Origin of the sequence: Burkholderia cepacia (genome assembly GCF_029962485.1) — a bacterium.
Classification (GTDB): Bacteria; Pseudomonadota; Gammaproteobacteria; order Burkholderiales; family Burkholderiaceae; genus Burkholderia.
Map to the genome: position 1 here is coordinate 2909600 of NZ_CP073638.1, position 57671 is coordinate 2967270.

The window sequence follows — 57671 nt, forward strand, 5'->3', positions numbered from 1 at the left end:
GAAGCGCACCGAGGAGACGCGCATCGCGTTCAACGCGACGGCCGATGCGAGCGCGCATGCGCTGTACTGGTTCGTCAACGATGCGTACGTCGGCCGCAGTACGCCGGGCGATGTGCTGTTCTGGCAGCCGAGGACGGCCGGCAACTATACGGTGCGGGTGGTCGACGATCACGGGCGCAGCGATCAGCGGCCGTTGGGGGTGGGACTGGAGCAGTAGCGGGGGCGGGCTGTCGGTTGCTGGCGGGGCCGTGGCGTTGCCGTTTGCGGACGATGCGCTCGGGCCGTCCGCTCCGTCAGCCCAACTCGAACGACGTTACCCCGAACACGCGATCGATCGCAATCGCTGGTGCGTCTTGCGTGTACATCCGTGCGGTTTCGAACACGCGCGTCATGCCGTGTGCTTCGGCCAGCGCGACGGCAGCGGGGTTCGTCTCCGGTACGTCGAGCACGATGACCTCGCCGGGCATGCGCGCAGCCAGCGCACGAAACAGCCCGGTGGCGACATCCGCGTCGTCGGCGAACAGCGGGCCGATCTTGCAGCCGGCCTTGCAGCGGCGTATGACCCCGTATCCGGCGACACGCCCGGCATCGACTGTTGCGAGCGCAACGGCATCCGGCTGCGCGATCCATGCGGAGACGAAGCGTTCGCGCGCGGCGGGGAAACACTGGCGATCGTACGCAAGCAACTGGTCGAACGGTACATCGGCAGCCGCGGTCGCCAGCGCGCATCCGATGCCGCTCACGTGCCCCTGATAGCGGATGTTGCGGTACGCGAGCCGGAAGCCGGATTTCCGGTAGTTTGCCTGCTGCGCAACGACGCCGTCGAGCCCGATGTTGCGATCGCCGAGGTAGCGCATGCCGTGCTGCCAGATCCGCATGCCGAAGCCTTTGCCGCGAAACCCGGGTTTGACGATGTAGAGGCCGATGAAGCCGAAACGTTCGTCGTAGGCGACCGCGGCGAGGCATGCGACTGGCTCGTTGCGCCAGAAGCCGATGAAGAAACCGGCCGGGTCCGCTTCCCTGAAACAGTGCGGGTCGTGCAGGCCGGGGTTCCAGCCTTCCGCGGCAGCCCATTCGACGGACATGGCGACTTCGTCGGCCGACATGGTGCGCACGACGAAGTCTTCGTCCCGATTCATGGTTCGCTCCGATGCGGCTGATTGAACCATCATAGTGCCGGCGACGGATATCGGCACGGTCATTTCGTGCCGTCACGGGGCTCGAACAGTAGAAGGCGACGGCCTGCCGATGCAGGCCCCGACTCAGACGCTGTAGCCGATCCGCAGCACCCCCCATTGCCGTCCGCCGACGACGATGGGTGCGGAAACGTCCTTCATCAGCGCGAAGTTGCCGTTGCCCATGTCGCGCCGATAGGTCTGCAGCAGGAACGGCTTGGTATGCGACACGGAAGTGCGCGCCGTGCGGTCCGTGTAGATCCGGCGATTCCGGCAGTTCGCGGCGTTCCACGCGGCGTCCGCGCGCTGGGGCAGTGAGAATTTCCGGTTGTGGGTCGGCAGGTAGCACTGCCGGTCGAAGCTCGCGCAATAGACGATGCGTGCGTCGATCCCGAGTACCGGCTCCTGGATGGCCGGCAGCATGCGGTCGGTGAAGTCGGTGAAGCGCGTCATGAACTGCTGCGGGTCGGTGCCGGGGATCGGCACGTAGTTCGCGTCGAAGAGCGCGTCGAGTGCGATATCGCCGCGCCCGACCGCTTCCTCGAAGCGCTTGCCGATCGCGGCGGCCGTATTCCGCGCCGTGTCGATCAGGCGCGTGTCGGGCGATTCGATGCCGGTCGCGGCCGTGAGTTCGATGAGCGTCTCGGAGACGGAGAGCAGGTTGCCGAGCCGGTCCTTGGCCTGCGAGAAGTTGTCGCTCGAATCCTCGACGCCGGATGCCATCTCGCCGACCTGTTCGTCGAGGCGGTGGCATTGCGTCTCGATTTCGTCGGTCAGCGACGCGATCTGTTCGGCCTCGCCGGCGAGCTCGGTGATCGCATGCCCGGTCGCGTGCACGACCTCGCCGATCGTACGCGTGCCCTCGCGCACGCGATGCGCGCGCGCGGCGTTGTCGGTTCCTTCCGCGATCAGGTGTTCGGTCTGCTCGGCAAGGCGCGCGAGGGTCGTCTCGATCTGGGCCGTCGCCTGTCCGGTCTTGGCGGACAGGTTCTTGACCTCGGCTGCGACGACGGCGAAGCTGCGGCCCGAATCGCCGGCGCGGGCGGCCTCGATCGCGGCGTTCAGCGCGAGCAGGTGGGTCTGTCGCGCGATCACGGAGATCTCTTCGGACACGGCCCGTACGTGATCGAGCGCATCGCGCAGCGCGCCCATCTGGTTGCCGATCGACGTGACGCCCTCGACGAGTCCGTGGATGTCGGCGAGCGACGCCTCGATCGTCTGTTGCGACTGGTGGACCGCGTTCGATGCGTTCGCGCTCACGGCGCGCACCTGCTGCGCGGCCTCGGCGATCCGATGGTTGCCGCGCAACGTGACGGCGGCCGATTCGCGCAGCGTGTGGCAGACCTCCGCCTGTCTGGCGACGCGGGCCGCGACTTCCTCGACGTGACCCGACACATCGCAGATCTCGATGCCGAGCCTGCCGGCCTGCTCGGCGATGTCGCCGACGAGCGCGCGCGACGAACGGTGGCCGCGGCCGATTCCGAAGAAGTTCACGTTGCTGGGTCTCCTGGTGGATGCGCTTGGCCGGTCCTTGACGAATTTTGGGCGTGCGCTCCTGACATGACGGCTGCATAGCCGCCGACTTGAGGTCGGGTAAACGTCTAGATCGGCACGGCGCGTTGTCCGTTTTTGCGCGGCCGTCTTCCGACGGCCGGGGGCCGGACGAGCGGGTACCGGTCATCCGGCCGGATGCGCGCGTCGGAACAGGTGATGGATGCCGGCGCTGTGGCCGACCGTCGTGCCGGGCGCGACACGACGCGGCAGCGCCGCCGCGCCGTATCGCGCCGGGGTGTTACTTCGCGGAACTCGCGCTGACCTTCGCGAAGTCCAGGCTGCCGAAGCCCGTATCGTCGTCCCAGCCGGCCTTCGCGGTATAGCCGTGGCTGCTATAACCGTTGTTGCCCGAGGTCACGTCGTGGAGCAGCGACGTATTGGTCGGGAGGTTCTGGTAGAACGCCGACGTCGGCAGGCCGAGGCTGTTGTTGTTCGCCGATTCGACCCGCGCCCAGCCGCCGACGAAGATCGGCGATGCGAGGCTCGTGCCGCCGACGAGCTGGTTGGTCTGCCCGTTGATGACGATGTACGCGCCCGTCGATTGCGCGGCGTCGAACGCCACGTCGGGCACCACGCGCTTCGTCACCGTGCTGCCGAGCGCGGCCGTCTGCCAGCTCGGCGCGGTTTCGAACGCGCTCACGCCGCCGCCCGTCGCCCAGATCCGCACCGCGTTGTCGACCGGGTTGCCGTTGCTGTCGAGATCCGCGTACGCGACGCCTTCGTTCCACACGGTTTCGCCGGCCCACGTCGTGGTGCCGGTGGTCGAGAGCGTCGTGCCGCCGACCGCGACGACATACGGCGAACTCGCGGGCGACGACACGCTGTACTTCGACAGGTTGATCGTCGTCCTGACCGACGTGCCGTTGTACGTGCCGATGTAGCCGGGCGCGCCTTGCGGCGACGTCGACCATTGATAGACGCCCGCGTCGCCGGCCGAGACCGAGAAGACCTGGCCCTGCGCGACGGCCTGCTTGAATACGGCGTCGTCGGCGGCGAGCGAGCCGTCGGAGTTCGCGGCGGTTTCGTCGAGGCCGAGCGACACGTTGATGACGGTCGCCTTGTTGTCGGTCACGGCCTTGTTGTACGCCGCGGTCAGCGTCGCGTCGGTGAGGCCGCTGTCGCTGCTGTCGCCGTTCACCGCCGAGTAGAAGATCAGCTGCTTGACGCCGCCGGACGTGCCGATGATGTCCTGGCTGTCGAGATCCCATTCGCCCGGATCGCCGTCGTCGGCCAGCGTGCCCGACCCGCCCGCGACCACCGCCGTGTTGACGGTCGCCAGGCCGGCATTCTGCGTGAAGGTGTTCAGGTCGGCGATGGTCTGGGTCATGTCGCCCCAGGTGATGATGCCCACCGTGGTGTTGGTCGCGGCAGGCAGGCCGCTCGCGTCGTAGATCTTCGCGAAATCGGTCGGCTGGTGGCCGACTTGCTGCGACGCGGCAGTCGCATTCTTCGCGATCTTGTTCGGTTCGATGACGGCGGCCGGCGCGAAGCGGTGGAGCAGGCGGTGCGGCACGGCGGCGTTCTGCAGGCCGAGCACCGCATCGACGACCGGGCCGAGCGACGCCGGGATCAGTGCGGCCGAATCGTTCGCGAAGACGGGCTTGCCGCGATAGTTGAAGCGCTTGATGCTCGCGTGGAAGCCGTTTTGCGCGTTGCTCGCGTTGCCGTCGGCGGAGACCAGCGTGTTGTTCTCCGACACCGTGACGTTGCTGAAGCCGTTCGCCTTCAGGTGGGCCACGACGGCCGCGACCTGGTCGTCGGTCGGCGCGAAGCGCGCCTTGAACTGGGCGGGCGTCAGGTACTTGCGGTAGTTCGCGCTGCCCGGCTGGTTGACGTCGCGCAGGAACGCGTCGAGCTGGTCGGTGTTGCGGTTCTTCAGCACCACGGTGACATGCAGCGGCTGGCTCAGTTCGAGCGGCGTCACGTGCGTGTCGGTGAGCGCGGGCGTGCCGACGCTGTTGAGCGAGTACGCAGGCTGGGCCTGCGACGCGGCCGAAGCAGCCGCGGCGGGCGCGTTCGACAACAGGAAAGCGGTGGTGCGGGTCGGCACCCAGCTGGTTGTGGCCTGGGCGGGCAGCGGTGCCAGCGTGGCGGCTACCGCGAGGGGCAGTGCGGCGAGGGCAAAGCGTTGCGAGAGTGTGCGATTGACGTGCTGAGTTCTCTGCATTGTGAGCTCCGAGATTTCGACGAAGAACCGGCGCAGCGCGCGACCCGGATCGCGGGTAGCGGCAGGGCGGCGCATGCAACCTGACGCAAGACCGGACCGACCGGCGTGATTCAAGGCGACATAAGTTTTCCTCCCCCTCCCACCATCAAGATTGGATGGCCGGTCCAGGTATCGGATTCACTCATCGCGAACGTCGATCCCGCGCACGGCCCTCTATCGTGCCGGCCCGCGTCGCCGCAACGGTGCGCGTGCCGACCTTCTCGTTCCCTGCAATCTGCTGCGAATGCGCTTCAACGCGTTATCACGTAATTAGGAATCCAATGTATCTAATCCGTATAAGCGGGCGATACATTGTCGGGCGACGACGGGGTACGCGTGTTTCGTGTGAGGTGCTGCGGGCGAGATCGAATGTCCCGGTCATCCGGGTGAGATGTCGATATCGTCCTCGTCCGCCTGAAGCGGAGCGGGATGACCGGTGAAGCGGGAGCTTTGCGTCGCGAGCAGATATCGCGACTTACGAATTGGCTACCGTCCTTGCAAGACGTAATAAAAACGGAAGTTAATTGTCGGGTCGTTGATTTCCCGATGTGAATTCGATTTCGCGGCGGTATTTCTTGCGGGGAAAGATAGCAAGAAAGAAAACGACGCGTCAAACTTTTTTTGATTGTATTTAAAAAGTTTAGATAATCGCTTCAAAGCGTGTTTTTTATAAACGGGAAGCGATTATGTAAGTCATTCGTCATCCTTGACGAGTGAGGCTTGACGCAGTCCGGACGAAGCTCGGGCGTTGCGAACAGACGCTGCTGCCGCTGCAATTTCGCGGTGACGTTTGAAACCGGTTCTCGAGGTTTGCTTGATGGCGTGAGCGGGGAAGCGCGCGTCCGGCGCAGCGCCCGATTTTCCTTGATTCAAACAGGGCATATCGCCCGTATTTGCGTGGAACACGCATCGTGTTGCGCGGCATCTTCTTGTCCTTCTCGCCGGCTTTCGCGATTCCGGCAGCGGCGCGCCGATCGCGCGCCATGTGCCATGCGTCACTGGCCGGCGATCACCCGTCATCCGCCTTCGCCTGCAGATCCTTCAGCCCCTGGATCACGACCAGCAGCGCGCGCCCGTGCTCGTCCGACCCGTCCCACGCGTCGACGATCGCGTCGCGCAGCAGGTCGTTGTAACGACGGCGCGACGGCTCCGTATCGACTCCATAGAAACTGCATAGCTTGTTGAATGGCGCGCTGCGGCGCAGCCGCCGTCCATTCGATAGCCGCAGGCGCGATACGGTCGGTTGGCTGACCCCGGAAAGTCGCGCAATTTCGCTTGACGAGCGTGTATCTGCCATCAGGCGGCGCAACAGGTCTTGAACGGGAAAATCTTGGTCCGGGGCTTCCATGCGATGCATTATACCTATACAGTTACGGCTGTTGAATGGGCTTGCTGTCACCAGCGAGGCTGTATCCCGAGAAAGTTGATGACACTGAAACACCTCCCACCCACGTTCTGCTGGACCAAGATCGGTACCGAGTCCGGCGAGGAACTGCCGACCGTCGTGCTCCGCAAGGAATGGGAGCGCCGGCTCGGGGGCGGGCGTTTTCTGTGGGGCATCAACCAGCCGCTCGGCAGCAGCGCGCAAGTCGCCGCGCATCGCACGGGCTCGCTGCTCGCGCTGTTTTCGCCGGTCGCCTCGCGCCCGCGCGCGGGCGAGCGCAAGGACGCGCTGTTGTGGAATGCCTGGGTCGACGCGAGCGGGCAAGTGCGGCCGTTGCCGCCGCATACGTTCATCGCCAGCCGCTCGACGTTGCCGTCGGGCCGGCGTCGCGAACAGCACTACGCACTCGTGTGTGCGTCATCCACCGCGCTGACGGTCGGCACGCAGTTGCGCGTGTTTCCCGACCATCTGCGCAGCGTGAGCACCGGCAAGCCGCTCGGTGCCGCACAGGGTGCGGCCGTGGTCGATTGTGTCGGGCGTGCGAAGGAGCAGACGGGCAAGAGCTATCCGCTCGCGCTGTCGGTCGAGCTCGAGGCACCGTATTTCGTGCGGCTCGCGCAGCCGTGCGTACTGAAGGCGCGCGATCTCGCGGAAGTGAACAAGGCCACGCGCGCAGGCGATTTCGATCGCTTCGTCGAACTCGTCGCGCGCCTGCGCGGCCGTTCGCCGACGGACGCCGTGCGCGGCGTCACGCGCGATCTGTTCGACGTGCCGCCGATCGAAACGGCGGCCGCGTATGTTGCGCCCACGCATGGGGCGCGCTTGCGCAACCGTCCGGCGGCCGAGCATCCGCGCGATCTCACCGGCGACCTGTTCGACCTGTCGCCGGGAGAAGTGGCTGCGTTTGCAGGGCTTGCCCATCCGCGCATCGGGCGCGCGTGACGAACAGCGAGAAGCCGGTCGCGCAAGACTTTGTTGCAATCTCGCCGTAGCGGATCGGCGGGCGCAGAGGGACAATCGGCACGGAGCGCGCTGCGCGGCGGCCGATGCGCCGACGCGCGATGGGTCGCGGGTCACGCCGCCGACATGCGCACCACGCACACTGAGCGTCGGCGTGCTTCACACTGCAATCCTGAGGGAGGAGTGTCGATGTCGACCCACATCTGTTCGCGGGAAGCGCAGGCTGCGCAGCGCTTCGTCGAAGCCACGCGCAACGTCGACCAGGCGTTTCGCGCGGTGCGTGGCGAAAGCGATGACGAAGCTTCGTCGGCCGAATACGCACGCGCGATGTCGCGCCTCGATCGCGCACTCGACGAGCTGGCGCGTGCCGAGGAATTTTTCGATCGCATCGTTGGCGCGGACGCCGCGCACGGCAACTGACCGATTCGTCGCTGCCGTTTTCTTCGCGCGTCGGGCGACGCGCGAGCCACCTCATGCCGGGCGTCTTGCCCGGCATGTCAGTCCATCATCCCGCTCCGACTTCAGACCTTGCGGCCTTCGACCGGATAGCCGGGATCGGTGTAGCCGTGCGTCGATACGTGCCCGGGCGGCACGAGTGCATCGACGAATCGTTCGTCGTCGGGGCCGAGTTCGAGCGTCAGCGCATCGATGTAGCTGTCCCAGTGCGCTTCGGTGCGCGGCCCCGCGATCGTGGAGCTGACGATGCGGTTCTTCATGACCCATGCCAGCGCAAACGCGACCGACGTCGTGCCGCGTGAAGCCGCGTGCGCGGCCACCTTCTGCGCGATATGCAACGATTCGGGCCGCCATTCCGTCTGCTGGATGCGCCGGTCGCCGCGCCCGGCGCGTGAATCGGCGGGCGGCTGCGCATCCACCGCGTACTTGCCGGTCAGCACGCCGCGCGCGAGCGGGCTGTACGGCACGACGCCGATCCCGTAATGCGCGGCGGCCGGAAGCTGTTCGACCTCGGCCGAGCGATCGACGAGGTTGTACAGCGGTTCGCTCGCGACCGGACGATCGATGCCGAGCTGATCGGCGAGCCGCACGATCTCGGCGATGCGCCAGCCCTTGAAGTTCGACAGCCCGAAGTAGCGCACCTTGCCTTGCCGGATCAGGTCGGCGATCGCGCGCATGCCTTCGTCGAGCGGGGCGTCGGTCAGCGCGCGATGGAAATAGAGGATGTCGATGTAATCGGTGCCGAGCCGCTTCAGGCTCGCATCGACCGATTCGAAGATCCATTTGCGCGACTGGCCCTGCCGGTTCGGCCCGGCGTCCGGCCCGGCCGGATAGCCGAATTTCGTCGCGACGATCCAGCTGTCGCGACGCGGCGCGATCGCGCGGCCGACGACCTGTTCCGAGCGGCCGGCGTGATAGACGTCGGCCGTGTCGATGAAATTGACGCCCTGGTCGAATGCCTTGTCGATGATGCGCGCCGATGTCGCTTCGTCGGTCTCGCCGCCGAACATCATTGCGCCGAGACACAGCGGCGACACCTTGAGCGCGCTGCGCCCGAGATAGCGGTAATCCATGTGAGGCTCCATGCAGGCGTGCGCCTGCCGGTTGAATGAAGGGCCGTGCTTAAACGCCGGCTTCGTCGAACACGCGCTGCGCGATCGGCAGCGCCGAGCTTGCGGTCGGCCAGCCGGAGTAGAACGCGAGGTGCGTGATCGCCTCGATCAGCTCGTCGCGCGTGAGGCCGTTGTCGAGCGCTTTCTTCAGGTGGAACGGCAGTTCGTTGACACGATACAGCGACACGAGGCTCGCGACCGTGACAAGGCTGCGATCGCGCGGCGACAGGCCGGCACGCTGCCAGACGTCGCCGAACAGCACGTTGTCGGTGTAGTCGGCGAGGGCGGGCGCGATGGCGCCGAATGCCTTGTGCGCGGGAGAGGTCGGTTCGGACATCGAGGGCTCCGGGGGACATGGGGAACACCGACGATGGTAGTCACCGGCACGCCTATCGATAATCCCCAATAATTCGCATGCACTTATCGACCGGATTCATGAATCGCGGCGGGTCGCCGCCGCCTGCGGCCCGGCTCATGCGCGATAGCGCAGCGCATCGACGATCACCGCGAGTGCGCGCGAGGACTGCCGCCGACTCGCGTAATACAGGTGATGGCCGGGGAACGTCGGGCACCAGTCGTCGAGCACGCTGTCGAGGCGGCCGGCGGCAACATGCGGCGCCGCGAGTTCGGCGGGCACATAAGCGAGCCCGTAGCCCGCGAGTGCCGCGTCGAGCATTTCGTACGTGCCGTTGAACGTGACCTGCCCGTCGACGCGCACCTGCAGCGACTCGTCGCCACGCGCGAGTTCCCATGCGTACAGCGCGCCGTGCGTCGGCAGGCGCAGGTTGATGCCGTCGTGCGTGACGAGATCCTGCGGCGTTTCGGGCCGGGCACGTTCCGCGAAATAAGCGGGCGCGCCGACGATCGCCATCTTCAGGTCGGGCGAGATGCGCACGGCGATCATGTCCTTCGCGACCTGGTCGCCGAGCCGTACGCCGATGTCGAAGCGTTCGGCGACGATGTCGGACAGCCCGTAGTCGGTCACGAACTCGACCTTCAGTTCGTGATAGTCGCGCAGCATCGGCGCGAGCTTCGGCCACAGCAGCGTGCGGATCACATAGTCGGTCGCGTTGATGCGCACGGTGCCGGCCGGCTTGTCGCGCAGTTCCGCGAGCGCCGACAGCTCGGCCTCGATTTCGTCGAAGCGCGGCGCGAGGTTGCGCAGCAGTCGCTCGCCGGCTTCGGTCGGCGCGACGCTGCGCGTCGTGCGCGTGAGCAACCGTACGCCGAGGCGCGTTTCGAGTGACCGGATGGTGTGACTGAGTGCCGATTGCGACACGCCGAGCTGGGCGGCCGCACGCGTGAAGCTGCGCTCGCGCGCGACGGCGATGAAGGCGAGCAGGTCCGCAAAGTTGTCGCGCGGCATGGAAGGTGTCGGATGGTCGATGCCCGCGCATCGTACCACCGCGTGCACCGGGCCGCGCGGCGGCGCGGCGTACGCGTCAGCCCGCGCGTGTCATGCCCGGCGCGGCAGGTGCGGGACGGTACGCGTAGCCGCGATGCTGGAACGAGGTCGCGAAGAACCGCATCTGGTAGCGGATCGCATTCGCCCAGTAATCCCACGTATGACCGCCGGGCCGCTCCGTGTAGTCGTGCGGCACGCCGAGCGCGAGCAGTCGTTCGTGCAGCGTGCGGTTCGAGCCGACGAATGAATCGTCGCGGCCGCAATCGATCGTCAGGTCGAGATGGGCACGCACGAACGCGCGCGCGCTTTCGACGATGACGTTGCGGTTCCAGAATGACGGATGGCGTCCGGGATCGCCGAACACGTGATCGATGCCCGGCTCGTCCGCGCAGCAGCGCGGATCGACCGCGCCGCTGATGCTGCCGGCCGCGCCGAACGTGTCGGGCCGGTCGAGTGCGATGCGCAGTGCGCCGAAGCCGCCCATGCTGAGCCCGGTGATCGCGCGCGCGTGCTGCGCCGCGATCGTGCGGAAATGCAGATCGACGTAGGACACGACTTCATCGCCGATGAAGGTTTCGTAGCGGCTGCCCGAATCGAACGGGCTGTCGATGTACCAGCTTTCGTGCCCGCCGTCAGGCATCACGAGGATCACGTGATAGCGGTCGGCGAGCGCGGCGATGTGCGTGTTCGACGTCCAGTCGGTATGGTCGCCGCCCGAGCCGTGCAGCAGATAGACGACCGGATAGCGTTCGTCGCCGCGGTTGCCGCGCGCGTAATCGTCGGGCAGCACGACCGTCGCCTTCAGCGTCTCGCTCATCGCGGCGCTCGGGATCGCGACGACCCGCGCATGAAACGCGAAGGCAGGGCTCGTGACGGCCAGCAGCAGAAGCAGCCAGAAGGTACGCGCCAGGTTCATCGATCCTTGCATGTGTCGACCCAGTCCGGCGCCGTGCGCCGGGGAAACCCTGTTTCGGCGACTCTAGCAACCGTGCCTTTCAACCATATTTCGGTGAATCCTACGAGTTGTCAGGCGGGCGGCGCGCAGACGATGCGCCCGATTGCATCGCGAAACGCATCAGGCCGCTCGGCCGGGATCAAGTGCCCGCAGCCCGCGATCGTATCGAAGCCGGCGCAGCGTGCGAGCGCCCAGTCGGGCGCGTGCCATCCACGCACGTCGAACGTGCCGATGAAACCGTGAATGAATACGACGGGCGTGGGCTCGGTCATTCCGCGGATACGGAGGGAAGGGGTGGCAAGTCGAGTTCGGCCAGCAGTTCGTCGAGTTCGAGCACGTGCGTGCGGTCGTGGTCGAGCAGTTCGCGCACGAGTTCGTCGAGCGACATGCGGCGGATGCCGTCGCGCAGCCCGCAGCGCGCGAGCTGCGACGGTTCCAGCGCGGCGGCGGTCGCGCATAGCGCGGCGCGGCGCGTGCGGAATGCGTCGACGGCGGGGTTGAGCGGCTGCGCGAGGTAGTCACGCTGCGCGGCGAGCACGGTGCCGTCGACCGACTCGATCACGGGCAGCTCGGCCGTGCGCACGACGTCGATGCGTTCGGCAAACACGGCGTCGAGGTCGCGCAGGTGGCATGCATGCTCGACGAGCGAAAAGCCGGTGCCGGCCGGGCGGCGCGTGGCCAGTGCGACCGGCACGTGCGCGGCAAAGGCGGCGAGCCGGTCGGGCATGCGGGCCAGCGTGGCGACGACGTCGGCGAACGGCAGCCGGTGCGGAAATGCGCTGAATACCGCGCCATAGCTGAACAGCGTACCGCCGAGCCGCCCGCGCGCCTGCACGACCTCGTGGCTGTGGCGGCGCATGACTTCCGCGACCATCGCGCCGCAGAACTGGCGGGCCGTCGTATCGGTTTCGATTTCGGGGAATTTGCCGACGATCTCGTCCTGGATCGCGCCGATCGCGGCGACGCCCACACGCGACAGCGCCGCGAACTCGAGATAGCGCTCGGGTTGTTCGATCAGCGCTTCGAGCTGGGCGCCGAGCGCGGTTGTGCGGAAACGGTCGAAACGGGAATGCATGACGAATGGCGCCCTCTGAGTAACGTATCAAAACGATACGTTACTCAGAGGGCGCTCGTCAACCGGCTCGTCGGGGCGGGCGCGTGGGTTGCGCCCGCCTGCCGCTCAGGATTTCTGCCGTGCGTCGAGTTCCGCACTCAGCCGCGCTTTCTGCGCCTGCAGTTCGGCGATGAATGCCGGGCTGAAATCCTCGGCCTCGAGCAGCGGGCGGATCTCGATGTCGGAGTCGCCCGGCATCGGGTTCGGGCAGCGCTTCACCCATTCGACGGCTTCTTCCATCGATTTCACCTGCCACAGCCAGTAGCCGGCGATGAGTTCCTTCGTTTCGGCGAACGGGCCGTCGACGACGGAGCGGTCCTTGCCGGAAAAATGCACGCGCTTGCCGCGCATGCTTGCGTGCAAACCGTCCGCGGCGAGCAGGATGCCGGCTTTCGCCAGCGCTTCATTGAAGCGGCCCATTTCGGCCATGCATTCGGTGTCGGGCATCCGGCCGGATTCGGAATCGGCGGTGGCTTTGACGATGACCATGACGCGCATTGTCTTATCTCCTGAATAATGAATCGGGGGACCGCCAGCGAATCGACGGCAAAACGATCGGTTACGACAGCACGACGCGCGGGAATCACGCGAATCGACATCGCGCACGAAGAATTTTTGACGGCGGGCGAACCGGCGGGCGCCGCCGCGGAGCGTGCTGCCAAAACTGGTATGCTGATCCTCACCACGTTGACGCGGAGGATGCCATGGCTGCTAAAGAAGTCTCGAAGAAGAAATACCTGAAGATCCTGAACAAACGCCTGCGTGCGGAACCGGCCGCGCCGGCCGGCGCGTCGTTTGTGTTTTTCCCGCTGGGCGCGAAGGCGAAGAACGCGACGGGTGTCGTGTCCGGCGACACGCGCAGCAAGCGCGAACTGGCCGTGATGGCCGCGGTCCAGCGCAAGGCGGCCGAAGAGTTCGTCGTCGCCGGCGCCTGACCGGCACCGGCTGCACGCACCAACGTTGAATGGCCGCCGCCGCGGCTTACGCGGCGGCGGCTTCGCAGTGCGCGATCGCACCGGCGAGCACGCGCGGGATGTCGTGCGTGATCGCCGGGCCGTGCATCGGCAGGATGATGTCGAGATCGAGCGCCTGGATGCGGCGCAGCGCGCTCGCCATGTGCGCGAGCGACGGCAGGTAGTCCGAGCGCCGGATCGAGTCGAGGATGACCGGCAACGGGTCGTCCGTTTCCTCGTCGCCGAAGCGCATCAGGATGTCCGACGACAGCAGCGCCCTGTACGCCGGCAGGTACACGACCAGCGCATCCCATTGGTGCACATGCTTCGTAAAGACCGGCACGACGTCGACGCCTGAAATCATCGTCGGTTCGCCGTCCTTCAGCGGCTTCACACGCACCCCGAAGATATCGGCCAGCCCGTGCGTGCACATCGGATGGCCGTACGCGACGAGCGCCGGATTGGCCGCGAGAAAGTCGGGCAGCGCGCCCATCTCGTCGACCTCGAAATGCGGAACGATCACGCTGCTCACCATCGACGGCATGATGCCGACGGTCGCGAGGCTCGCGCTCAGTTGCGGAAAATTGGCGCGCGTACCCGTTTCGATGCAGACGACGTCGCCGTCCTGCGCGCGGACGAAGAACTGGCTGAAACCGAGCTTCAGCTTGTCGATGTAGGTCGTCGCGCGAAACAGGCCGCTGCGGATTTCTTCGATACGGGCGTGGTCCATCGATGCAATCCTCACGCGGGGAGTGGGGCGGGACGGCACCGTCGCGCGATCGTCGCGACCTGTCGGGCAAGGGCCGTGCGTGAACCGGTACGTCGATGCAGTCTAGCAGCGTCGCACCGGATGCGGAGCCCGTCAGTTTGCGCAGCGGCCAGCGGCCGGGAACGGCGCTGAACGCGTTCCCTGCCCGAAAGCGAACCCCGTCGGTCAGGACAGCTTGTCCGCTGCCGTCGCCGGATACCGCCCGTCGCCACCCGTCCCGTCGCCGGCCGCGAGTTGCTCCAGCGCGAGCCCCTTCGTCTCGATTCCGAGCGTCCACACGGCGATTGCCGCCGCGATGAACGACAGCGCACCGAGCGTGAACACACCACCCTGGCCGAACACCGGCAGCACGACGCCGACCACGTAAGGCCCGATCAGCGAACCGACGCGCCCGATCGCCGATGCGAAGCCCGACCCCGTCGCGCGCGCACCGGTGCCGTACAGCTCGGGCGTGTACGTGTACAGCGCGGCCCACATCCCGAACAGGAAGAACTGCATCGCGAGGCCCGTGACGATCAGCAGCGTCGTGCTGCCGCCGTACAGCGCGCTCTGGCCATACGCATACGCCATCGCGCCGCCGCCGATCAGCGACGCGATACAGGTCGGCTTGCGCCCCCAGCGTTCGACGAGCCATGCGGCGCACAGGAAGCCCGGCACGCCGCCGAGCGAGATCAGCACCGTGTAGAACACCGATTTCGTGACTTCGAAGCCGGCTTGCTGCAGCAGCGCACCGAGCCACGAGGTGAGGCCGTAGAAGCCGAGCAGCGCGAAGAACCACAGCAGCCACACCATCACCGTGCGGCGACGGTACACGCCGCTCCAGATCTCGCGCAGCGCGCCGTGGCCGCGTGCGACAACCGGTTCCGCGAGCCGCGATGGCGGCGGCAGCGTCGTGACGCCGGCCGAGCGCATCACCTTCGCCTCGATCGTGTGCATCACCGTGTCGGCTTCCGTGTGCCGGCCCGCGTGCTCGAGCCAGCGCGGCGATTCCGGCACGATGCGGCGCACGACGAGCACGAACACCGCGGGAATCGCGAGCAGGGCGAACACGGTGCGCCAGCCGAACTGCGGCAGCACGAAGTACGCGACGATGCCGGCCGTGATGAAGCCGAGCGGCCAGAAGCCGTCCATCAGCGCGATCAGGCGGCCGCGCTTCTCGGTCGGCACGAACTCGGACAGCAAAGTTTGCGCGACCGGGAATTCCATCCCCATCCCGATGCCGAGCAGCACGCGGTAGACGATCAGCGCGTCGACGCTCTGCGCGGTCGAACACAGGTACGACGCGGCGCCCCACAGCACCATGCTCCACTGGAACACGGGCCGGCGGCCGAAGCGGTCGGCGAGCAGGCCGGCGACGGCCGCGCCGATCACCATCCCGAAGAAGCTCGCGCTCGCGACGAGGCCGGCGGCCGCGGTCGACAGCCCGAACTCCTTGCGGATCGAGCCGAGCACGAACGTCATCGTGCCGAGGTCGACCGAGTCGAAGAAGAACGCGATCGCGATGATGAAGAAGATCCGCTTGTGATAGCCGGAGAACGGCAGGCGTTCGAGCCGGGCGGCGGCGGAGGCGGGAGCGGTGGCGGCGGGCATGGCGTCCTCTGAAATGAAAATGGGGCCGCGCAGCGCATGCTCCAGGGCCCCGATGCTTCATGTTCAGTAGACGCGACCACAAACTGCCGCATCAGAGGAAAAACGCCGCCTGCTTGCCCAAATGCGTCATCGGCGGGCGGCGCGTGCCACGTCAGTTCTTCAGCTTGTAGCCGGTGCGGAACATCCACGCGACGATCGCGAGCAGGATCGCGAGGAACAGCCCGGTCGCGCCGAGGCTGATCCACACGTGCACGTCGGCGAGCCCGTAGAACGACCAGCGGAAGCCGCTGACCAGGTAGACGATCGGGTTGAACAGCGTGATGACGCGCCACGCGGGCGGCAGCATGTCGACCGAGTAGAAGCTGCCGCCGAGGAACGTGAGCGGCGTGATGATGAGGAGCGGCACGAGCTGCAGCTTCTCGAAGCTGTCGGCCCAGATGCCGATCACGAAACCGAACAGGCTGAACGTGACCGCCGTCAGCACGAGGAACAGCACCATCCAGAACGGATGCAGGATGTGCAGCGGCACGAACAGGCCGGCCGTGGCGAGGATGATCACGCCGAGCAGCATCGACTTCGACGCGGCCGCGCCGACGTACGCGATCACGATCTCCCAGTACGACACGGGCGCGGAGAGTATCTCGTAGATCGTGCCCGTGAAGCGCGGGAAGTAGATGCCGAACGATGCGTTCGAGATGCTCTGCGACAGCAGCGACAGCATCACGAGGCCCGGCACGATGAACGACCCGTAGCCGATCCCGTTCACGTCGCTGATGCGCGAGCCGATCGCGGAGCCGAACACGACGAAATACAGCGACGTCGAGATCACCGGCGCGATGATGCTCTGCATCAGCGTGCGGCGCGTGCGGGCCATTTCTGCGCGGTAGATCGCGCGGATTCCATGCCAGTTCATGCGTCAGGCTCCTTGCACGCCGTTGCGGCGGTTGTCGATCAGGCTGACGAAAATGTCCTCGAGCGAGCTCTGCGTCGTGTGCAGGTCGCGGAAGCCGATGCCGGCCGAGCCGAGCGCGTTGATCAGCTTCGCGATGCTCGCATCGTCGCGATGCGAGTCGTACGTGTAGACGAGTGCGGCGCCGTCGTCCGCGCGTTCGAGCCCGAACGGCACGAGCGCGGGCGGCACGTCCGCGAGCGGGTGCTCGAGCTGCACGGTCAGCTGCTTCTTGCCGAGCTTGCGCATCAGCTCGCGCTTTTCCTCGACGAGCACGAGCTCGCCGCCGAGGATGATGCCGATCCGGTCGGCCATCTCCTCGGCTTCCTCGATGTAGTGCGTGGTCAGCAGGATCGTCACGCCGCTTTCGCGCAGCGAATCGACGAGCTTCCACATGTCGCGGCGCAGCTCGACGTCGACGCCGGCCGTCGGTTCGTCGAGGAACAGGATGCGCGGCTCGTGCGACAGCGCCTTCGCGATCATCACGCGGCGCTTCATGCCGCCCGACAGCGTCATCAGCTTGTTGTCGCGCTTGTCCCACAGCGACAGCGCCTTCAGCGTCTTCTCGATGTACGCGGGATCGGGCGCCTTGCCGAACAGCCCGCGGCTGAACGACACGGTCGCCCAGACGGTTTCGAACGCGTCGGTGGTCAGCTCCTGCGGCACGAGGCCGATCATTTCGCGGGCCGCGCGGTATTGATCGCGGATGTCGTGGCCGCCGACCGTCACGCGGCCTTCGGTCGGCGTGACGATGCCGCAGATCGAGCCGATCAGCGTGGTCTTGCCGGCGCCGTTCGGCCCGAGCAGCGCGAAGATCTCGCCGGGGCGGATGTCGAGGGTCACGTGCTTCAGCGCCTGGAAGCCGGACGCGTAAGTCTTGGAGAGGTCGGAGACGGAAAGGATCGGTTGCATGCTCACGGATGGCACGGCCGGCCGGCGCGACGCAGTGCGCTGTGCGTGCCCGGTGTCGCCGCCGCTGCGAAGCGGCCGGGACCGGGGACGGCATGGCGAACGGGCGTCATGTCGAACGGCGTTGTGGTGCGGGATCGCGGGACCGCCATATTAGCAATCGGTAGATCGAAATGCATTCTGATGGAAAAGCCGGGCATTGCCAGTGCCGGATTTGCGTGAATCAAGCGTGCAACGATCAACAAAGGCGAGTTTTATTTGAACTGAACGAACAATTCGGCGCAATTTTGCCGAATCGGGCCGTGGCCGCGTTGCCGCGCGCGCGGCGCGCCGACTGTGCTGCCCGAAGGCCCTTGCGCCGTACCGGGACGGCACGCATCGCGCTCGCGATAATGCGTTCCTTTCATCGTTCTCGGAGCGGGGCGCATGTCTTTGATCGATTTCAAATCCGTGGCGGACGCCCAGGCCGCCGCATGGAAGTCCACGATCGTCGGCGAGGTCGGGCCGGCCCGGATCAAGGTGCTGCGCATGGATGCGCAGCCGTACGAAGCGGAAGTGCACGACTACAACGAGGGGCTGCTGGTGCTCGACGGCACGCTGATGCTCGAAGTCGAAGCGGAAACGGTCGTGGTCGGGGCCGGGCAGATGTATCTCGCGCATGCCGGCACCCGCCACGCAGTGCTGCCCGGCAGCCACGGCACGCTCGCGATCATCGACGTGTAAGGTTGCGCTGCAACATGCGTGCGGGACGCCGAAGGCCGGCTGGCTTGGCTCGGCGCGGATTGGTGGTGGCTGTTCAAACGCGTGTTCCACGGCTCCGGTATTTGTCTGAGCAAATAAAATGAAGGCTGTTTGAAAATCTGTCAAATACCGTGTAAACGCTAGGATCGCGCGGTTTCATTCGTTTGGAACTCTGCATCCATTTACTTGTTTGAATGGTCCGATCATAGTCTCGACAAACGACGCATCACGATAACGAATCAAGCGTACGTATGGAGACCACACCATGAGACGCCTATCCGCGGGGCCAGCCGGACTGCCGTTTCCCGATTTTTCGCTGAATGCAGGCGCGACTCAGGTCGCGTGCCTGCGTCGTCACCTCGCCGTGTAGCGGCGAACCACTTTCCGTTTCGATCGTTCCGACGGCGCCGTGCCGCATGACGGCGCCGCGGGAGCGCGCTTGTCTGCCGCCGCGGCCCGTGCCGCATTTGCCTGACCGGCATCGCGGCGGTCTTGCGCGCACCGTCATGCGCCGCGCGTTCGTGCGGCGGCGCGATACCAACCGGCGGGCCATGCAGCCCGGCCGGACGAGACTTGTCGTACCTGAAAAGGAGGGGTTGATGATTTGCATTCCTGAATGGCGGAAGGCGATTCTGTCGTGCGCGGTGCTGGCGCTGCCGTTCGTCGCCGGTTGCGGCGGCGGCGACGATCCGGGGCCGATCAACGTGCCGCAGTGCTCGGGCAGCGCGTGCGGGCCGAGCGGCGCGGAAACGACGCCGCCGGTCGTGACGAAGCTGTGTCCGGACGCGCTCGACTACACGACGACCTACACGGGCGGCGCCGGCAGCGGCGAATACGTGAAGGTGAAGTTCGACACGACGAAGCTCACCTATCAGATGCAGTTCATCGAATCGTCGGTGCCGACATCGGCCGGGCAAGTCAACAACACGCGTGCGGGCCTGACGATCAGCGGCGCATTCCATCATCCGACCAATCTCCCGACGGCCGAGCAGAATCGCTGCGCGTTCGTGCTCGACAGCGGCGCGACGAGCGACGGCGCGTACTCGGTGACGATCAAGCGCACGGACCCGCCGATGCTGTTCGTCGGCAATGGCGTGGTGGGCGGCGGGATTCCAGGGGCGACGATCGCGTTCGCGGGTATCCCGCTGCTCCCGGGCATCACGCTCGGCGTCGTACCATCGCGCACCTTCGATTTCTATCCGTTCATCGGCTTCACCGACACCGAAACCGACTTCACGAAAGTGGCGGGCAACTACAACGAGGTCGGCATCCATCTGTCGCCGATCGGCGGTGATGGTCAGAGCCCGACCGGGCCAGTCGGCTGGGAGTCTGACGTTGTCAACTGGAACCAGACATTCAATGCGGACGGTTCGTGCACGATCACGCAGGGCAGCGACTACTCGTGTCAGACGACCGGGACGCCGTGGACTCAGCGCAAGAACGCGGACGGATCGGCAGACAATGTATTCGTGAGCAATCCGGTATCGCAGGGGTATCCGATTGCGGGGCAGAGTTCGACGCTGATCATTGCACCGAGCCAGGCAAAAGGCATCATGATCGTCGGCAATCTGAACGGAATACTGGTGCCGGTAGTGATTCGTGTCGGCTACACGCACGTCGATACGGTCAATCTGCTCGCATCGGTCGCCGATGCCGAAGTCGGCATCTCGATGCTGTCGTCGACAAAAGCAGTTGCCGCGAATTCCCTGAAGGGCGGTTATATCGGCGCGACCAGCGCATCCGCATGCGGCATCGTGACATCCAGTGGCCAGGGGAACAAGGTGGCGACGGGAGGGCCGAGCTTCAACGTAAACGTGCCGCACCCTGACCTGCCCGGGATCTTCGCCAATAACGCATTCTATTCGGAAGCAGGCAGTTGCAACGATGGCACTGCCGTGTCGACGATGGCCGCGAACTATACGTCCACGCTGTTCCAGGGCAATACCGCTGCGTTCATCGATCCGCAGACGTCGTCGGTGAGCTCACAGTTCGCGCTGGACTATACGCAGGCCACGCCCGGCAAGATCAAGGTGACTGCCACGCAGGACTTCAACGCGAAGGGTGCGAACGGCAACGTGGCGATCTTCAGCAAGGGCGACACGGGCTGGCTCGTGACGGCTGGAAACGTCTACGCGATGGTCGTCAACAACAACAAGGTCAACCCGTTCTTCACGGTCGGCGCGTTCGTCCAGTAACCCTGCATTGAACACGTAACACCGGCGGCGCATGCGTCGCCGCCGGCGAATCGAATTTCAAGAGGATTCCTATGAATTTGAAACATTGGATGGCCGCGGCGTCGCTCGCGCCCGTGCTGGCGGCATGCGGCGGAGACGGCGACCCGCCTCCCGCGCCGGTGGTCCGGCTGTGCCCGCAGACGATCGACTACAACACGGTGTTCATCGGCGGTTCGGGATCGGGCGAGCTCGTGAAAGTGCAGCTCGACACGACGAAGATGACGTACCGGATGACCTACCTCGCGTCGCCGGTGCCGACCACCACGGGCACCGTGCAGCCGACGCGCGACATGGCGCCCGCCAATGTGGTCGACGGCACGCTGGCCGACGAAACGGGGCTGCCGACGGTGAAGCTGAACCAGTGCACGTTCCGGATGCAGAACGCGAGCCTCGATCCGACCCGGCCCGCGCGGCTGTTCCTCGGCGAAGGCGTGCTGGGCGGCGCGATCCCCGGTGCGACGATCCAGTTCGACGGCGTGATCGGCGTCGGCAAGATCCCGAAGACGACATTCCCGTACTACCCGTTCATCAGCTTCTCGTCGCTGGAAACCGACCTGACGAAGATCGCCGGTACGTACAACCAGCTCGGCTATCACCAGGTGCCGTCGCAGAACTTCCAGCCGGTGGCGCTCGACCAGAAGGTGACGATCAACGCGGACGGCAGCTATACGGAAACCGACAACTTCGGCAAGAAAAATGGCGGGCAGCCGCTCGCCTCGAGCGCGACCGTGAACCAGCCGTTCACGCTGCGCCCGGATGCACCGGCGTTCCAGTCGCTCAACTACCAGCCGCAGATTCCGCCGACGCTCGCCGCGCTCGATCCGGCGAAAGCCGGCAAGGGGATCCTGATCGTCGGCAAGCTGCGCAACCAGCTCGTGCCGATCTTCATCCGCACCGGCGCCGCGAATGCGGACCTCACGCAGGGCCCGCCGAGCGCGGACGACGAATCGGGCATCTCGTTCCTGGGCCCGCAGACGCCGATCGCGCAGGGCTCGCAGGACGGCGAGTACACGGGCGTCGACAGTGCGTTCAACTACCGTGCGACCGCGCTCATCGGCGCACAAGCCACGCTGCTCGATCCGTTCAACGCGTCGCAGGCCGCGCTCACGCGCGCGCTGAATCTCGACTACACGCAGAAGGTGCCGGGCGTCGTGACGACCGTGCATGCGGACGCGGCGTCGGGGCCGGCGACCGGCAAGTTCGTGTTCACCGGCGGCGTGTTCGGGTTCCTCGACATGGCCGATACGAGCAACCCGTACTTCACGGTCGGCGCGTTCGTGCAGTAACGCACGCCTGGATGGAGACACGGCGGCGCCGCGCGAAGGTGCGCGGCGCCCGGACAGAATGAGAAGGAGACTTCATGAAGAAGCTGATTGTCGCGGGTGTCGTCGCAGGCGTATCGACGCTCGCATCGGCCCAGCAGGCGGGCGACAACGTCGCGACGCTGGGCTGGCTGCACATCATGCCGCAGGATTCGACCAACGGGCTCACGACGAATCTCGCCAGCATGCCGATCAACGGGCCGCTGCGCCTGCCCGGGTCGTTCACGTCACCGGGCACGAGCCTGACCGTCAATAACGCCGATACGGTCGGCCTCACGCTCACGCACTTCTTCACCGACCACATCGCGGTGACGTCGGTGCTTGGTGTGCCGCCCGAGTTCACGCTGACCGGGCACGGCACGATCAAACCGCCCGGCCCGGCCGGTGCGCTCGGCAGCGTCAACATGGATGATCCGGCGAACCAGCCGGCCGTAAAGAACGCACGGCAGTGGAGCCCCACGATCATCCTGCAGTACTACTTCAACTCGTCGACGGCACGGTTCCGGCCGTTCGTCGGGATCGGCGTGGCCTACAGCTGGTTCAGCAACATCGAATTGAACGGCAACTTCGCGAGAGACATCAACCAGAACCTCGGCAGCGTGCTCGCGGCCGGCGCCGGCAAGCCGGGGCCGACTTCGGTCGAGGGCAAGGCGTCGTCGTCGTTCACGCCGGTCTACAACGTCGGCGCGAGCTATGCGATCGACAAGCACTGGGGGCTGACGGCGACGCTGACCTACATGCCGCTGAAGACCTACTCGTCGCTGGTGATCAAGGCGGCCGACGGGTCGACGCTCGCGACCACGCGCACGCGGCTGAAGGCCGATCCGCTGATCACGTTCGTCGGGATTTCCTACAAGTTCTGAGCCGACCGGCGCGCATGACGCGTGCCGGCGGCTTCCTGCGACCGGCTGGCCGGATCGTTCCGGCCGGGCGGTCGCGTTCCTGGCGGCGTGCCGCCATTTGTGAAGAGAGGGGGCAGTTCAAATGAGCATTCGCAAAATCGTATCGCTTGTTGCTGCAGTGGCTTTCACCGCGGTCTCGGCCGCGCCTGCTTTCGCCGTCACCGTCTCGCGTGCCGACGGCCAGCCGATGAATCCGAACGGCGAGCCGTTCTCGGCGACGGGGCTCACGAATCTCAGCAAGGGATCGATCAGTGCAGGCTGTAGCGCGACCTTCAACGGCACGATCACGTCGACCGGCATCGTCAACATCACGTCGACGACGTTCACGGGCGGCGCGACCTGTTCGCTGATCAGCGGCAGCGCAAGCAGTACGTCGCCGTGGACGGGCCAGGCCGACAGCACGACGCAGTTGTCGATCAACAACGTGAAGGTGAACGTCACCTTGCTCGGCACCTGTGGGCCGAGCAAGGTCGTGACGGCGTGGACCGATGCGAACTCGTCGCTGACGTTCGACAAGTCCGCCCTGACGCCGGATTGCACGGTGAGCGGCACGGTCCTGACGTCGCCGAAGTTCCACGTGCAGTAAGCGTCGCGGATCGAAGCGAGTGCCCGCTGCGCGCGAGGGCCGTGCGGGTTGCGCGGCGGGTTTCCGCGGCTTTGATGGGTTCGTGCCGTCGCATGTATCGGCGCGGCGGGTGGACGCATTCGCCGGAGCGGTCGTGTTTTTCGTTGAAGGCCGCCATATATCAAGATGGCCGCACGTGTCGCGACCCGATGCGTGTGGTCTCGCAGTAGCGGTGCGACTTACCTCGTCGTCCGATTCGGTTGAAACAACACAATTCCAATTGGCCAGAACTATCCCGGAAGACCCATGCTTACCGATCCAGCAAAGTATGGCGAGGCCCGCGGTGCGACGCCTGACCGGCTGCGCACGGCTGCGTGGCTGCGGTACCTGATCGACCATCTCGACACGACTGCTTGCGCGGCGCCGGCGGGCGACGCCGGCGACACGACCGTCGTCGCGTCGCACGCGATACGCATGCGGGCAGGTGCCGACCTGTCTCACGAAGCTGCTGCGATCCTTCACCGGCTCGTCCCGTGGATCGCAACGGACGGCGGCGGTTGCGCATGCGACCCGGCCGATCCGCTCGGGGCGTGCTCGCATGTCCCTTCCGCGCAGCAACTCGCCGAAGCCGAACGCAGCTGCCCCGGCTCGCGCGCCGTATTCGACACCGCGCACGGCGTGATCGATGCGTGTGCATTCGACGATCCCGACGTCGGCTGGGCCGCACTCGAACGGATTGCCGGCGGTATCGAATACAGCGGCGAAGACGTTGGCGGACGCATCGCCCACGAACAAGACAGACACGGCGAGACGCCGCCTGCGAAGAACCTGAGAGAACGACTGAGCGCTATCGCGGCAACGAGCACGGACGCGGCGACCGGCCCCGGTACCGTCATCGACGCGATCGTGCTGCGCATAGGCGGCCCGCGCGGCGACGCGGCGCGCATCGACGAGATGGCTGCGCTCGCGATGTTCTCGGCCGAGCTTGCCGCCGGGAATGGCGTGTCGATTGCCGCGTACGGCGGTCGGCATAACCTCGTTGCCCGGGCGATCCGCGCGCATCGTGCCGATCTTGCCTCCGCGGACGGGCTGCTCGCGGCACTTTCCGTGTGCCGGCTCGACCGACTTGTCGGCGCGGGCAGCTTCTGGGCCCACTACCTGCTGGCAGGCATCGTGATCGCGGCACCGGACGCTGTGCGCGAAATCGGCCACCGTTTCCACGGCGACACATGGCAAACGTGGCTGGATCACGTACTCGCGTGGCCGGCGGTCAGCCGCTTCGGGGCGAAGGAGGATGCCGCGTTCGAGCGCCTGCGCGACGCGATGAGCCTGACGTCGCGCTGGAACCCGATTGTCCGCGGGAAGCGGATGCGGACGCGGGCCGTCGCGATCTCCCGGTTCGGCGAAGGCGAGGGCAAGGCCGGCTGACGCAAAGCCTTTGCCGAAACGAGACGACAGGAATCACCCCGCGCGAGCGCCACGCTCGTGTAGAAGAAATACCGAACCCCGTTCGCACGCGCGAGCGGGGCGTCACACCGTCGGCGTCCATGCGCGATCGCACACCACCCCCACCTGGTTGCCCGCGTGCCACCGCCCGTTCCGAACCCCGTCGACCGGACGCAGTATGATTCCGCAGACGATGCGGGCGATCGACCGGGCCGAGCCGGCCGCCTGCCCGCACCGCTGAAGATCCGCCAGGCTTGTTGAAAGCCGGATGCAAGACGCCGCCGCGCCAGCGCGCCGTGGCCGACCCGCATCCGGGCCACCATCATCGAAACGGTCAGTCAGATGTCAAAGCAAAACAAGAAAATCCTGCTCTTGAGCGTCAGCGCCGGCGCCGGGCATACGCGTGCGGCCGAAGCGATTCGCGCATTCGCCGACCACCATCCGGCCGGCATCGAAGCCACCCACCTGGACGTGATGGATTTCGTGTCCACCGGCTTTCGCAAGCTGTACACCGATCTCTACATCAAGCTCGTCAGCAGCCAGCCGGCGCTGTGGGGCTACCTGTACCAGAAGACCGACGAGGCCGATCCGGCCGCCGCGTCGCAGAAGATCCGGCGCGCGATCGAGCGGCTCAACTGCCGCCAGCTGCTCGCGGAGATCGAGCGGCAGCGCCCGGACGCGATCATCTGCACACATTTCCTGCCGGCCGAGCTGCTGTCGCGCGAGATTCGCAAGGCGCGCATCGATACGCCAGTGTGGGTGCAGGTCACCGATTTCGACCTGCACAGCATGTGGGTCGTGCCGCACATGCGCGGCTACTTCGCGGCCAACGACGAGATTGCGTGGCGCATGCACGCACGCGGCATGGCGCCGGAAACGGTGCACGTCAGCGGCATCCCGATCATGCCGGCGTTCGGCCAGCCGCTCGATCGCGCGGCTTGCGCGGCCGAGTTCGGCCTCGATCCCGCGCGCCGGACGTTCCTGATGATGTCCGGCGGCGCCGGCCTCGGCGGGCTCGACGTGCTGGCCGCGCGGTTGCTCGAGATGGACGCCGATTTCCAGCTGATCGCGCTGGCCGGCAAGAACCAGGCGATGCTCGCGTCGCTGCAGGCACTCGCCGCGCGGCATTCGGGGCGGCTCTTTCCGCAGGGCTTCACGCAGCAGGTCGAACGCCTGATGGCGTGCGCCGATCTCGTGATCACGAAGCCGGGCGGCCTGACGACGTCCGAATGCCTCGCGATGCAGTTGCCGATGATCGTCAATTCGCCTATCCCGGGCCAGGAAGAGCGCAACGCGGATTTCCTGCTCGAACAGGGCGTCGCGCTGAAGGCCATCGACGACGACGCGCTCGTCTACCGGATCCGCGCGCTGCTGCAGGCACCGGAGCGCCTGGCTGACATGCGCCGCCGTCTCGCGCCGCTCGGGCGGCCGCTGGCCGGCCGTTTCGTGCTCGACCGCGTGCTGGGCCTGGAGCCTGCCGCATGAGCGTTGCGCGTTTCGTCCCGACGCGCCATACGCTGTTCGTCGTTGCCTGGGTCATGCTGCTCGCGTACTTCTTCGCGAACGTCGAGATCCAGATCGAGGGCAGCGCGGGCTGGGCCGCGAACCTGCCGACCTGGCGCATCGAGCATCACTGGCTGCTCGACATCTTCTGGGGCGGGCGGCCGATGACCGGCTACCACGCATGGGTGTTCCCGTTCGTCGCGCTGTTCTTCCACCTGCCGCCCATCTTCAACGCGCGGTGGTCGTGGCGCATCGAAGCGCGGATCGTTGCGTGCATCATGGTGTTCTGGCTGACCGAGGATTTCCTGTGGTTCGTGCTGAATCCGGCTTACGGCCTGGCCCGCTTCACTCCGGCCAACGTGCCGTGGCATATCCATTGGCTGGGCGTGGCGCCGACCGACTACTGGACCATGAGCGCGGCCGCGATCGTGCTGTTCGTCCTGTCCCGCGAGCGCAAGCACGCATTCTATTGAACCGACATGAAAATCGCCTTCATTGCCTCGCTCGCCGTCACGCTCGCCGTCACGCTCGCCGGGCTCGTGCAGCCGGCCCATGCGGACCCGGCCTCCGAAGTGCCGGCCCGGCCGATCAAGTGGGCGCAGAGCGTGGTCGATGCGCACGTGAACAACCTGCATCGCATCACGCCGACGCTGTACCGCAGCGCGCAGCTGTCGCGCGCGGACGTACCTGAGCTGCAGAAGCTCGGCATCCGCAAGGTCATCAGCTTCCGTTCGTTTCATGCGGACGACACGATTCTGGCCGGCACGCAGATCAAGATGCAGCGCATCCGGATCAACACCTGGGACATTCGCGACGAAGACATGGTCACCGCGCTGAAGGCGCTGCGAACGGCCGACCAGGACGGCCCGGTGCTGATCCATTGCCAGCACGGCGCCGATCGCACCGGTCTCGTCTCCGCGCTGTACCGGATGGTGTACCAGGGCTGGACGCGCGAGCAGGCGCTCGACGAGCTGCAGCACGGCGGCTACGGGTTCCATCCGATCTGGCAGAACATCACGAATTACCTGAAGCACGTGGATGTCGAGCGGTTGCGGCAGGAAGTGAACAGCGGCTGACGGATCAATGCAAAACGCCGCCGACCATCGCGGTCGGCGGCGTTTCGTCAGGACGCCATCGCAGTTCGGGCAGTGTGCCCGCCGTCGTCAGACCGTTTCCGGTTGCCGCACGGCCTTCGCGACATTGCGCGCCAGCGCGCCGTTCGCGACGAAGTACGGCACGTCCACGCGCGCGAGCGGCTGCTTGCCACGAATCTTGTCCGCGATCTTCTCGGCGATCATGATCGTCGGCGCATTGAGGTTACCGGTCGTGATGATCGGCATGATCGACGCATCGACCACACGAAGCCCTTCGAGCCCGTGCACGCGGCCTTCCTCATCGACCACCGCCATATCGTCGTAACCCATCTTGCACGAGCACGACGGATGGAACGCCGTCTCCGCGCGTGCGCGCACGAACGCGTCGAGCTCCTTGTCGCTCTTGCAGTCGGCGCCCGGGTTCAGCTCGCGGCCGCGATAGCGGTCGAGCGCGGGCTGCCGCATGATCTCGCGCGTCGCGCGGATCGCATCGCGGAACTCGCGCCAGTCGAGCGCTTCGGCCATGTAGTTGAACAGGATGCTCGGATGGTCGTTCGGATCGCGCGAGCGCAGCTTCACGCGGCCGCGGCTCGGCGAGCGCATCGAGCCCACGTGTGCCTGGAAGCCGTGCATCTCGATCGCGTTCGAGCCGTTGTAGTTGATCGCCACCGGCAGGAAGTGATACTGGATGTTCGGCCACAGATCGTCGTCGCGCGTGCGAATGAAGCCGCCCGCCTCGAAGTGGTTGCTCGCGCCGAGGCCGGTGCCGTTCAGCATCCATTCGAGGCCGATCTTCGGCTGGTTCCACCACTTGAGCGCCGGATACAGCGAGACCGGCTCCTTGCACTCGTACTGGATGTACATCTCCAGGTGGTCCTGCAGATTCTGGCCGACGCCGGGCAGGTCGAGCACGACGGGAATGTCGAGTTCCTTCAGCCACGCGCCGGGGCCGACGCCCGAACGCTGCAGCAGTTGCGGCGACGCGATCGCGCCGCTGCACACCAGCACCTCGCGGCGCGCATGCGCGGTCGCGCGTTCGCTGCCGCGCAGGTACGTGACGCCCGATGCGCGTTTGCCGTCGAACAGGACGCGATCGGCGAGCGCGTGCGTGACGATCTCGAGGTTCGGCCGCACCTTCGCCTGGTCGAGATAGCCGCGCGCGGTGCTCGCGCGGCGGCCCTTCGGCGTGACGGTGCGGTCCATCGGGCCGAAGCCTTCCTGCTGATAGCCGTTCAGGTCGTCGGTGCGCGGATAGCCAGCCTGCACGCCCGCGTCGACCATCGCTTCGAACAGCGGGTTCACGCCCGGCTTGCTGGTCGTGACCGACACGGGGCCACTGCCGCCGTGATAGTCGTTCGGGCCGACGTCGCGCGTCTCGGCTTTCTTGAAGTACGGCAGGCAGTCGAGATACGTCCAGTTCTCGAGGCCCTTGTGCGTCGACCAGTTGTCGTAGTCGAGCGCGTTGCCGCGGATGTAGCACATCCCGTTGATCAGCGACGAGCCGCCGAGCCCCTTGCCGCGGCCGCATTCCATCCGGCGGTTGTCCATGTGCGGCTCGGGGTCGGTTTCGTACGCCCAGTTGTAGCGGCGGCCCTGCAGCGGATAGGCCAGCGCCGCCGGCATCTGCGTGCGGAAGTCGAAGCGGTAGTCGGGGCCGCCCGCTTCGAGCAGCAGCACCGTGACGTCCGGATCTTCCGTCAGGCGCGTTGCGAGCACGTTGCCCGCGGAACCTGCGCCGCAGATGATGTAGTCGTATTCGCGTGTCGTCATGACGGTCAGTCTCCTTTCGTGATCCTTAAAACACCGGGTTGTAGCGGCCGAGCTCGACCTGCACCGACTTGATTCGAGTGTAGTGCTCGAGCGTCGTGATGCCGTTCTCGCGTCCGACACCGGATTGCTTGTATCCGCCAACCGGCATCTCGGCCGGCGATTCGCCCCACGTGTTGATCCAGCAGATGCCGGCTTCGAGGCGGTGGATCGTGCGGTGAGCGCGCGACAGGTTTTCGGTCACGACGCCGGCCGCGAGGCCGTAGTGCGTGTCGTTCGCGCGGGCGATCACTTCGTCTTCCGATTCGAAATCGAGGATGCTCATCACCGGCCCGAAGATTTCCTCGCGGACGATCTTCATGTCGTCGCGGCAATCGCCGAACACGGTCGGCGCGACGTACTGGCCGCTGCCGAAGTGGCCGTCGGTCAGGCGCGTGCCGCCCGCGAGCAGCTTCGCGCCTTCGGTCTTGCCGCTTTCGATGAAGCCGAGCACCTTGTCGAGTTGCGCGGCCGACACGAGCGGGCCGAAGTTGGTGTCGGCATCGGTCGGCTTGCCCACGCGGATGCGCTTCACGCGTTCGAGCACCTTCTGCGTGAACGCGTCCTTGATCGAGCGGTGCACGAACACGCGCGTGCCGTTCGTGCAGACCTGGCCCGAGCTGAAGAAGTTGGCGGTCACCGCGATGTCGGCCGCACGGTCGAGGTCGGCATCGTCGAACACGATCAGCGGCGACTTGCCGCCGAGCTCCATCGTCACTTCCTTCAGCGACGATGCGCCGGCCAGCGACATCACCTTCTTGCCCGTCTCGACGCCGCCCGTGAACGACACCTTCGCGATGTCCGGGTGGCCCGTCAGCAGCGCGCCGACGGAGCCGTCGCCCTGCACGACGTTGAACACGCCGGCCGGCACGCCGGCTTCCGTATAGATTTCCGCGAGCTTCAGCGCGGTCAGCGGCGTGACTTCGCTCGGCTTGAACACCATCGCGTTGCCGGCCGCGAGTGCGGGTGCCGTCTTCCAGCAGGCGATCTGGATCGGGTAATTCCACGCGCCGATACCCGCGCACACACCGAGCGGCTCGCGGCGCGTATAGACGAACGACTCGGCGCGCAGCGGCACCTGCAGCCCTTCGATTGCGGTCGCGAGGCCCGCGTAGTACTCGATCACGTCCGCGCCGGTGACGATGTCGACTGCGAGCGTCTCGCCGATCGGCTTGCCGGTGTCGCGCGTTTCGAGTGCCGCGAGCTCGTCGTTGCGCTCGCGCAGCAGGTCGACCGCGCGGCGCAGGATGCGCGAGCGCTGCATCGCGGTCATCGCGGCCCATTCGCGCTGGCCTTCCTGCGCGGACGCCACGGCGCGATCGACGTCGGCCGCGCTGGCCTGCTGCACCTGGGCGAGCAGTTCGCCGGTGGCGGGGTCGAAGGTGTCGAAAGTCTTGCCGCTCGTGGCGTCGACGTAACCGCCGCCGATGTAGAGGCGCTGCAAACCGAATACGGACATGAGGATCTCCTTGAGGGCGACTGCGTGACGCGTCAGGCGGACGCGAGCAGCAGGTCGATGTAATCGTGGGTGAGCTTCAATGCAGCCCGGGTGTCGATCGGGCCGCCGGCGAGCGCGCCGCGCAGCCACAGGCCGTCGATCAGCGCGGCGAGGCCGCTGGCGGCTTCGCGCGCCTTTGCAAGCGGCAATGCCTTCGCGAATTCGGCGCACAGGTTCGAATGCAGGCGCCGCGTGTTGACGTGTTGCAGGCGCTTGAGCATCGGGTCGTGCATGCTCTGCGACCAGAATGCGAGCCACGTCTTCATCACGGGCGCGCTGACCTGCGTGTCGTCGAAGTTCGCGGCGGCGATCGCGCGCAGCCGCGAACGCGGGTCCTTGCGCGCGCTCGCACGGCGGCGCGTGGTGGCCGACCACAGGTCGCGCAGCACGTGCCGCATCGTCGCTTCGAGCAGGCCGTCCTTGTCGCCGAAGTAGTGGCTGACGATGCCCGTCGAGATGTTCGCGCGTTGCGCGACCGATGCGAGCGTCGTGCCGGGCAGGCCCGCTTCGTCGATCGAGCGCAACGTGGCATCGATCAACTGTGCGCGGCGAATCTCCCGCATTCCGACTTTCGGCATCGCGACTCCCTTCGCCCGGACGGGCCGTCCATGTAGGTCGAGAGCTTAGCGGTTTTTTATTGATCGTTCAATCAACAAAAAGCGGGGTCTGACGATGAAGTCGTGTTCGACGAGGGGCGTCCGGCCGCGTCCGCAGTCATGTGCAGGTGCGGAAAAACGAATTGAAAGAAGGTTAATTAAATTGGAATCTGTTTAAAACGGTTTCCGAAAAGATGACGCAATGCAGGGGAAAGTTTCTACTCCCGGCGTGATTACAAATCGAAAGAGTGTCGAGATCTGCAAGATTATTCGCAATGTGAAATTGTCAATTCGGATCGTGAAGATGCGCGGCTTTCCTGAAACCGTTTCAATCAGACGATTGAATTGGCGTATCAAATTGAATTTAAAGGGAAATATTGATTTTTTGAACACTGGCTCCGATTGCGCGCAAACGATTGCGGATATCTTTCGCGGGAACCCATCTACCATAAAAATTGATAAAAAAATTTGAATCATGGGCATTTTCTAACAGAGTAGAGGGGATCCTTGGAATGACTTGAGTAAGTAATATCGACCGTATTAGTATGGCGCCGCACCAAGAGGAATGAATGGGCGCCGCCGGCATTTGCCGCGGTGCGTCGGCAATGGGCGCGATGCCATACCGCGCACGAGGCCGTCACCTGCCATTGCGCACCTGCAGCATGCCGCGACGTCGAGACGCCGCATTCACCGGAGAACGACGATGCCGACCGAAAAACACGTGGTCCCGCTACCGAATGGTCTGAAGGTCTACGTCGAACGGAACGTGTTCGACCCGGCGTTCGACACCGCCATGCTCGTCAACGGCGCGCTCGCGACGACCGCATCGTTCGGGCAGACCGTCCAGTATCTCGGCGAGCGGATGAACACGATCTGCTTCGACCTGCCGTATGCGGGCCAGTCGCGCCAGCACAACCCGGGCTGCTACATCCTGACCAAGGACGACGAAGCCGCGATCCTCCAGTACCTGGTCGAGCATTTCGCGCCGGCGTTCCTCGTGTCGGTGTCATGGGGCGGCGTCGCGTCGCTGTTCGCGCTCGCGCGCGGGTGCCCGAGCGTGCGGCGCGCGGCGATCTGCTCGTTCTCGCCGTTCCTGAACGACGCGATGGTCGACTACGTGACGCGTGCCCGCGACCACATCTCGGCCGGCGAGAACCTGAAGGCCGCGCAGCTGCTGAACGACACTGTCGGTCGCTACCTGCCGCGCATCATGAAGCTGTACAACTACCGGTATCTCACGCGCCTGCCGCGCGACGAGCAGGACCAGGTCGCGTTCCACGTCGACCAGATCCTGTCGCTGCAGCCCGAGCGCTATTTCAGCGAGTTTTCGAACATCGGCTGCGAGCTGCTGTTCCTGAACGGCGAGCGCGACGATTACACGACGCCGGCCGACGTGCGCCAGCTCGGCGCGCACGTGTCGCGCGCGCGGTTCGCGACGGTGCCGGACGCCGGCCATTTCCTCGATATCGAAGGCCGCGCGCAGCGCGAATACACGCGCACCGCGCTGCTCGACTTCTTCTGCGGCGAGGCGTCCGTCGCGGCCGGCATGGCGCGCGCGGCCGCGCATGCGTGTGTGCCCGCGCCGATGCATGCGCTGTCGTCGTGACGCCAACCGTCGTGCACCGGGCCCATCCCGCGCATCCGAATTCCCATCCCAACGAGGCAGGCCAGCCGTGAATATCGTTCAGACCATCGCCATCGTCGTTCCGTGGGCCGCATGGCTCGCCTACTGGATCGCCACGTCGCAGGGCGTGAAGACGACCGTGCGCAAGGAAGCATCGCGCTCGCGCACGCTGCAGTCGATTCCTCTGATCGTCGGCGGCGCGTTGATCATCCTGCCCGATCCGTCGTGGCAGGCGCTCGTACCCGACTGGCAGCGCTTCGGGCTGCAGGCGCAGTGCGGGCTCGCGGTGCTGGTGGCCGGCCTGTTGTTCTCGGTGTGGGCGCGGCTGCATCTCGGCACGAACTGGAGCGTGTCGGTCACGCTGAAGGAAGACCACGAGCTCGTCCGCACGGGGCCGTATGCGCTGGTCCGTCACCCGATTTACACGGGCTGCCTGATCGCGCTCGTCGGCGCCGTGCTGATCGGCGGCGAATGGCGCGGCGCGATCGGCGTGCTGCTTGTGTTCGCGTCGCTCGCGTACAAGGTGCGCGTCGAGGAAAGCTGGTTGACCGGGTATTTCGGGCCGGCGTACGCGCAGTACCGCCGCGAAGTGGCGGCGCTGATTCCCGGCTTCTACTGATACCCGCGAGGCGCGCGATGGCGAAGATGATCGTGACCGCGATCGGCTCGGCAGGCGACGTGCATCCGCTGCTCGGCGTCGCGCGCACGCTCGCGGCGCGCGGTCACGACGTCGTGTTCTGCACGCACGCGCCGTTCGAGGCGGCCGTGCGCCGCTGCGGGTTCGCGTTCGTGCCGGTCGGTACCGCGGCCGAATACGACGCGGCGATGGAGAACCCGGCGCTATGGGATCCGCGCACGTCGTTCCGCACGCTGTGGCAGGTGATCGCGCCGACGCTGCGCCCGCACTACGACACGCTGCATGCGCTGACCGATGCCGACACGGTGCTCGTCGGCACGCTGTGGGCGTTCTCCGCGCGTTTCATGCAGGAACGGCACGGCACGCCGTACGTGTCGGTGCAGGTGTCGCCTTCGACGTTGCTGTCCGCGCATGCGCCGCCGACGCACCCGCGCCTGACGATTCCCGCGCGCTGGCCGCTGCCGGTGAAGTCGGCGCTGATGACGCTGATCGAGCGGCAGGTGCTCGATCGCGTGTGCGGCCCGGCGCTCGACGCGGTGCGCCGCGATCTCGGGCTCGCGCCCGCGCGGCGCGTGCTCGGCCGCTGGCTGCATTCGACCGACGGCGTGCTGTGCCTGTTTCCCGGCTGGTTCGCGCCGCCGCAGCCCGACTGGCCGTCGAACCATTTTCAAAGCGGTTTTCCGCTGTTCAACGATATTGCGACACCTGACGATGATGTGGCACTCGATGCGTTTCTCGCGGCCGGTGAGCCCCCGGTCGTGTTCACGGCCGGTTCGACACGCGTCGATCACGCGGCATACGCGCGCGCGGTGGCGGACGCGCTGCGCGTGACCGGCGCGCGCGGGATCCTGTTGACGCCGCACGATGCAGCGTCGCACGACGACCGGCTGCTCGTGCGCCGCTTCGTGCCGATGCGTACGCTGCTGCCGCGTTGCCGCGCGCTCGTGCATCACGGCGGGATCGGCACCGCGGCGCTCGCGTGTGAGGCCGGGATCGTGCAGGTCGTCACGCCGTTCGCGCACGACCAGTTCGACAACGCGCAACGCGTCGTCGTGAACGGCTGCGGCGTGCGCGTCGACGGCCCGGTCGATGGCGCGCGGCTCGGCGCGGCGCTCGCGCGCGTGCTGGCCGAACCGGCGTTCGCGGTGCATGCGAAGCGCACGCGCGCGCTGCTCGCGGCCGCACCCGACGGCTGCGACGCGGCCGCCGATTTCATCGAACGATTCGTGCCGAAGCGCGGGCGGGTGGCCACGCGGGCCGATGTCGCGGCGGCCGGCGCATGAGCACCGCGTCGCCGCTTCACGACGGGCCCGTCGCCCCTTCCGCGTTCGATGCGCCAGCGCCCGCGCCGGCCGCGCAGCCGGTGCGCGGCATCCGGCTCGCGCTGCTGACGTTCGCGCTGTCGCTCGCGACCTTCATCGAAGTGCTCGACTCGACCGTGACGAACGTCGCGGTGCCGGCGATCTCCGGCAGTCTCGGCGTATCGAACAGCCAGGGCACATGGGTGATCAGCTCGTACTCGGTCGCGGCGGCGATCGCGGTGCCGCTGACGGGCTGGCTCGCGCGCCGCGTCGGCGAGCTGCGACTGTTCGTCGGCGCGGTGCTGCTGTTCACGCTGACGTCGCTGCTGTGCGGGCTCGCGCGCGACTTGCACGTGCTGGTGATCTGCCGCGCGCTGCAGGGTCTGTGCTCGGGGCCGATGGTGCCGCTGTCGCAGACGATCCTGCTGCGCACGTTCCCGCCGGACAAACGCACGATCGCGCTCGCGCTGTGGGCGATGACGGTGCTGCTTGCACCGATCTTCGGGCCGGTGGTCGGCGGCTGGATCGTCGACAACTTCTCGTGGCCGTGGATCTTCCTGATCAACTTGCCGATCGGGCTGTTCTCGTTCGCGGTGTGCACCGCGATGCTGCGCCCCGACGCGCAGCGCGGCGCGGCCGGCCCGGTCGACGTGCCGGGCATCGTGCTGCTCGTGATCGGCGTCGGTTCGCTGCAGGCGATGCTCGACCTCGGTCACGACCGTGGCTGGTTCGGTTCGCCGCTGATCGTCACGCTCGCGGTGGTCGCGACGCTCGCGATCGTGTCGCTGCTGATCTGGGAGGCGGGCGAAGCGCATCCCGTCGTCGATCTCAGCCTGTTTCGCGACCGCACGTTCTCGTTCTGCGTGCTGATCATCTCGCTCGGGATGATGAGCTTCTCGGTGGTCGGCGTCGTGTTCCCGTTGTGGATGCAGGCCGTGATGGGCTACAACGCGTTTCATGCGGGGCTCGCGACGGCGTCGCTCGGCGTGCTCGCGCTCGTGTTCTCGATTCTCGTCGGGATTCACGCGCACCGTTTCGACGCACGCGTGCTCGCGACGTTCGGCTTCCTCGTGTTCGCGGCCGTGCTCGCGTGGGATGCGCATTTCACGCTGAAGATGACGTTCGCGCAGATCGCCGCGCCGGGACTGATCCAGGGGATCGGGCTGCCGTGCTTCTTCATTCCGCTGACCGCCGCGACGCTGTCGCGCATTCCGGACGACCGGCTCGCCGCCGCGTCGAGCCTGTCGAACTTCCTGCGTACGCTGTCCGCCGCGTTCGGCACGGCGATGAGCGTGACGCTGTGGGAGAACCGCGCGACCTATCACTACGACGTCGTCTCGCAATCGGTCACGCACGCATCGGCGAACACGCAGCGCTTCGTGCACTCGCTGAACGCGATGGGCGTGGACGGCGTGCGCGAGCTGTCGACGCTGCACCAGGTCGTGATGCAGCAGGCGTACATGATGGCGACCAACGACATGTTCTGGATGGCGAGCATGACGTGTCTCGCACTCGCGGCGATGATGTGGCTGACGCGGCCGAAGCGCGGCGCAGCCGCGTCGTTCGGGCATTGAGGAGAAGACCATGACGACACTCGGCGCACTCGTGATCCTGTATCACCCGAGCGATGCGCAGCTCGATGCGCTCCGCGCATGGCGGCACGCGTGCGACGCGCTGCTCGTCGTCGACAACACGCCGCAGCCCGATGCGCGGGCGCGCGAGCTGTGCGAGCGGGAGGGTATCGCGCTGCTGCATCACGGCAATCGCGGCGGGATCGCTGGCGCGTACAACGCGGGGCTTGCGGCGCTGTTTCGCGACCGCATCGACGCGGTCGCGCTGTTCGACCAGGATTCGTCGGTGCCGGCCGCGTATTTCCCGGTGATGCGCGACGTCTGCGCGGGGCTGGCCGGGCGCGCGTTCCTGGCCGGCCCGCGCATCTTCGACGAAAACGCACGCAGCTTCCTGCCGGAGCTCTCGACCAACGGGATCGGGCTGCGCCGCCTGCGCATCGAGCCGGGCGCGCCGCTGCAGCGCTGCGCGTTCCTGATCTCGTCGGGCTGCGTGGTGTCGCGCGACGCGTTCGACCTGCTCGGCCGCTTCGACGAGACGCTGTTCATCGATCACGTCGACACCGAATACAGCTTCCGCGCGCTGTCGCGCAACGTGCCGCTCTATGTCGTGCCGTCGCTGGTGTTGCCGCACCGGATCGGCGCGAAGCAGCGGCACGCGATCGGCCCTTTTGAAATGACGTCGATGAATCATTCGTGGCAACGGCGCTACTACAGCGCGCGCAATGCGGTGCAGCTCGGGATGCAGTACGGGTTGCGTTTTCCGGTGGCGATCGTGCCGAACTTGCTGACCGTATGGCAGGTCGTGCAGATCGCGCTCGTCGAACGCGACAAGCGCGCGAAGCTCGCCGGCATCCTGTTCGGCGTCGCGGACGGCCTGTTCGGCAGGCTCGGTCCGCTCGAACGCACGCGGCCGCGTCTGGCCGCGCGTGCGCAGCGCGTTCGGCAGGGGTGATGATGCGGCATTCGAGGAAAGCGGCGGGTTCGGCGCGTGGCGTGAAGGGCGGCGCGACGATCGCGGCGGCGGCCATGCTGTTCGCCTTGGGGGGCTGCGTGCCGTCGGGGTTCCTGCCGTCGCTGTCGCTGCGCGCGCCGGCCGGCGACGCGCTCGCGCATACGGTCGGCCCCGGCGCGAACGGCGCGTGGCCGGCGCCGGATTGGGTGAAGCAGCTTCAGGATCCGCAGCTCGACGACCTCGTGGCCGAGGCGTCGCAGAACAGTCCCGATGTGCAGGTCGCGCAGGCGCGGTTGCGCATCGCGCAGGCGCAGCTTCAGCAATTCGATTCGCTGACCGGGCTCACGGGCACGGCCGGCGCGACGATCAGCCGCGCGCGGATGCCGAAACCCGGCGACATCGCCGACGTGACGGCCGGCGGCTATCGCGTGCCGGTGCAGATCTTCGGCGATCCGAACGTATCGCCTTCGTCGATCTTCGTCGGGTTGAACTACCAGCTCGACTTGTGGGGCAAGAACCGTGCGGCGACGAAGAGCCTGATGTCGCTGCGCGACGCGGCGGGCGTCGAGGCGGAACAGGTACGGCTGACACTCGCCGTCGCGATCGTCACCGTGTACTGCCAGCTCGACCAGACGTACGCGGTGCGCGACCTGTTGCAGCAGAAGCTGAAGATCAGCCAGCGTGTGACGGCCGTGCTGCGCGAGCGCACCGCGCGCGGCCTCGACAACGCGTATGACGCGAGCGACGCGTCGATCAAGCGCAGCCGCCTGCTCGAACAGATCGCGCTGAACGACGAGCAGATCAAGCTTGCGCAACTGCAGCTCGGCGTGCTGTCGGGCCGCGGTCCCGAGCGCGGGCTCGCGCTGCAGCGGCCGCGCGTCGGCGCGTTCGCGGGCGGCGCCGTGCCCGCGCGCCTGCCGGCCGATCTCCTCGGTCGCCGGCCCGACATCGTCGCCGCGCGGCTGCGTGTCGAAGCCGCGTTCGCGAATGCCGATTCGACGCGTGCGCAGTTCTATCCGGACGTGAACCTCGTCGCGCTCGGCGGCGTGTTCGCGCTGACACCCGCATCGCTGTTCTCGCGCGATTCGCTCGCCGGCTCCGTCGGCCCGGCGATCTCGTTGCCGATCTTCGATCGCGGCCGGCTGAAGGCGAAGCTCGGCGCGGACGTCGCGCAGGCCGACGTCGCGATCGGGCTGTACAACAAGACCGTCGACGATGCGCTCGGGCAGGTCGCGCAGCTCGTCACGTCGCTGCAGACCTCGCAGACGCTCGTGACGCAGCAGCAGGACGCGGTCGCGGCCGCGCAGAAGATCGTGCAGATTGCGGCCGACCGCCACCGGCGCGGCGTGCTGATGCAGAAGGATGTCGATGTCGCGGATCTCACGCTGATCGACGAGCGCACGCAGATGATTGCGTTGCTCGGCCGGCAGCGCACGCTGCGCGTCGGGTTGATCGGCGCGCTCGGCGGCGGGTTCGATGCGGGCGCAACGGTGGCGCAGGCGCAGACGCCGGTCATGCATCGGGCGCGCAGCGGGGCGGCGAAGCGGGGTGCTTCGACCACGGCACCTGCAGTGCCCGCCGTGGCGACTGCGGCCATCACGACCACACCGGCCACCGCCACGACCGTGAGCCGATCGGTGGCCGGGCCGTCGGCCGATGCACGTGCGCAGGGCGCGGCCGTCCGGCCGGTCGTCGCTGCATCGGATGCGGGGTCTGGACGACCCGACGACGCGGCACGCGTGCCGGCCGTCGGCGCGACGCCGCGCGGCACACCCGTTGTCGCGCGCACGGCGACGCCGATCGCGGCGCCGGTCCCGTCGGCCACCCAGCCGATCCCCCTGTTCCAGCACGATCGACTGATCGTTACGCAAAGCGACTGATGCACCACGACAACCTTCATACCGCGGCGCCGCCGGCCGCACAGACCGACCCGGCACTCGATGCGCGCCGCGCGACGCGTCGCAAGCGCTTTACCGTGTTCTTCGCGATCGTGCTGCTGGCCGCGATCGCGTGGATCGCGTATTGGCTGCTGAGCGACCGCTACTACGAAGACACCGACGACGCGTACGTCGCGGGCAGCATCGTGCAAGTCGCCGCGCAGATCCCCGGCGCCGTGACCGACGTGCTGGTGGCCGATACGCAGGCCGTGCGCGCCGGGCAGACGCTCGTGCGGCTCGACGACACCGAGGCATCCGTCGCGTTCGCACAGGCGAAGGCGCAGCTCGCGCAGGCCGTGAGGCAGGTCGCGAACGCGAAGATCTCGAACACGATGTACGTCGAGGCCGTCAATGCGCGTCGCGCCGACCTGTCGCTCGCGCAGCGCGCATTCGTCGCCCGCTCGGGCGCGTCGGTCGAGATCGTCGCGCCGGAGGAACTGGCGCGCGCGCGCGCGGCGGTGGCCGGTGCGCAGGCGAACCTCGCGGCCGCGCAGGCCCAGCTCGACGCGGCGCGCGCGCTCGGCAGCAAGCTGCCGGTCGACGAAAGCCCGGCCGTCGTGCAGGCGGCCGCGCAGTTCAAGCTCGCGTACCGGAACCTGAAACGAACGACGATCGTCGCACCCGTCGACGGCACGATCGGGCAGCGCTCGGTGCAGGTCGGCCAGCAGGTCGGGCCGGGCGTGCCGCTGATGTCGGTCGTGCAGCTCAACCAACTGTGGATCGAGGCGAATTTCAAGGAAGGGCAGATCCGCCACATGCGCGTCGGCCAGCCGGTCGAGGTCGTGTCGGATCTCTACGGCTCGCGGGTCGCCTATCGCGGCCGCGTGCAGGGCTTCTCGGCCGGTACGGGCAGCGCCTTCTCGATGCTGCCGTCGCAGAACGCAGCCGGCAACTGGATCAAGGTCGTACAGCGCGTGCCGGTCGTGATCGCGCTCGATTCGCGCGATCTCGCCGCGCATCCGCTGCGCGTCGGGCTGTCGATGCGCGCGACGGTCGACACGCGCGACCGCAACGGCCACGCGCTCGACAGCGAGCCACCGACGCCGGCCGTCAGCACGCGCGTGCACGACGGCGTCGCGAGCGACGCGGAAGCGGCGGCTGTCGCGATCATCCGCGAGAATCAGGGCGGCTGACACCCGTCGGAAAAGGAAAGGGCCGGCCGCGAGCGCCGGTCCGCCTCCCGGCGTGGCGCGTGTCCCGCGTCCCGCCCGGCGCCGTCCCGTCGTTTCCCGCCCGACTTTCGTATTTCCGCCATCGATGTCGGCGCCGATCAAACGCATGTCGCGTTTGAGACATCGGCGCCCCTGCCTCCGGGACTACTCTCGAACAGCACGTTGCGTGTGCGCCGCATGAGACGGCGTGCCGCGGCGCCATCCAACGAGACATGGAGACAATACGATGAGCAGCAATCGAGGTGTCGTCTATCTTGGGCCGGGTCAGGTCGAAGTCCAGAAAATCGATTATCCGAAGATGGTCGACCCGAGCGGCCGCGCGATCGGCCACGGCGTGATCCTGAAAGTGGTCAGCACGAACATCTGCGGCTCCGACCAGCACATGGTGCGTGGCCGCACGACCGCACCGGTCGGCCTCGTGCTCGGTCACGAGATTACCGGCGAAGTGGTCGAAGTGGGCCGCGACGTCGAGACGCTGAAGATCGGCGATCTCGTGTCGGTGCCGTTCAACGTCGCCTGCGGTCGCTGCGCGATGTGCAAGGACACGCATACGGGCGTGTGCCTGAACGTGAACCCGTCGCGTGCCGGCGGTGCGTACGGCTACGTCGACATGGGCGGCTGGATCGGCGGCCAGGCCGAGTACGTGCTCGTGCCGTATGCCGATTTCAACCTGCTGAAATTCCCGGACCGCGATCAGGCGATGTCGAAGATCCGCGACCTGACCTGCCTGTCCGACATTCTGCCGACCGGTTATCACGGCGCGGTGAGCGCGGGCGTGAAGCCGGGCTCGACGGTCTATATCGCGGGCGCGGGCCCGGTCGGCATGGCTGCCGCCGCATCGGCGCGCCTGCTCGGCGCGGCCGTCACGATCGTCGGCGACATGAATGCGGAACGTCTCGCGCATGCGCGTGCGATGGGCTTCGAGACGGTCGACCTGTCGAAGGACGCTTCGCTCGGCGAGCAGATCGAGCAGATCCTCGGTGTACCCGAGATCGACTGCGCGGTCGACTGCGTCGGCTTCGAGGCGCACGGCCACGGTTCGTCGGGCCACTCGGAGGAAGCGCCCGCGACGGTGCTGAACTCGCTGATGGAAATCACGCGGCCGGCCGGCGCGATCGGCATCCCGGGCCTGTACGTGACGGACGATCCGGGCGCGAAGGACAAGGCGGCGCAGCACGGCAGCCTGAGCATCCGCTTCGGCCTCGGCTGGGCGAAGTCGCATTCGTTCTTCACGGGCCAGACGCCGGTGCTGAAGTACAACCGCAACCTGATGCAGGCGATCCTGTTTGACCGGCTGCCGATCGCGAAGATCGTCAACGTCGAAGTGATCTCGCTCGACCAGGCGCCGGAAGGCTACAAGAAGTTCGACGGCGGCGCGCCGCGCAAATTCGTCATCGACCCGCACGGGTTGCTGGCGGCGTGATGCGCTAGCGTTCGATACGCTACGTGCTGAAGGAAAACGGGCGGCTCCGGAAACGGGCCGCCCGTTTTTGTTTCGGGCGCGGCGCGATCGAGGGGGGCCGAAGATCGGTTCGGAAAGCGAATCGTCCGGCGCGAACGGCCGGACTCCGCGCTCAGTGGCCGCGATAGAGTTTCGCGATCTCTGCGTGGCCGGATGTGGTGTACCGCCCGTGGCGGGTATGCAGGCTCACGCGGCGAATCGGATGCGTGCGATGCGCGGCATCGCGGCTGCCTTTCCAGTCCGCCACGCGAACTGCGCTGGCGCGTGGCCGGTCGGGTGCGCGCATCGACGGTGTGGCTTGCGCGACCTGCATCTTGCCGGCAGGCGGGCTGGCGTTTGCGTCGTCGTGTGGCGGGATGGCCGCCAGTTGCGGCGTGCCGTCGGGCGAATGAAACGGAAAAGCGGGCGTCGGCAATACCGGCAGCATCGGCTCATTCACTGTATGCAAGCCGGATTCGGTCGCAGTGGCTGCCGGCGCACCGGACCCTCGACAGACGGGATCGGCCTTGCACGTGCGGTCGACCACCACATAGCCGCCGACCAGCAGCACGAGTGTCAGGAGGCTCAGGAGCGGTGCGCTCGATGCACTCGGCCGCCGGAGCGCCGCGTTGCGCAGCGAGTGCGCGACGCGCGACGACCACGAACGGACGGTATGCGGCGCTTGTGCGGCGTGCGCAGGGTCGGTCGTATGACGAATCGGATCGAACGGCCAGTCCCACTGGCCGCAGGCGGGGCAGCGCTCGAGTGCGTGGGGCGCGACGAATCCGCACTCCCTGCACCGGCAACGCGCGGCGTGCCGCGATTCGGCGCGTGCGTTCGACACGGCGCGCCATGCATCGCGCGTGCGAACGTTCCGGTTGGGCAGGACACGCATCGTCAGCGGCCGGCGGACGCCATCAACGAAGCACACGTCGACGATCGTTCGCGTTCGGTGTTCATGTGATTCTCCATAACATCGGACGCGTGGAATTCGTTCGTCCGCGGCTACCTGTCGCTTCATTCTTTGTCGCTTGCGCGTGAAACGCAAGGACGATGTCGGTTGTCCCGGGCCGCGCGTCTGGCGCTAGCCGTTGTGTCGTTGCCGCGCCGCGAGCGTCCCGATGGTCTCCATCGCGCGCTCGACGGCCGGCGTCCACGGCCGGCCGTAGTTGAGCCGCAGGTAGCGGCGAAATCCGCCGGTCGCGGAAAAGATCGGCCCCGGCGCGATGCTGACGCCGCTTTCCATCGCAGCGTCGAACAGGTGCATCGCATCGACGCGCGGCGGCAGTTCGATCCACAGGAAATACCCGCCACGCGGCGCGAATACTTCGGTGTCCGCCGGAAAATACGCACGCACGGCCGCGAGCATCTGCGCCTGGTGCGCGGCGAGATTGCGCCTCAGCTTGCGCAGGAAGCGGTCGTATGCGCCGTCGCGCAGGTAGCTCGAAATCGCCAGCTGTGCGGGCAAGTCGGCGGCCGGCGCGCTCGCGCCCTTCGCTTGCCGAATCTGCCGCACGTAGCGCCCGGCCGCGACCCAGCCGATCCGGAACCCGGGCGCGAGACATTTCGAGAACGACCCGCAATGCAGGACGAGCCCGCTGTCGTCATACAGTTTCGCGGGGCGCGTGGGCGCCGTGCCGAAATGCAGTTCGTTGTACACGTCGTCCTCGATCAGCGGCACGCCGCGCGCCGCGAGCAGGTCGATCAGCGCGCGCTTGCGCTCGTCGGTCAACGTCGCGCCGGTCGGGTTGTGGAACGACGTCATGAACCAGCACGCGCGCACCGGATGCGTGTCGAGCGCTTGCGCGAGTGCATCGAGATCGAGGCCCGTGCGCGGGTCGACCGGAATCTCGACGGCTTTCAGGTGCAGGCGCTGGACAGCGTGCAGCACCGCGTGGAATGCCGGCCGTTCGATAGCGACGATGTCGCCGGGACGTGTCAGCACCTGCAGGCAGAGCGTCAACGCTTCGAGCGCGCCGGTCGTGATGACGATCTCGTCCATCGGCAAGGCGGCGCCTGCGTTCAGGTAACGCAACGCGATCTGCCGGCGCAATGCGTCATTGCCGGGCGGTAATCCCGACAACAGTTTCGTGCGGTCCATGCCGCGGGCCGCCGACGCCATGTAGCGCCACAGGCTGCTCATCGGGAACAGCGAATAGCTGGCGAATGCCGAGCCGAGCGGGACGATGTCGTCGCATTTGAGGGAGTCGAGCAGGCGGAGCAGCGTGTCGTCGTCGCTGCCGGCTGGCGCGGTGTCCGGCTTGCGGGGGGGATCGTGGCCGAACCGCACATGCTTGTCTTCCAGGTTCGCAACGAAATATCCGGAGCGGGCTCGCGCGACGATCAGACCCTCGCTTTCGAGCGCGTAGTACGCGCGAAACACGGTGGACGGGCTCACGCCATATGCGCGGCACGCGGCGCGCACGGTGGGGATGCGCGCGCCGACTGCCAGGTCGCCGCGCCGGATCGCGTCGGCGATCGTCTGTGCCAGCGCCGCATATCGCTTCATGCCTGCCCCCCGGCCGCTCGAAGCCTTGCTGAAAAAAGAGTAGGGCACGGCACCCGTCGCACGCAAGCGCGCCCCCAATCGCTGATCCGTATGTTTTTTGAGCGCTCTGATGCTGTTCTTTCGTCTGACAAGCGGGCATCCTCCAGCACGTCCCATTCCCGATGTCCGACCGAGACGGAATCCACGCTGCATGGCGGCGGCTCCGTGCCCCACGCATGCCCTGCATGGGTTCTTGTCCGCGGCGTCCTGACCCTATCCGGAAGCATCCAGCGTGAAACTGAAGACTCTCGCCGCCGGCCTCGTGGCCGGCATCGCCCTCACCCTGTCCGCCGGCGCCGCACAGGCTGCCTGCGTCAGCAATCCCGCCGCCCAGCCGAATACGACGTTTCCCGCCGCGCTGACCGGCAAGCTCGTCTATCACAGCTACGTGAAGTACGGCGACGGCACGAGCCAGCTGTTCCTCTACGACTTCTCGGCTCATACGCTGACGCAACTGAGCAAGAGCACGTGGGGCATCACCGATCCGATGAACGGCGTGTTCAGCCCCGACGGCAAGTGGCTCGCGTTCATGGGCATCAGCAACGGCGCATGGAACGTGTTCATGCTGCAGCTCGGCGCCGGCACGCCGCCCGTCAACCTGACGAACAGCACGGGCGCGACGCGCAACGAGGACCCGAAGTTCAGCGCGGACGGCAAGTCGCTCGTGTTCAAGCAGAACGGCGACGTGAAGCAGGCGACGCTGTCGTACACGAGCGCGGGCCCGACGTTCACGTCGGTCGTGAGCCTCACGAACGCGCCGTCCGGCGCCGAATACTCGATGCCGTACCTCGCACCGGATGCGAGCGCCGTGTACTACGCGACCGGCACCGGCTCGAACATGGGGTTGATGAAGCGCACGATCGCGACCGGCGCGACCGCCGTGTTCGATCATCCGGCCGGGCTGCAGACCTACTACCCGATCGTGCGGGCGGACGGCATGGTGTTCTATGCGCGCTGGAAGGACAGCGGCGGGGCCGACCAGATCTATTCGAAGACGGCCGACCCGGCCTCGACGCCGAACGCGCTGGCGCTCAACGACTGCGTGAGCAACAACTCGGATCCGGCGCCGGTGAGCGGCACGAACTACCTGTTCTTCTCGTCGACGACGGCGGGCGGCTATCAGCTCTACGTCGGTGACGTGACGACCGGCCAGCGCTGGAGCCTGTCGCAGTTCGGCGTGAACGCCGACACGACGAAGGCGAAGCTCGGGTCGAGCTATTACGGCGGCCCGGCCGCCACGCAGCCGACGCTGCTGTCGCAAGGGCGCCCGGCTGCCGCGTCGGCGAGCTACAACGCGTCGCTCACGCCCGACAAGGCGTTCGATGGCAACACCACGGGCACGCGCTGGGATTCACCGGAAGGCGCCGGTGTCGGTTCGCAGTGGATCTCCGTGGATCTCGGCGCAGTGAAGCACATCGATCACGTCGATCTGTACTGGGATGCGGGCGCGCTCGTCTATCAGATCCAGACGTCGAACGACAACGTCAACTGGACGACGATCTATTCGACGAGCAACGGCGTTTCATATACCCACGTCACGCTGCCGAATCTCAACGGCAGCGGTCGTTACGTTCGGATGCTCGGCACGCAGCGCGCGACGCAGTGGGGTTACTCGCTCTATGAAATGCAGGTGTGGGGATCCTGAGCACAATAAAAAAACGGCCTTGATGGCCGTTTTTTTCAAGCGTCACGCGCAGCATCGCTCACGCATGCAGTACATGGGTGGGAAACGCGGGGGCCGTACTCGCCGCACCCTGCGCAAGCGGCGCAACCTGCTTGCGGCGCTCGCGGGTCGGCGCGACGCCGAACGCGTCACGATAGCTCTTGCTGAAATGGCACGCCGACTGGAAGCCGCACGCCATCGTGATGTGCATGATCGACATGTCGGTCTGCAGCAGCAGCTCGCGCGCACGGCGCAGCCGAAGCGTCAGGTAGTAATGCGTCGGCGTCATGCCGAGGTGTTCGCGGAACAGGCGCTGCAATTGCCGCTGTGACATGTTCGCGAGCCGCGCGAGCTCCTCGCGCGACAGCGGCTCCTCGATGTTGTTCTCCATCAGCGAGATCACTTCGAACAGCGACTTGTTCGCCGAGCCGAGGCGCGCGACGAGCGGCATGCGTTGCTGCGCGCTCGTGTCGCGCACGTGTTCGACGATGAACTGCTCGGCGATCTGCGTGACGCGCGCAGTGCCCACGCGCGCGGCGATCAGGTTCAGCATCATGTCGAGCGGCGCGACGCCGCCCGTGCACGTGATGCGGTCGCGGTCGATCACGAACAGTTCCTTCAGGAAGCGCGTGTCCGGAAACTCTTCCTTCAGCGCCGACATGTTCTCCCAGTGGATCGCGCACGCATAGCCCGCGAGCAGCCCCGATTTCGCGAGTGCATAGGTGCCCGTGCACAGGCTGCCAAGCGGGATGCCCGAGCGCGCGAAGCGGCGCAGTGCCGACAGGTGGGCCGGCGTGGTCGCACGCTGCACGTCGACGCCGCCGCACACGAACACGATGTCGGGCTGCCCCGCGCATTCGGCCGGGCCCGTGTCGACCGTGAGGCCGTTGCTCGCCGTGACCGGGCCGCCGTCCGGGCTGATCACCGACCAGCGGTAGAGCGGCTGGCCGCTCAGGTAGTTCGCCATCCGAAGCACCTCGATCGCATTGGTGAACGCGATCATCGTGAAATTCGGTAACGGCATGAACGCGAAGTGGGACAGCGACGCTGTGCGGTCGGGCGACATGGGGAGCGTTCCTAGAATCTCTAATAGCTATACGCCCGGGGGGCACGGGGCGGGCAGCGGTATTGTGTGAGCGAGCGCAACAAGCGTGCCATACGGCTAAACCCTAGCTCCATACGTTGTCTGGGTGTAAGGCCGATGTTGCACTGCACCGTAACCGGGAGACGCCGCACCCCGAACGGGCGGCAAACGCACTGCCCGTGTGCGTATCCATAGGTGAACAGCCGACGCCGTTTTGGTTGGTCATCCGAAAAAGCACGACCGGTCACTTGTATAAAACGGACGTGCATGGCGGAAAAGGCAAAGAACGCGTCTAAATTCATCAATCCGCCGAAAATCCGAACGACAAGAATAGAGCCGTCGGCAACCTTGTACTGGCGCAGCGGGAAACCCAGGCAGGGCGGGCCTTGAGCTTTGGTTACAGCCCTTTATTCTTCGTCACGGACGCACTATGTCGAACACCCAGCCTTTCTTCTCGCAGCCCCTTGCCGAGCGCGACGCGCCGGTACGCAGTGCCATCCTGAAGGAACTCGAGCGTCAGCAGTCGCAGGTCGAGCTGATCGCGTCGGAAAACATCGTGTCGCGCGCCGTGCTCGAGGCGCAGGGCTCGGTACTGACGAACAAGTACGCGGAAGGCTATCCCGGCAAGCGCTACTACGGCGGCTGCGAGTTCGCCGATGAAGTCGAGGCGCTGGCGATCGAGCGCGTCAAGCAGATCTTCAACGCCGGTTACGCGAACGTACAGCCGCACTCGGGCGCGCAGGCGAACGGCTCGGTGATGCTCGCGCTGGCCAAGCCGGGCGACACGGTGCTGGGCATGTCGCTGGACGCCGGCGGCCACCTGACGCATGGCGCGAAGCCGGCGCTGTCGGGCAAGTGGTTCAACGCCGTCCAGTACGGCGTGAACCGCGACACGATGCGGATCGATTACGACCAGGTCGAGGCGCTGGCGCACGAGCACAAGCCGAACCTGATCATCGCCGGCTTCTCGGCATACCCGCGCGCGCTCGACTTCGCGCGCTTCCGCGCGATCGCCGACAGCGTTGGCGCGAAGCTGATGGTCGACATGGCGCACATCGCCGGCGTGATCGCCGCGGGCTGCCACGCGAACCCGGTCGAGCATGCGCACGTCGTCACGTCGACCACCCACAAGACGCTGCGCGGCCCGCGCGGCGGCTTCGTGCTGACCAACGACGAGGACATCGCGAAGAAGATCAACTCGGCCGTGTTCCCCGGCCTGCAGGGCGGCCCGCTGATGCACGTGATCGCCGGCAAGGCCGTCGCGTTCGGCGAAGTGCTGCATGCGGACTTCAAGACCTACATCGACAACGTGCTCGCGAACGCGCAGGCGCTCGGTGAAGTGCTGAAGGCCGGCGGCGTCGATCTCGTCACGGGCGGCACCGACAACCACCTGCTGCTGGTCGACCTGCGCCCGAAGGGCCTGAAGGGCGCGCCGGTCGAGCAGGCGCTGGAACGCGCGGGCATCACCTGCAACAAGAACGGCATCCCGTTCGACACCGAGAAGCCGACCGTCACGTCGGGCATCCGTCTCGGCACGCCGGCCGGCACGACGCGCGGCTTCGGCGTCGCGGAATTCCGTGAAGTGGGCCGCCTGATCCTCGAAGTGTTCGACGCGCTGCGCGCGAACCCGGAAGGCGACCACGCGACCGAACAGCGCGTGCGCCGCGAGATCTTCGCGTTGTGCGAACGCTTCCCGATCTACTGATCGACCCCCACAAGAACAGACCCACGAGCGAGAGCAGATATGAGCACGCTGCATCAGGACAGCATCATCATCGACGGACTGAACATTTCGAAGTTCGAGAAGCCGGTGTTCGAGGACATGCGCCGTGGCGGCATCACGGCCGCGAACTGCACGGTGTCGGTGTGGGAGAACTTCGCCAAGACAGTCGACAACATCGGCGTGATGAAGAAGAAAATCCGCGACAACGGCGAGCTGCTGACGCTCGTGCGCACGACGGACGACATCTTCCGCGCGAAGAAGGAAGGCAAGACCGGGATCATCCTCGGCTTCCAGAACGCGCATGCGTTCGAGGACAACCTCGGCTACATCGAAGCGTTCGCCGACATGGGCGTGCGCGTCGTGCAGCTCTGCTACAACACGCAGAACCTGGTCGGCACCGGCTGCTACGAGCGTGACGGCGGCCTGTCGGACTTCGGCCGCGAAGTGATCACCGAGATGAACCGCGTCGGCATCATGGTCGACCTGTCGCACGTGGGCGGCAACACGTCGTCGGAAGCGATCGCGTTCTCGAAGAAGCCGGTGTGCTACTCGCACTGCCTGCCGTCGGGCCTGAAGGAGCATCCGCGCAACAAGAGCGACGTGCAGCTCAAGGAGATCGCCGACGCAGGCGGCTTCGTCGGCGTGACGATGTTCGCGCCGTTCCTGAAGCGTGGGATCGAAGCGAACATCGACGACTACATCGAGGCGATCGACTACGTCGTGAACCTGATCGGCGAAGACGCGGTCGGCATCGGCACGGACTTCACGCAGGATTTCGCGAAGGAATTCTTCGACATGCTGACGCATGACAAGGGCCGTTATCGCCAGCTGACGAACTTCGGCAAGGTGATCAACCCGGACGGCATCCGCACGATCGGCGAATTCCCGAACCTGACCGCGGCGATGGAACGCCACGGCTGGAAGGAGTCGCGTATCCGCAAGATCATGGGCGAGAACTGGGTGCGCGTGTTCAAGGACGTGTGGGGCGCGTAAGCGCCGCATCGAGCCGAACCGCCACCCGCGATTCAACAATAGAAAAATCGGGACGTGCCCGCGCAAGCCGCGCGGGCGCGCGGACGATGTCGCGCCTGCGCACTGAGCCGCGCGGCCAATTTCCTCACGGAGTCACCACGATGCAACCGCAACTGCCGATCAACGTCGATCCCGATACCGGCGTCTGGACCACCGACGCGCTGCCGATGCTGTATGTGCCGCGCCACTTCTTCACGAACAACCACGTCGCCGTCGAGGAAGCGCTCGGCGTCGAGGCGTATGCCGAGATCCTCTACAAGGCCGGCTACAAGTCCGCATACCACTGGTGCGACAAGGAAGCAAAGCTGCACGGGCTGACCGGCATGGCCGTGTTCGAGCATTACCTGAAGCGACTGTCGCAACGCGGTTGGGGCCTGTTCTCGATCATCGAGGCCGATCCGGCCAGCGCGCGGGCAAAGATCGAGCTGCGCCATTCGTCGTTCGTGCTCCAGCAGCCGGGCAAGGAAGGCAAGCTCTGCTACATGTTCGCAGGCTGGTTCGCCGGCGCGATGGACTGGGTCAACGACACGACGCCGGAAGGCAAGGGCGCCCCGCGTGCGCGATCGTTGGAAGTGCAGTGCGCGGCCGAGCATCACGACCACTGCGTCTTCGAAGTGTCGCCGATCGCGCACTGACGCACTGATTCACCGCTACAAAACAACACCCGCAACACGAGACATTCGAACGCCAGAGGTCGCCAGCGATGCGTTATCCCCACCTGTTCAAACCCATGCAGCTGAACCAGCTGACGCTGCGTAACCGGATCGTCAGCACCGCGCATGCGGAGGTGTATGCCGAGCCGGGCGGCCTGCCGGGCGACCGCTATATCCGCTACTACGAAGAAAAGGCCAAGGGCGGCGTGGGCCTCGCGATCTGCGGCGGGTCGAGCCCCGTGTCGATCGACAGCCCGCAGGGCTGGTGGAAATCGGTGAACCTGTCGACCGACAAGATCATCGATCCGCTCACGCGCCTCGCCGACACGATGCACAAGCACGGCGCGAAGATCATGATCCAGGCGACGCACATGGGCCGTCGCTCGTCGTTCCACGGCGAGCACTGGCCGCACCTGATGTCGCCGTCGGGTGTGCGCGAACCCGTGCACCGCGGCAACGCGAAGATCATCGAGATCGAGGAAATCCGCCGCATCATCGGCGATTTCGCGGCGGCCGCGAAGCGCGTGAAGGCAGCCGGCATGGACGGCATCGAAATCTCGGCCGCCCACCAGCACCTGATCGACCAGTTCTGGAGCAAGCGTTCGAATCACCGCACCGACGAATGGGGCGGCAGCCTGGAAAACCGCCTGCGCTTCGGTATCGAAGTGCTGACGGCCGTGCGCGAGGCGGTTGGCAAGGATTTCTGCGTCGGCCTGCGCATGTGCGGCGACGAATTCCACGAGGACGGCCTCGATCACGAAGCGCTGAAGGAAATCGCACAGGCGATGTCGGAGACGGGCCTGATCGACTACCTGAGCGTGGTCGGCTCGGGTGGCGACACGCACAACACGATCGCGAACTGCATGCCGCCGATGGCATTGCCGCCGGAGCCGTTCGTGCACCTCGCGGCCGGCATCAAGTCGGTCGTGAAGATTCCGGTGATGCACGCGCAGAGCATCCGCGATGCGGGCCAGGCCGAGCGCCTGCTCGCGACCGGCATGATCGACCTGGTCGGCATGACGCGCGCGCAGATCGCCGATCCGCACATGGTGATCAAGATCCGCGACGGCCGCGAAGACGAAATCAAGCAGTGCGTCGGCGCGAACTACTGCATCGACCGCCAGTACAACGGCCTCGACGTGCTGTGCATCCAGAACGCGGCGACGTCGCGTGAAGCGACGATGCCGCACATCATCGAGAAGTCGCGCGGCCCGAAGCGCAAGGTCGTGGTGGTCGGCGCGGGCCCGGCGGGGCTTGAAGCGGCGCGCGTCGCGAAGCTGCGCGGCCACGACGTCGTGCTGTTCGAGAAGAATGCGGAAGTGGGCGGGCAGGTGATGATCGCCGCCAAGGCGCCGCAGCGCGAACAGATGTCGGGGATCATCCGCTGGTTCGACATGGAAACGAAGCGCCTCGGCGTCGACCGCCGTCTCGGCGTGGCCGCCGACGAGAAGATGATCATGGCCGAGAAGCCGGACATCGTCGTGCTCGCGACGGGCGGGTCGAGCTTCACGTGGCAGGTGCCGGGCTGGGGCGTGGCTGAAGGTCTGGCCGTCAGCTCGTGGGACATCCTGACCGGCAAGGTCGAGCCCAAGCAGAACGTGCTGCTGTTCGACGGCGTGAGCACGCATGCCGGTGCGGGCGTGGCCGACTTCATGGCGAGCCGCGGCTCGAAGGTCGAGGTCGTCACGCCGGACGTGAAGGTCGCCGACGATTGCGGCGGCACGACGTTTCCGATCTTCTATCGCCGCCTGTATGCGTTCGGCGTGATCCCGACACCGAACACGATGCTCGATCGCGTCTATCAGGAGGACGGCAAGATGATTGCCGTGCTGCGCAACGAGTACACGGAAGAACTGGAAGAGCGCGCGGTCGACCAGGTGGTGATCGAGAACGGTTCGTCGCCGAACGACGAGCTGTACTGGAAGCTCAAGCCGGAATCGGTGAACCGCGGCCAGATCGATCCGCACACGCTGTTCGCGGCCGAGCCGCAACCGTGCCTGTCGGAAGAACTCGGCAACGGCCGTTTCCTGCTGTTCCGTGTCGGCGACTGCATTTCGATGCACAACGTCCACGGTGCGATCTACGACTCGCTGCGTCTCGTGAAGGATTTCTAAACGATGAACCCGTCCTTCCTCATTACCGCCCTGTTGTGGCTGTCGGTGGCGGGGCTCGCGTTCGCGGTCGCGAAGCGCTCGTCCTACTGGCGGCTCGGCCGCGCCACGGCGCCCGGCTCGTTCGGCGTCGCGAACCTGTTCGCGATCCCGAAGCGCTATTTCGTCGACCTGCACCACGTGGTCGCCCGCGATCCGTACATCGCGAAGACGCACGTGGCGACGGCCGGCGGCGCGATCGGCGCGCTTGCGCTGGTGTTCATCAACTATGGCCTCGCGATCTACTCGCCGTGGCTCGACAAGCTGATCTTCCTCGCGGCGCTCGCGATGCTGGTCGGCGCGGTGTTCGTGTGGCGCCGGCGCGCGGCGAAGGACGTGCCCGCACGGTTGTCGAAAGGCCCGTGGAATACGCTGCCCTGGCTGCTCGGCTCGTTCGCGCTCGGCCTCGTGCTGTTCATGCTGGTGCCGACCGGCGCGATGTCGGGTGCGTTCGCGGTGCTCTGCGCAGTGCTGATCGGCGTCGGCGCGTTCACGATGACGGTCGGCGCCGCGAAGGGCGGCCCGATGAAGCATGCGATCGCCGGCCTGCTGCACCTTGCATTCCACCCGCGCCAGGAACGGTTTGCCGCCACGCGTGAATCGTTCACGGGCAACGGCACGGCCACGCCGCCGACCGCACTGAAGCTGCCGGACATCGAGCATCAGGAATACGGTGTCGAGAAGCCGGTCGAATTCCGCTGGAACCAGCTGCTGAGTTTCGACGCCTGCGTGCAGTGCGGCAAGTGCGAAGCCGCGTGCCCCGCGTTTGCGTCGGGCCAGCCGCTGAACCCGAAGAAGCTGATCCAGGATCTTGTCGTCGGCATGGCCGGCGGCACCGATGCGGCTTACGCGGGCAGCCCGTCGCCGGGCCTCGCGGTCGGCCAGCATCGCGGTGAGCCGAACGGCCCGATCGTGTCGGGCCTGATCGAGGAGCAGACACTGTGGTCGTGCACGACCTGCCGCGCTTGCGTGCAAGAATGCCCGATGCTGATTGAACACGTCGACGCGATCGTCGACATGCGCCGCAACCGCACGCTCGTGCACGGCACGGTGCCGGGCAAGGGCCAGGAAGTGCTCGCGAACCTGCGCGAGACGGGCACGATGGGTGGCTACGACACCGCCGCGCGCTACGACTGGTCGGTCGACCTGAGCGCGCCCGTCGCACAGCCGGGCAAGCCGGTCGACGTGCTGTTCGTCGCGGGTGAGGGTGCATTCGACATGCGCTACCAGCGCACGCTGCGCGCGTTCGTGAAGGTGCTGAACAAGGCGGGTGTCGACTACGCGGTGCTCGGCTCGACCGAGACCGATACGGGCGACGTCGCACGTCGGCTCGGCGACGAAGCGACGTTCCAGCAGATGGCGAAGCGCCTGATCGGCACGCTCGGCACGCTGTCGTACAAGCAGATCGTGACGGCCGACCCGCACGTGATGCACAGCCTGCGCAACGAATACCGCGCGCTCGGGCTGCGCGTGACGGTCAAGCACCACACGTCCTATCTCGCCGAACTCGCCGACAGCGGCAAGATCGCACCGAAGGCCATCGAGGCGCTGCAGGAAAAGCGCACGACGTACCACGATCCGTGCTACCTCGGCCGCTACAACGGCGAGACGGAAGCGCCGCGCAAGCTGCTGAAGACGATCGGCATCCAGGTCGTCGAGATGGAGCGCAACGGCATGCGTGGCCGCTGCTGCGGCGGTGGCGGCGGTGCGCCGCTGACCGACATCCCCGGCAAGCAGCGCATTCCCGACATCCGCATCGCCGACGCACGCACGATCGGCGCGGACGTGGTCGCGGTTGCCTGCCCGAACTGCACGGCCATGCTCGAAGGCGTCGTGGGCCCGCGCCCCGACGTGCTCGACGTCGCCGAACTCGTCGCCGCCTCGCTGGAGTGAATCGATGAACACGATCAAACGAATCGATCCGCGCCGGCCGTTCATCATCACGGCCGCCGGCCTGAAGCGCATCACGCTCGGCGAGGAAGGCAGCGCCGATGCGAACGCCGCGTACGGGGCCGCTCACGGCCATGGCGCAGCGGCCGCGAAGCCGCGCCGCGCGCTGCAGGATCCGAAGCACGTGATGCTGGTGGTCGCGCACGGCGAACGCGGCGCGCTCGACGACCATTCGCGGCAGGCGATCGCCGCTGCCGCCGTGCTCGCCGACGCGCAAACCGAAGTCGCGCTGCTCGCGTTCGGCGAGTTGAAGGATGACGTAGCCGAACTCGGCGTCGACAAGCTGCTCGAGTTGACCGGCTTCGATCGCCGCACGTTCGATCCCGAAAGCGAACTGCAAGCATTGCAGGCCTGTGTGGCCGCGCTCGCACCGAAACACGTGTTCGTACCCGACAACGCAACGGGTGACGGCGATCTTGGCCGGCGTTACGCGGCAGCCGCCGGCGCGAGCGTCGCGACCCACGTCGTCGAGATCGACGCGAAGCACGTCGGTGCGTATGCGCAGGCCGGGCGCGCGTTTGCCACGCGCGCGCTGCCCGACGTGATCCTGCTCGCGCAGAACGCGGTCGACGCGAAGCTGCCGTTTGTCGGCGCGGGCGAACGCCTGGCCGCGGATTTCATCCGCCCGGCCCATGACGCCACGCAGCCGTACCGCGATCTCGGCCTCGACGAAATCGATGCGGCGCAGGTCGCGCTCGAGGAAGCCGATTTCATCGTGTCGGCCGGCAACGGCGTGTCCGACATCGGCGCGTTCGAGCAGCTGGCCGGTGCATTCGGCGCCGCGATCGGCGCGAGCCGCGTCGCGGTCGACAACGGCCACTTCACGCGCGACAAGCAGGTCGGAGCGACCGGCAAGACGGTCGAGGCAAGCGTGTACATCGCGTTCGGCATCTCGGGCGCGGTGCAGCACTTGCAGGGGATCAAGGACTGCCGCCACGTGATCGCGGTGAACCTCGACGGCAGCGCGCCGATCGCGAAGCGCGCGAACCTGACGGTGGTGGGCGACGCGCAGGCGACGATCGCCGCGTTGATCGAACAGGTGCAGGCCGCGCGTGCCGCGCGCGGCGAATCGCCGGCCGCGGTCGGCACCCGTGAACCGGAAGGAGTTGCCGCATGAACGCCCCCCGTCCCTTGCAACGCATCGCGGTGCTCGTGTCCATTGGCCGGCACCCGGTCAGCGGCGTCGCGCGCTACAGCCGCAACGATGCGGCCGCACTTGAAACCGGCCGCCAGCTCGCCGAGCAGCATCGCGCGAAGCTAGACGTGATCCATGCAGGCGACCCCGCGAACGGGGCGCTTGCCGAATACCTCGCGCTCGGCGCGCGGGAGGTCGAGGTGCTGGCCTGTCGCGACGGCGACGATGCCGTGCACGCGCTCGCCGCGCGCATCGAAGACTACGACCTCGTGCTGACCGGCACGCGCGCCGAGGGTGCGTACGACACCGGCATGCTGCCGTACCGCATCGCCGCGACGCTCGGTTATCCGCTGGTCGGCTCGGCCGTCGACGTGACGGTCGAAGGCGGTCGCGCGGCCGTCCGGCAATTTTTGCCGAAAGGGTTGCGGCGGCGCGTCGATGCCGCGCTGCCGGCCGTGATTGCCGTCCATCCGCTCGCCAATGCCGAGCCGCGCTACGCGTACGCGCGGCTGCGCGCGGGCGCGATCCGGCCGGCGCTCGCGGCGCCCGGCGCGAACGCCGACGCGGCCGCGTGGACGGTCGGTCCGGTCGAGCGTAAACCCGTAAAACTGGTCGCCGCCGAGAAGCGCTCCGGGCATGCCCGGATGCTGTCCGCGACGACGACGGAAAGCCGCGGCGGCAACGTCGTAAATGAAGGGAGTTCGGTCGAAAAAGCACAAGTGATCCTCGCGTATTTGCGCGAGCATCAGCTCATCGACTACTGATTTTGATGCCTGTCGGCAAGAACCCAGGGATGCAAGGAATCCGGAGCAAACGATGAAAGTATCGGCAGACATTCGTGCATTGATCGAGCGGCGCAAGGAAGGGCACAGCCTCGACGCACCGTTCTACACGAGCGAGGACATCTTCGCGCTCGACATGGAGGCGATTTTCCGCCAGCACTGGATCCAGGTGGCAATCGAGCCGGATATTCCGGAACCGGGCGACTACGTGACCGTGGAACTGGGGAGCGATTCGATCCTGATCGTGCGCGACGACGACATGGCGATCCGCGCGTTCCACAACGTGTGCCGTCACCGCGGCGCGCGCCTGTGCAACGAGGACAAGGGCTCGGTCGGCAACATCGTGTGTCCGTACCACAGCTGGACCTACAACCTGACCGGCCAGCTGATGTTCGCCGAGCACATGGGCGAGAAGTTCGACCGCTGCAAGCACAGCCTGAAGTCGGTGCACGTCGAGAACCTCGCGGGCCTGATCTTCATCTGCCTCGCCGACGAGCCGCCGGTCGACTTCGCGCAGATGCGCGCCGAGATGGAGCCGTACCTGCTGCCGCACGACCTGCCGAGCACGAAGATCGCCGCGCAGATCGACATCATCGAGGAAGGCAACTGGAAGCTCACGATGGAGAACAACCGCGAGTGCTATCACTGCGTCGCGAACCATCCGGAGCTGACGATCTCGTTGTACGAATACGGCTTCGGCTACCAGCGTTCCGACGCGAACGCCGAAGGCATGGACGCATTTGCAGAAACGTGCGTGCGCCGCGGCAAGGAGTGGGCCGAGATGGGCCTGCCGTCCGCGGAAATCGAAAAGCTGCTCGACGTGACGGGTTTCCGCACGCAGCGCCTGCCGCTCGATCGCAGCGGCGAATCGCAGACGCTCGATGCGAAGGTCGCGTCGAAGAAATTGCTCGGCGGCTTCGAAAAGGCCGACCTCGGCGGTCTGTCGTTCTGGACTCAGCCGAACTCGTGGCACCACTTCATGAGCGATCACATCGTGACGTTCTCGGTGATCCCGCTGTCGGCCGGCAAGACGCTCGTGCGCACGAAGTGGCTCGTGCACAAGGATGCGAAGGAAGGCATCGATTACGACGTGAAGAACCTCACGGCCGTGTGGAACG

51 protein-coding genes (2 of these 51 running past the window's edge) are annotated in these 57671 nt (G+C 66.5%); 30 read left to right on the top strand and 21 right to left on the bottom strand.

All coding sequences use genetic code 11. The features are described 5' to 3' along the window. Positions 1-217: the 3' portion of a penicillin-binding protein 1C gene (gene pbpC, locus KEC55_RS29485; protein WP_282508603.1), read on the top strand. Its footprint begins 2195 nt before the window's first position; the window shows 217 of its 2412 coding nt (coding positions 2196-2412); its start codon lies beyond the left edge, outside the window; it ends in the stop codon at positions 215-217. 76 nt (positions 218-293) lie between these two features. Here pbpC and KEC55_RS29490 read toward each other — a convergent pair whose 3' ends face one another. From KEC55_RS29490 to KEC55_RS29505, 4 genes are all read right to left on the bottom strand, one after another. Continuing rightward, positions 294-1139: a GNAT family N-acetyltransferase gene (locus tag KEC55_RS29490; RefSeq protein WP_282508604.1), complete on the bottom strand. Its 846-nt coding sequence runs from the start codon at positions 1137-1139 to the stop codon at positions 294-296. 123 nt (positions 1140-1262) lie between these two features. Then, positions 1263-2669: a methyl-accepting chemotaxis protein gene (locus KEC55_RS29495; protein ID WP_282508605.1), complete on the bottom strand. Its 1407-nt coding sequence runs from the start codon at positions 2667-2669 to the stop codon at positions 1263-1265. A gap of 298 nt (positions 2670-2967) precedes the next feature. After that, on the bottom strand, positions 2968-4896 hold the full coding sequence (locus KEC55_RS29500; protein WP_282508606.1) for a S53 family peptidase: 1929 nt from the start codon (positions 4894-4896) through the stop codon (positions 2968-2970). A gap of 1048 nt (positions 4897-5944) precedes the next feature. Further along, positions 5945-6283 carry a helix-turn-helix domain-containing protein gene (locus tag KEC55_RS29505; RefSeq protein ID WP_012339501.1) on the bottom strand — a complete coding sequence of 113 codons (339 nt, stop codon included), beginning with the start codon at positions 6281-6283 and terminating at the stop codon, positions 5945-5947. A gap of 78 nt (positions 6284-6361) precedes the next feature. Here KEC55_RS29505 and KEC55_RS29510 point away from each other — a divergent pair, with 78 nt between their 5' ends. Together KEC55_RS29510 and KEC55_RS29515 are read left to right on the top strand one after the other, a co-directional pair. Further along, positions 6362-7261: a hypothetical protein gene (locus tag KEC55_RS29510; RefSeq protein ID WP_176048409.1), complete on the top strand. Its 900-nt coding sequence runs from the start codon at positions 6362-6364 to the stop codon at positions 7259-7261. Positions 7262-7468: 207 nt separating this feature from the next. Next, positions 7469-7699, top strand: coding sequence for a hypothetical protein (locus KEC55_RS29515; RefSeq protein WP_282508607.1), 231 nt, complete (start codon positions 7469-7471; stop codon positions 7697-7699). A 101-nt stretch (positions 7700-7800) separates the two neighbouring features. On the opposite strand, the gene KEC55_RS29520 is transcribed toward KEC55_RS29515, so the two are convergent. The 7 genes from KEC55_RS29520 to KEC55_RS29550 form a co-directional block, all read right to left on the bottom strand. Then, positions 7801-8808 carry an aldo/keto reductase gene (locus KEC55_RS29520; RefSeq protein ID WP_282508608.1) on the bottom strand — a complete coding sequence of 336 codons (1008 nt, stop codon included), beginning with the start codon at positions 8806-8808 and terminating at the stop codon, positions 7801-7803. 49 nt (positions 8809-8857) lie between these two features. After that, positions 8858-9184 carry a carboxymuconolactone decarboxylase family protein gene (locus tag KEC55_RS29525; RefSeq protein ID WP_059239151.1) on the bottom strand — a complete coding sequence of 109 codons (327 nt, stop codon included), beginning with the start codon at positions 9182-9184 and terminating at the stop codon, positions 8858-8860. A 135-nt stretch (positions 9185-9319) separates the two neighbouring features. After that, entirely contained in the window at positions 9320-10213 is an 894-nt protein-coding gene (locus tag KEC55_RS29530; RefSeq protein WP_282508609.1) for a LysR family transcriptional regulator, read from the bottom strand. Positions 10214-10289: 76 nt separating this feature from the next. Beyond that, positions 10290-11168, bottom strand: coding sequence for an alpha/beta hydrolase (locus tag KEC55_RS29535; RefSeq protein ID WP_282511460.1), 879 nt, complete (start codon positions 11166-11168; stop codon positions 10290-10292). Positions 11169-11278: 110 nt separating this feature from the next. Continuing rightward, the gene (locus KEC55_RS29540) at positions 11279-11479 is read right to left on the bottom strand and encodes a hypothetical protein (protein ID WP_432626303.1); all 201 of its coding nucleotides are present in this window, start codon (positions 11477-11479) and stop codon (positions 11279-11281) included. Next, positions 11476-12282, bottom strand: coding sequence for a DinB family protein (locus KEC55_RS29545; protein WP_282508610.1), 807 nt, complete (start codon positions 12280-12282; stop codon positions 11476-11478). Before KEC55_RS29545 ends, KEC55_RS29540 begins: the two co-directional genes overlap by 4 nt. A gap of 105 nt (positions 12283-12387) precedes the next feature. Continuing rightward, positions 12388-12819, bottom strand: coding sequence for a YciI family protein (locus KEC55_RS29550; protein WP_282511462.1), 432 nt, complete (start codon positions 12817-12819; stop codon positions 12388-12390). A gap of 206 nt (positions 12820-13025) precedes the next feature. Here KEC55_RS29550 and KEC55_RS29555 point away from each other — a divergent pair, with 206 nt between their 5' ends. After that, positions 13026-13256: a hypothetical protein gene (locus tag KEC55_RS29555; RefSeq protein WP_046549636.1), complete on the top strand. Its 231-nt coding sequence runs from the start codon at positions 13026-13028 to the stop codon at positions 13254-13256. Positions 13257-13302: 46 nt separating this feature from the next. Here the strand turns inward: KEC55_RS29555 and KEC55_RS29560 are convergent, their stop codons facing one another. The 4 genes from KEC55_RS29560 to KEC55_RS29575 form a co-directional block, all read right to left on the bottom strand. Then, a complete protein-coding gene (locus KEC55_RS29560) occupies positions 13303-14004 on the bottom strand; it encodes an MBL fold metallo-hydrolase (protein ID WP_282508611.1) in 702 nt (233 codons plus the stop codon). A gap of 204 nt (positions 14005-14208) precedes the next feature. Then, the gene (locus KEC55_RS29565; protein ID WP_282508612.1) at positions 14209-15633 is read right to left on the bottom strand and encodes an MFS transporter; all 1425 of its coding nucleotides are present in this window, start codon (positions 15631-15633) and stop codon (positions 14209-14211) included. A gap of 151 nt (positions 15634-15784) precedes the next feature. After that, positions 15785-16546 carry an ABC transporter permease gene (locus KEC55_RS29570; protein WP_282508613.1) on the bottom strand — a complete coding sequence of 254 codons (762 nt, stop codon included), beginning with the start codon at positions 16544-16546 and terminating at the stop codon, positions 15785-15787. Between the two features lie 3 nt (positions 16547-16549). Continuing rightward, positions 16550-17494 carry an ABC transporter ATP-binding protein gene (locus KEC55_RS29575; protein ID WP_282508614.1) on the bottom strand — a complete coding sequence of 315 codons (945 nt, stop codon included), beginning with the start codon at positions 17492-17494 and terminating at the stop codon, positions 16550-16552. Between the two features lie 423 nt (positions 17495-17917). On the opposite strand from KEC55_RS29575, the gene KEC55_RS29580 reads away from it, so the two are divergent. The 9 genes from KEC55_RS29580 (at position 17918) to KEC55_RS29620 (ending at position 27280) form a co-directional block, all read left to right on the top strand. Next, entirely contained in the window at positions 17918-18214 is a 297-nt protein-coding gene (locus KEC55_RS29580; RefSeq protein ID WP_282508615.1) for a cupin domain-containing protein, read from the top strand. Between the two features lie 617 nt (positions 18215-18831). Further along, positions 18832-20427: a DUF2957 domain-containing protein gene (locus KEC55_RS29585; protein WP_282508616.1), complete on the top strand. Its 1596-nt coding sequence runs from the start codon at positions 18832-18834 to the stop codon at positions 20425-20427. A 71-nt stretch (positions 20428-20498) separates the two neighbouring features. Next, positions 20499-21752 carry a DUF2957 domain-containing protein gene (locus KEC55_RS29590; protein ID WP_282508617.1) on the top strand — a complete coding sequence of 418 codons (1254 nt, stop codon included), beginning with the start codon at positions 20499-20501 and terminating at the stop codon, positions 21750-21752. A 74-nt stretch (positions 21753-21826) separates the two neighbouring features. Then, positions 21827-22651: an OmpW/AlkL family protein gene (locus KEC55_RS29595; RefSeq protein ID WP_282508618.1), complete on the top strand. Its 825-nt coding sequence runs from the start codon at positions 21827-21829 to the stop codon at positions 22649-22651. Between the two features lie 121 nt (positions 22652-22772). Next, positions 22773-23276 carry an activator protein gene (locus KEC55_RS29600; RefSeq protein WP_282508619.1) on the top strand — a complete coding sequence of 168 codons (504 nt, stop codon included), beginning with the start codon at positions 22773-22775 and terminating at the stop codon, positions 23274-23276. Positions 23277-23561: 285 nt separating this feature from the next. Then, positions 23562-24683: a hypothetical protein gene (locus tag KEC55_RS29605; protein ID WP_282508620.1), complete on the top strand. Its 1122-nt coding sequence runs from the start codon at positions 23562-23564 to the stop codon at positions 24681-24683. A 360-nt stretch (positions 24684-25043) separates the two neighbouring features. Beyond that, complete coding sequence (locus KEC55_RS29610) at positions 25044-26186, top strand: MGDG synthase family glycosyltransferase (protein ID WP_282508621.1); 1143 nt, start codon at positions 25044-25046, stop codon at positions 26184-26186. Further along, positions 26183-26677 (top strand): hypothetical protein, encoded by a 495-nt coding sequence (locus tag KEC55_RS29615; protein ID WP_282508622.1) that lies wholly within the window; start codon positions 26183-26185, stop codon positions 26675-26677. Before KEC55_RS29610 ends, KEC55_RS29615 begins: the two co-directional genes overlap by 4 nt. A 6-nt stretch (positions 26678-26683) precedes the next feature. Then, positions 26684-27280 (top strand): dual specificity protein phosphatase family protein, encoded by a 597-nt coding sequence (locus tag KEC55_RS29620; protein WP_282508623.1) that lies wholly within the window; start codon positions 26684-26686, stop codon positions 27278-27280. An 87-nt stretch (positions 27281-27367) separates the two neighbouring features. Here KEC55_RS29620 and betA read toward each other — a convergent pair whose 3' ends face one another. The 3 genes from betA to betI are packed head-to-tail and all read right to left on the bottom strand — an operon-like array spanning position 27368 to position 31180. Beyond that, the gene (betA, locus tag KEC55_RS29625) at positions 27368-29068 is read right to left on the bottom strand and encodes a choline dehydrogenase (protein WP_282508624.1); all 1701 of its coding nucleotides are present in this window, start codon (positions 29066-29068) and stop codon (positions 27368-27370) included. 25 nt (positions 29069-29093) lie between these two features. Then, positions 29094-30563, bottom strand: coding sequence for a betaine-aldehyde dehydrogenase (gene betB, locus KEC55_RS29630; protein ID WP_282508625.1), 1470 nt, complete (start codon positions 30561-30563; stop codon positions 29094-29096). A 32-nt stretch (positions 30564-30595) separates the two neighbouring features. Continuing rightward, positions 30596-31180, bottom strand: a complete 585-nt coding sequence (betI, locus tag KEC55_RS29635) for a transcriptional regulator BetI (RefSeq protein ID WP_282508626.1) — start codon at positions 31178-31180, stop codon at positions 30596-30598. 721 nt (positions 31181-31901) lie between these two features. Between betI and KEC55_RS29640 the strand changes: the two genes are divergently transcribed. From KEC55_RS29640 to fdhA, 8 genes are all read left to right on the top strand, one after another. Continuing rightward, positions 31902-32804: an alpha/beta fold hydrolase gene (locus KEC55_RS29640; protein ID WP_282508627.1), complete on the top strand. Its 903-nt coding sequence runs from the start codon at positions 31902-31904 to the stop codon at positions 32802-32804. Positions 32805-32871: 67 nt separating this feature from the next. Then, entirely contained in the window at positions 32872-33441 is a 570-nt protein-coding gene (locus tag KEC55_RS29645) for a methyltransferase family protein (protein WP_282508628.1), read from the top strand. Between the two features lie 17 nt (positions 33442-33458). After that, on the top strand, positions 33459-34742 hold the full coding sequence (locus KEC55_RS29650; protein WP_282508629.1) for a glycosyltransferase: 1284 nt from the start codon (positions 33459-33461) through the stop codon (positions 34740-34742). Next, positions 34739-36334 (top strand): DHA2 family efflux MFS transporter permease subunit, encoded by a 1596-nt coding sequence (locus KEC55_RS29655; RefSeq protein WP_282508630.1) that lies wholly within the window; start codon positions 34739-34741, stop codon positions 36332-36334. The genes KEC55_RS29650 and KEC55_RS29655 overlap by 4 nt, the downstream gene beginning before the upstream one ends. A gap of 10 nt (positions 36335-36344) precedes the next feature. Further along, a complete protein-coding gene (locus KEC55_RS29660) occupies positions 36345-37283 on the top strand; it encodes a glycosyltransferase family 2 protein (RefSeq protein ID WP_176048384.1) in 939 nt (312 codons plus the stop codon). Between the two features lie 2 nt (positions 37284-37285). After that, entirely contained in the window at positions 37286-39163 is a 1878-nt protein-coding gene (locus KEC55_RS29665; RefSeq protein ID WP_282511464.1) for an efflux transporter outer membrane subunit, read from the top strand. After that, positions 39163-40353: an efflux RND transporter periplasmic adaptor subunit gene (locus tag KEC55_RS29670; protein WP_282508631.1), complete on the top strand. Its 1191-nt coding sequence runs from the start codon at positions 39163-39165 to the stop codon at positions 40351-40353. Before KEC55_RS29665 ends, KEC55_RS29670 begins: the two co-directional genes overlap by 1 nt. A 265-nt stretch (positions 40354-40618) precedes the next feature. Then, complete coding sequence (gene fdhA, locus KEC55_RS29675; protein WP_059239222.1) at positions 40619-41815, top strand: formaldehyde dehydrogenase, glutathione-independent; 1197 nt, start codon at positions 40619-40621, stop codon at positions 41813-41815. A gap of 151 nt (positions 41816-41966) precedes the next feature. Here fdhA and KEC55_RS29680 read toward each other — a convergent pair whose 3' ends face one another. Then, positions 41967-42728 (bottom strand): hypothetical protein, encoded by a 762-nt coding sequence (locus KEC55_RS29680; protein ID WP_282511466.1) that lies wholly within the window; start codon positions 42726-42728, stop codon positions 41967-41969. A gap of 189 nt (positions 42729-42917) precedes the next feature. Continuing rightward, positions 42918-44342, bottom strand: coding sequence for a PLP-dependent aminotransferase family protein (locus tag KEC55_RS29685; RefSeq protein ID WP_282508632.1), 1425 nt, complete (start codon positions 44340-44342; stop codon positions 42918-42920). Between the two features lie 271 nt (positions 44343-44613). Here KEC55_RS29685 and KEC55_RS29690 point away from each other — a divergent pair, with 271 nt between their 5' ends. Beyond that, positions 44614-46026: a discoidin domain-containing protein gene (locus KEC55_RS29690; RefSeq protein ID WP_282508633.1), complete on the top strand. Its 1413-nt coding sequence runs from the start codon at positions 44614-44616 to the stop codon at positions 46024-46026. A gap of 58 nt (positions 46027-46084) precedes the next feature. Here the strand turns inward: KEC55_RS29690 and KEC55_RS29695 are convergent, their stop codons facing one another. Further along, positions 46085-47110, bottom strand: coding sequence for a GlxA family transcriptional regulator (locus KEC55_RS29695; RefSeq protein ID WP_282508634.1), 1026 nt, complete (start codon positions 47108-47110; stop codon positions 46085-46087). 448 nt (positions 47111-47558) lie between these two features. On the opposite strand from KEC55_RS29695, the gene KEC55_RS29700 reads away from it, so the two are divergent. The 8 genes from KEC55_RS29700 to KEC55_RS29735 all read left to right on the top strand — a co-directional run. Next, positions 47559-48833 (top strand): serine hydroxymethyltransferase, encoded by a 1275-nt coding sequence (locus tag KEC55_RS29700; protein WP_282508635.1) that lies wholly within the window; start codon positions 47559-47561, stop codon positions 48831-48833. A gap of 39 nt (positions 48834-48872) precedes the next feature. Next, the gene (locus KEC55_RS29705; RefSeq protein ID WP_059239233.1) at positions 48873-49844 is read left to right on the top strand and encodes a dipeptidase; all 972 of its coding nucleotides are present in this window, start codon (positions 48873-48875) and stop codon (positions 49842-49844) included. Positions 49845-49984: 140 nt separating this feature from the next. Next, complete coding sequence (locus KEC55_RS29710) at positions 49985-50518, top strand: DUF5943 domain-containing protein (protein ID WP_089475447.1); 534 nt, start codon at positions 49985-49987, stop codon at positions 50516-50518. A 68-nt stretch (positions 50519-50586) separates the two neighbouring features. Beyond that, positions 50587-52650, top strand: coding sequence for an NADH:flavin oxidoreductase (locus KEC55_RS29715; protein ID WP_282508636.1), 2064 nt, complete (start codon positions 50587-50589; stop codon positions 52648-52650). A 3-nt stretch (positions 52651-52653) separates the two neighbouring features. Further along, positions 52654-54579 carry a (Fe-S)-binding protein gene (locus KEC55_RS29720; protein ID WP_282508637.1) on the top strand — a complete coding sequence of 642 codons (1926 nt, stop codon included), beginning with the start codon at positions 52654-52656 and terminating at the stop codon, positions 54577-54579. 4 nt (positions 54580-54583) lie between these two features. Then, positions 54584-55753 carry an electron transfer flavoprotein subunit alpha/FixB family protein gene (locus tag KEC55_RS29725; protein WP_176048374.1) on the top strand — a complete coding sequence of 390 codons (1170 nt, stop codon included), beginning with the start codon at positions 54584-54586 and terminating at the stop codon, positions 55751-55753. After that, the gene (locus KEC55_RS29730) at positions 55750-56535 is read left to right on the top strand and encodes an electron transfer flavoprotein subunit beta/FixA family protein (RefSeq protein ID WP_282508638.1); all 786 of its coding nucleotides are present in this window, start codon (positions 55750-55752) and stop codon (positions 56533-56535) included. The genes KEC55_RS29725 and KEC55_RS29730 overlap by 4 nt, the downstream gene beginning before the upstream one ends. 52 nt (positions 56536-56587) lie before the next feature. Next, a protein-coding gene (locus tag KEC55_RS29735) for an aromatic ring-hydroxylating oxygenase subunit alpha (RefSeq protein WP_282508639.1) crosses the window boundary here: on the top strand, positions 56588-57671 show its 5' portion. Its footprint extends 158 nt past the window's final position; only the first 1084 of its 1242 coding nucleotides appear in the window; the start codon lies at positions 56588-56590; its stop codon lies off the right edge, out of view.

Coding starts and splice junctions, on each gene's coding strand:
- KEC55_RS29705 (WP_059239233.1), top strand. CDS start 48,873: ATGAGCACGCTGCATCAGGACAGCATCATCATCGACGGACTGAACATT.
- betA (WP_282508624.1), bottom strand. CDS start 29,068: ATGACGACACGCGAATACGACTACATCATCTGCGGCGCAGGTTCCGCG.
- KEC55_RS29650 (WP_282508629.1), top strand. CDS start 33,459: ATGGCGAAGATGATCGTGACCGCGATCGGCTCGGCAGGCGACGTGCAT.
- KEC55_RS29580 (WP_282508615.1), top strand. CDS start 17,918: ATGTCTTTGATCGATTTCAAATCCGTGGCGGACGCCCAGGCCGCCGCA.
- KEC55_RS29515 (WP_282508607.1), top strand. CDS start 7,469: ATGTCGACCCACATCTGTTCGCGGGAAGCGCAGGCTGCGCAGCGCTTC.
- KEC55_RS29555 (WP_046549636.1), top strand. CDS start 13,026: ATGGCTGCTAAAGAAGTCTCGAAGAAGAAATACCTGAAGATCCTGAAC.
- KEC55_RS29540 (WP_432626303.1), bottom strand. CDS start 11,479: ATGACCGAGCCCACGCCCGTCGTATTCATTCACGGTTTCATCGGCACG.
- KEC55_RS29655 (WP_282508630.1), top strand. CDS start 34,739: ATGAGCACCGCGTCGCCGCTTCACGACGGGCCCGTCGCCCCTTCCGCG.
- KEC55_RS29525 (WP_059239151.1), bottom strand. CDS start 9,184: ATGTCCGAACCGACCTCTCCCGCGCACAAGGCATTCGGCGCCATCGCG.
- KEC55_RS29510 (WP_176048409.1), top strand. CDS start 6,362: ATGACACTGAAACACCTCCCACCCACGTTCTGCTGGACCAAGATCGGT.
- KEC55_RS29695 (WP_282508634.1), bottom strand. CDS start 47,110: ATGTCGCCCGACCGCACAGCGTCGCTGTCCCACTTCGCGTTCATGCCG.
- KEC55_RS29535 (WP_282511460.1), bottom strand. CDS start 11,168: ATGAACCTGGCGCGTACCTTCTGGCTGCTTCTGCTGCTGGCCGTCACG.
- KEC55_RS29710 (WP_089475447.1), top strand. CDS start 49,985: ATGCAACCGCAACTGCCGATCAACGTCGATCCCGATACCGGCGTCTGG.
- KEC55_RS29620 (WP_282508623.1), top strand. CDS start 26,684: ATGAAAATCGCCTTCATTGCCTCGCTCGCCGTCACGCTCGCCGTCACG.
- KEC55_RS29615 (WP_282508622.1), top strand. CDS start 26,183: ATGAGCGTTGCGCGTTTCGTCCCGACGCGCCATACGCTGTTCGTCGTT.
- KEC55_RS29490 (WP_282508604.1), bottom strand. CDS start 1,139: ATGAATCGGGACGAAGACTTCGTCGTGCGCACCATGTCGGCCGACGAA.
- KEC55_RS29545 (WP_282508610.1), bottom strand. CDS start 12,282: ATGCATTCCCGTTTCGACCGTTTCCGCACAACCGCGCTCGGCGCCCAG.
- betI (WP_282508626.1), bottom strand. CDS start 31,180: ATGCCGAAAGTCGGAATGCGGGAGATTCGCCGCGCACAGTTGATCGAT.
- KEC55_RS29680 (WP_282511466.1), bottom strand. CDS start 42,728: ATGCGTGTCCTGCCCAACCGGAACGTTCGCACGCGCGATGCATGGCGC.
- KEC55_RS29530 (WP_282508609.1), bottom strand. CDS start 10,213: ATGCCGCGCGACAACTTTGCGGACCTGCTCGCCTTCATCGCCGTCGCG.
- KEC55_RS29730 (WP_282508638.1), top strand. CDS start 55,750: ATGAACGCCCCCCGTCCCTTGCAACGCATCGCGGTGCTCGTGTCCATT.
- KEC55_RS29550 (WP_282511462.1), bottom strand. CDS start 12,819: ATGCGCGTCATGGTCATCGTCAAAGCCACCGCCGATTCCGAATCCGGC.
- KEC55_RS29720 (WP_282508637.1), top strand. CDS start 52,654: ATGAACCCGTCCTTCCTCATTACCGCCCTGTTGTGGCTGTCGGTGGCG.
- fdhA (WP_059239222.1), top strand. CDS start 40,619: ATGAGCAGCAATCGAGGTGTCGTCTATCTTGGGCCGGGTCAGGTCGAA.
- KEC55_RS29660 (WP_176048384.1), top strand. CDS start 36,345: ATGACGACACTCGGCGCACTCGTGATCCTGTATCACCCGAGCGATGCG.
- KEC55_RS29715 (WP_282508636.1), top strand. CDS start 50,587: ATGCGTTATCCCCACCTGTTCAAACCCATGCAGCTGAACCAGCTGACG.
- KEC55_RS29610 (WP_282508621.1), top strand. CDS start 25,044: ATGTCAAAGCAAAACAAGAAAATCCTGCTCTTGAGCGTCAGCGCCGGC.
- KEC55_RS29565 (WP_282508612.1), bottom strand. CDS start 15,633: ATGCCCGCCGCCACCGCTCCCGCCTCCGCCGCCGCCCGGCTCGAACGC.
- betB (WP_282508625.1), bottom strand. CDS start 30,563: ATGTCCGTATTCGGTTTGCAGCGCCTCTACATCGGCGGCGGTTACGTC.
- KEC55_RS29505 (WP_012339501.1), bottom strand. CDS start 6,283: ATGGAAGCCCCGGACCAAGATTTTCCCGTTCAAGACCTGTTGCGCCGC.
- KEC55_RS29600 (WP_282508619.1), top strand. CDS start 22,773: ATGAGCATTCGCAAAATCGTATCGCTTGTTGCTGCAGTGGCTTTCACC.
- KEC55_RS29670 (WP_282508631.1), top strand. CDS start 39,163: ATGCACCACGACAACCTTCATACCGCGGCGCCGCCGGCCGCACAGACC.
- KEC55_RS29575 (WP_282508614.1), bottom strand. CDS start 17,494: ATGCAACCGATCCTTTCCGTCTCCGACCTCTCCAAGACTTACGCGTCC.
- KEC55_RS29605 (WP_282508620.1), top strand. CDS start 23,562: ATGCTTACCGATCCAGCAAAGTATGGCGAGGCCCGCGGTGCGACGCCT.
- KEC55_RS29640 (WP_282508627.1), top strand. CDS start 31,902: ATGCCGACCGAAAAACACGTGGTCCCGCTACCGAATGGTCTGAAGGTC.
- KEC55_RS29700 (WP_282508635.1), top strand. CDS start 47,559: ATGTCGAACACCCAGCCTTTCTTCTCGCAGCCCCTTGCCGAGCGCGAC.
- KEC55_RS29595 (WP_282508618.1), top strand. CDS start 21,827: ATGAAGAAGCTGATTGTCGCGGGTGTCGTCGCAGGCGTATCGACGCTC.
- KEC55_RS29585 (WP_282508616.1), top strand. CDS start 18,832: ATGATTTGCATTCCTGAATGGCGGAAGGCGATTCTGTCGTGCGCGGTG.
- KEC55_RS29570 (WP_282508613.1), bottom strand. CDS start 16,546: ATGAACTGGCATGGAATCCGCGCGATCTACCGCGCAGAAATGGCCCGC.
- KEC55_RS29520 (WP_282508608.1), bottom strand. CDS start 8,808: ATGGATTACCGCTATCTCGGGCGCAGCGCGCTCAAGGTGTCGCCGCTG.
- KEC55_RS29665 (WP_282511464.1), top strand. CDS start 37,286: ATGCGGCATTCGAGGAAAGCGGCGGGTTCGGCGCGTGGCGTGAAGGGC.
- KEC55_RS29560 (WP_282508611.1), bottom strand. CDS start 14,004: ATGGACCACGCCCGTATCGAAGAAATCCGCAGCGGCCTGTTTCGCGCG.
- KEC55_RS29590 (WP_282508617.1), top strand. CDS start 20,499: ATGAATTTGAAACATTGGATGGCCGCGGCGTCGCTCGCGCCCGTGCTG.
- KEC55_RS29685 (WP_282508632.1), bottom strand. CDS start 44,342: ATGAAGCGATATGCGGCGCTGGCACAGACGATCGCCGACGCGATCCGG.
- KEC55_RS29500 (WP_282508606.1), bottom strand. CDS start 4,896: ATGCAGAGAACTCAGCACGTCAATCGCACACTCTCGCAACGCTTTGCC.
- KEC55_RS29725 (WP_176048374.1), top strand. CDS start 54,584: ATGAACACGATCAAACGAATCGATCCGCGCCGGCCGTTCATCATCACG.